Below are 57,671 nucleotides of genomic sequence, written 5' to 3'. Positions count from 1 at the left end.
AACCCTTTTTCATACTCAAAAATTTTGACGCCCGCTTCCAGCAAGGCCGGGAAATAGGAATGGGACGCGAGAAACGGCAGCCATTTGTCCGGCTTGGCCGGGAACAGCAGACGCACATCCAGCCCGGAGAGAGCCGCGACGCGCAAAGCCGTGTAAATATCCTCGTCGGGGATAAAATACGGCGACGCAATCCAGACCGACTTCTCGGCCGAGGTGATCATGGAGAAGAAAATATTTTTGAGCGCTCGCCTCTCGTTGTCAGGGCCGCTCGCGATAATCTGCACCGCGCCCCCGCCCCCGGTATACCGGAGCTGAGGCGACAAATAATCCTGCTCCAGGATCCGCTCGCCGGTCGTGTGCATCCAGTCCAGCAGAAAGATAATCTGCATCGTCCGCACCGCCTCGCCCCGCACCAGCATATGCGTGTCGCGCCAGAAGCCGTAGGTTTTGCTGCGGCTCAAGTACTCGTCTCCCACATTGAGCCCGCCCATAAAGCCGACATCGCCGTCGATGACCACGATTTTGCGGTGATTCCGGTAGTTGACCCGGCTGGAGAAAAAGGTCTTGGATCTGCCGTACGCCGCAACCTTTACCCCCGCGTCGCTCAAAGCCTTGAGGAAACTCTGGGACAGATGCATGCTGCCCACGGCATCATACATGAAGCGGACCTTGACGCCGGCGCGGGCTTTTTCAATAAGGATCTGCTGAATTCTTGTCCCGATCTCGTCAGCGCGGAAAATATAATACTCCATATGGATGTGGTGCTGCGCCTGACGCAGCTCCATCAGAAGCGTCCCAAACGTCTCCTCGCCGTTGGTAAGCACCCGCGTCTCCGAAGTGAAGGAGATCGGCGAACGCGCCAGCCGCTGCGACAGGCCAAGCAGCTTACGCTGCGAGGAATTGAAGACCGACCAGTCCTGGTGCAAGCGCAGGGCATCGTTCTCGATCCGCTCATAGGCCATCAGGTCGCGCTGAGCCTTTTTGTCGTATTTACGGCGCTTGAATACGTTTTGCCCGAACAGAAAATAGAACACGAGTCCTACTACAGGAATGAGCGCAAGCAGTAGAATCCAGGCCATCGTCGATGACGGGTTGCGGTTCTCCATAAAAATGGCGAGCCCGATCGAAACGACCGTCAGCGTGGAAAAAATACTGATAATCGTACCGCCGGTGCTGCCGAAAATGCCGAAGCCGAAATAATAAAACGCGAGCAAAGCTCCAATAATGATTACAGCCTGCAGTCCTCTTCTCATTGGCAATCTACCTCTTCCAAATTCACAACAGTTTTCGGAATACCATCATATATTTTACATGATAGACGACCTTCTTCCTACATCAATCCTCTTTAAAAGAGCAATTACGACAAAACTGTAACCTGTTATGCGGCGGCATCCGTTCATCCTTCCGAAGCCCGGGCCGCCTAAAGAGCAAAAAACCATCCCACACAAACCTGTGGAGGATGGCTTCTTTATTTCAAGATCTACAACCGGCCCTGCATGGAGACCAGCTCCGGAAACACGGGCTCCAGACGCCGGTAAACGTCCTTGAACAGCGGATACAGCTTCTCATACACGGCGCGGTTCTCTTCATTTGGAGCATGGCTCCGCAGAATGCCGACGAGCCCATCCGCTTGATCCAGCGAATTCAGCGCTCCCGTCGCGAACATCGCCAGCAGCGCCGCTCCGAAAGCGGAGGCTTCGTAGCTGCTTGGCACATCGATCCGCAGGCCCGTCATATCGGAGAGCAGTCCGGTCCAGACCGCCGACGAGGCGAACCCGCCAGAAGCGAGCATCCGCTCCGGCGGACCGGCCAGGTTGCTGAGCGTTTCCGTCACATCGTTCACCGCGAACAGCACCCCTTCCAGTACGGCCCGGACGAAATGCTGCCGTCCGTGGTGCAGGCCCGCGCCGGCGAATACGCCGCGGGCATCCGGGTTCCAGTAAGGAGCGCGTTCTCCGCTCAGATAAGGAAGGAACAGCACGCCGTCGGCGCCGGCCGGAACCGACATGGCCAGGGCAATCAAGTCGTCGAGCGAGCTGTGGCCTGGCTTGGACGGATCGATGACGACATGCTGTCTCCCGCGCCGCTGCCTTCTCTCCGGTTGCGCCCGGATAGCATCCCTTATCTCCGGGCCGGGCAGGACGCCGTTCATGAACTGCTCTTTGAACCAGCGCAGGGCGATACCGCCGTTGTTGGTCGGTCCGCCGATCAGCCAGCGGTCTTCGCTGAACGCATAGCAAAAGGTGCGGCCCTGCGGGTCGGTCAGCGGATTGGAAACAAACCGCCGGACCGCGCCGCCCCCGCCGATCGTAACGGCGGTGTTTCCGAGACTGGCCGCGCCGGAGCCGATGTTGGCAAGCGCGCCGTCGCTTGCCCCGATAACCCACGGCGTATGCGGCAACAGTCCGAAGGCTTCCGCCATCTCGGGCTTCATTCCCCGCAGAACCTCGGTTACCGGCACAATCTCGCCGAGCCGCTCCTTCCCGATCCCGGCCAGCTGCAGCGCTTTTTCGCACCAGCCGCGTCCGGAGATGTCCAGCAGCCCGGTGGCCGCAGCCGTTGACACATCAAGCGCATACAAGCCGAAGCATCGATGCAGAAGGTATTCCTTGATGGAAATGAACTGGGCTGCTGTTTCGAACAGCTCCGGCTTGTTCTCCTTCCACCACAGCAGCTTGCCAAGCGGCGACATGGGATGGGCTGGGGTGCCTGTCAGCGCATACAATTCTTCCGACTCACCGCTGCGCTTCAATTCTGCCAGTTGGGGAACACTGCGATTATCCGCCCAGATGAGCAGGGGGGTCAGCGGCATTCCGTCCTTATCCACCGCCATCAGACTGTGCATGGCCGCGCTGACCCCCACCGCTTCGATGTCCTCCGGCTTGGCCCCGCCGTTGATCATTGCCCGGCGGAACGCTTCGGCAACGGCATTCATAATCTCCTCCGGCCGCTGCTCCGCCCTTCCCGGCTCCGGGACAAGCAGCGTGTAAGCCGCTTTGCCCTGCCCGCGGATTTTACCATGCCTTTCATACAAAAATACCTTCGCGCTTGTAGTGCCGATATCCAGGCCGACGAAAAGTCCCATTTCCATCCTCCCTTCCCCTACCTGAGTCTATTATACACCCTCCCGGGGTAATTCCCGTAGATCTGCGGGCCGCCAAGACAGCAAAATCTAAAGTTGTTATTCACATGCGGCTTGAGAGAAAAATCATTTTTAAACATTGGAAAAACCTGAGAAACTTATTCTTAAGAAAGTTGGGTTAAGGTATGAAATAGAGGATGGGCGTGCATATATCAGGCGAGGTGATAGGATGAAAGCAATACCGAATTGTATATCATTTAGCAGAATCATTTTCTCTTTGATTTTGATTTTTGTTGAGCCATTAAGCGCGGCCTTTTACGCAGTATATATGATTTGTGGGGTCAGTGATATGATAGACGGGTTTATTGCCCGAAAGACGGGAACAGCGAGCAGACTTGGCGAAAAGCTGGATTCTTTGGCCGACCTGATAATGGTAGGTGTGTTATTGGTCGTGCTTTATCCAATCCTAAATCCTGCAACCGAAATCGTCATTTGGGTTATTTTGATTGGTATGATCCGATTGGCATCGATTGTCGTAGCCCTGAAAAAATACAAAACCTTTGCAATTCCTCACACTTACGGAAACAAAATCACCGGCTTCGCTTTATTCATATTTCCGTTATTTCTTCCCTATATTCATATGGCGGTGTTGATGGATATCCTTTGTGCTGTGGCCAGCCTATCGGCAATTGAGGAGTTGGTTATTCAGTTGACATCAAGTGAACTGGATGGAAACAGAAAGAGCATATTCATCAAATGAGTGCATTGAACGGGATGAGCGCAAATAAACGGTAAAAAATTAAAAACGCCCGGATTTCCGCGCATCGGATTTCCGGGCATCTTTGTTTCAAACAACCGCGACTGAGGGGCGTGCTACACCGCCGCCGCGGCATTCTCCAGAGAAGCTCTCCAAGACTGCAGCATGTGGAGATCGTAAGGAAGAAACTCCTCAAGCATCCGGGATAATCCCAGGTACAGCGGACTGTTCGTTGCCGCTTCCAGTCTTTCGCAGAATTCCGGAGTCCAGAGCAGCAGATGCTCCTGCAAAAAATTCTCCTGGATGTCCAGCAGTTCCATCGCGCTTCTGACCGAAAAGCTGTTGAACAGCATCCGCTCGTGAAGCACGGCCATAAACTCCAGCTCGATGGCAATGTGATCGTCGGCCTCGTCGCCGCATTTTTTGAACACGATGCCTGCGGAAGCATACACATCGGAAAGCACGTTGCAGAATTCCTCCGCTTCTCCCAGGAGGGCCGCTTCTCTCGGCTTAAGGCCGACCACGGTTTCATCTCGCATCAGCCGGTCGTATTCCACGGCTTCCGTCTCGCAGACCTGAAGAAGATCATGCGGCTTCTGTCCGCATAAATAGCGCTTCAGTTCGCGCCCCCCTTCCGACATCTCGGCTGCCGCGCCGATCTGGCGATTGCGGCTCCACTGCGCGATTAGCGACAGGGTCGGCTTTCTTCCGAAAAAATCCGTAAACAGCTGGTATATAAATCCCCTGCTTTCCAGCCAACGGCTGAAGGCTTCCGAAACATCAAGGGAAGGAACGGTCATATTGGTCATTGGTAATCCTCCTTGTAAGGTTGATCCGTACCGTGTAACCCGGTGGCTGCACCTACGGACCCGTGGTTGTCTTTCGTAAGTTTCGCAATAGAGCATACCGGCCCGAACAATATTACGGGCCACGCCGCGAATCCACCATATTTTACAACTTTTTTCTGATAATGAAAAGTTATCACGGCTTTATATTTTGATTATAGCCCAAAATGAAAACGCTTTTCGTGAGCATTTTATGGCGATTGCCTTCATTTGTCGCATTACTGTCAAATTTAACTCTTAGCTTGGCAGTCCTCATGATAACCGTGATAATATATAAAGAATCGCCAAAAGCTTCAGATTGACGGCACCGCCATCATTCTTTAAAATTTGAAATAAAATCGCTGAGCAACGAAAGGGGACAACTCATAATGGAACTGCTGACCGACCCTTTTGGACGCGTTCATGATTATATGCGCATTTCGGTTACGGACCGCTGCAATCTGCGCTGTATCTATTGTATGCCTGCGGAAGGAATGCAATTTCAGCCGCATGACGAGATCATGAGCTATGAGGAGATCGCCTCCGTCGTGAAGGCGCTGGCCCCCGCCGGGCTGCGCAAGGTTCGCCTAACCGGCGGCGAGCCGCTGGTCCGCAAAGATTTGGAGCGCCTGGTCGCCATGCTGTCGTCCATTCCGGGCATCGAGGATATCTCGCTCACCACCAACGGCCTGCTGCTGCCCACCAAAGCGGCGGTGCTGAAAGCTGCCGGCCTATCGAGGGTGAACATCAGCCTGGACTCTCTAAGGCAGGACCGGTTCTCCATGATTACGCGCGGCGGCGAAGTAGCTAAGGTGCTGAAAGGAATCGAGGCGGCCGAAGCTGCGGGACTCTCGCCCATTAAGCTTAATGTTGTGCTCATGAAGGGCATCAACGACGACGAGATCAAGGATTTTATTGCTCTTACATTGAATAGTCCGCTGAATGTGCGGTTTATCGAATATATGCCGATCGGCAGCACAACTGACGCCTGGCGGCAGACCTACCTGCCGCTGGAAAGAGTGCTCGAAGCATGCCGCGAGGCCGGATGGGAGACCGAGGAAGCGCACCCGCCCGCCGGAAACGGCCCGTCCCAGGACAGCCGAATCGTCGGCGCCAAAGGCACATTCGGTCTGATTCATCCGGTAAGCGAGCATTTTTGCGACAATTGCAACCGGCTGCGCCTTACGGCCGACGGTCATATCAAGGCCTGTCTGTATTGGTCCGATGAATATAACGTGCGTCCGCTGGCAGGTGACCCGGAAGCGGTGCGAGGCTTATTCCGCAAGGCGCTGGCGGGCAAGCCCCACAACCACGAAATGGCGCTGGCGCTGGAGAAAAAAGCCCAGAGCCACACGCCTACAACCCGCCGTATGTCGCAAATCGGCGGTTAAACGGCAAGCTCGGCCCACAGCTGCCAGGCCATATAGCCGGCCATTCCCCAGAGCAGCAGCGCCGAGAATATGTTCAGCAGCCGCACCAGCCGGCCGGAAGGATCGGCCTTGCCGAGCGCCCTTCCGGCGGCGGACAAGCCCATGAACCACAGCCAGGATACCCCGGCGGCCGCGGCGGCGAACGCCCAACGCTCCGCGGCGCCATACTGCAGGGAGCTTGTTCCGATCACGCCCACCGTGTCCATCAGAGCATGCGGGTTAAGCAGCGACACCGACAGCGCATAGGCTACCTGTTCTTTTGGAGGAAGAACGGCGGCTTGTTCTCCCGCTGTGCCCCCTCGCAGGATTTGTCGGCCCATCACGGTTAAAAAGACGGCGCCCGCCCCGTAAATGAAGGGGGTCAGCCAATGGAGCGACTGCACCGCCAGGGACACTCCGCCTACGGCTGCGAAGATCAGCAGCGTATCGCACAGCGCCGCCGTTATCACAACGGGAAGCGCGGGGATAAATCGGGGATGCAGCGCTCCCTGGTTAAACACAAAAATATTCTGCGCCCCAAGCGGCAGAATAAGGCCGACGGCCAAAATAATCCCATGCATGACGACTTCCGTCAACGTTGTCCCTCCTAGCTGTTTATTGCGCGCGGCAAAGGTGCCGCGGCTGTTTCATTTCCTTTACGATAGTACAGCCTTTCCGCCCTTAAGTGACCATCCAAAACCGGGGCAGGGAGCCCAACCAAAGGAAAGTTCTCCCCTCATCATGCTATACTATGGTCAATAGACCAGCACGAAAAGAAACGGCTGCATCGTCCGGACAGTAGGACGGCAACCGTTTCTTAATTTAAAGGACAGACCAAGGTTTCTATAAAAAGGGAGAGATTTTCATGCGGCACAGCGCCGGCATTTCTTCGGTAGACTGGCGCCCGGACCTAGCCTCGCCGCTGCCGCTCTATGCGCAAATCGCCGGATATTTCCGCACCAAAATCGGCTGCGGCGACTGGCCGGCGGGTATGAAGCTGCCGCCGCAGCGCGAGCTGGCCCGTCAGCTTGGCGTCAACCGCAGCACGGTTGTAGCGGCGCTCGGCCAACTCGCCGGGCTCGGACTCATCGAAGGAAGGCAGGGTGGAGGCACGAGGATAGCCTCGGAGAAAGCAAACCGGGGGACGGCCGGAAGCTGGAACGATTATGTGGAGGAAGGCATCCATTATCCCAATTTGCCGGCCGTTCAGGCGATCAACCGCCTGGAGTTCCAGCCGGAGCTGCTTCGGCTCGGAACCGGAGAGCCCGCTCCCGAGCTGCTGCCGGGAGAACAGATGCGCTCCATTCTGGCCGACTTGGCCCGGGACGAGCTGCCGCTGGCGTACGAGGAGCCGCTCGGCAGCCTACGGCTTCGGCGGGCGCTCAGCGCCGAGCTGGGCAGAAGCGGCATTCAGGCGGACCCCTCCTCGATTTTGATTCTCTCCGGGGCGCTTCAAGGCTTTCAACTGATTTCCCTCGGCCTGCTGCCTAAGGGATCGACCGTTCTGCTGGAGAAGCCCTCCTATTTGTACTCCATTCATTCTTTTCAGTCGGCTGGGGTCAAGCTGTACGGACTGCCCATGGACGGCCGGGGCCTCATCGCGGAAGGACTGGAGGACGCGGCCGTTCGAACCAAGTCGGCGCTACTGTATACGATTCCCGCCTTTCATAATCCGACGGGCATTCTCATGGATGCGGAGCGGAGGCGGGAACTGATGGAGCAGACCGCCGCGCTGGGATTGCCGGTCCTGGAGGACGGAGCCTATCAGGACCTGTGGCTGGATGCCCCTCCTCCCCCGCCGCTGAAGGCTCTGGACAAAACCGGAAGCGTTCTGCACCTGGGCACTCTGTCCAAATCCGCCAGCCCCGGCCTGCGTATCGGGTGGGTTGCCGGTCCCGAGCAGGTGATCCGGCGTCTCGCCGATATCAAAATGCAGACCGACTACGGCGCAAGCTCCCTCTCGCAGCTTGCGGCGGCCAAGTGGCTGGAGGACGGCTGCCACGAACGGCATTGCAGCGCCCTGCGCCTCGCGCTGCGCTGGCGGCGCGATCTGATGCTGGAGCTGCTGGAGCGCCATTTTGCCGGACTGGCGGCATGGAGCAAGCCTGCGGGCGGCTTCTATATATGGCTGCGCCTGAACCGGCCCGTGCCGCTGCCGAAGCTTTTCCGCGCGGCGCTTGCGGAAGGCCTGCTGCTGAATACCGGCGATCTGTACGACCGTTCCGACGCAAGGCATCTTCGCCTGTCCTACGCTTACGCTTCCCCGTCCGGACTGGAACGGGGACTTGCCAAGCTGGCGGAGCTTTTCCGCCGGTTTAATCGGCTGTCCTGACGCTAGGAGGGCAGCTTGGGCCGGGCCAGTCAAGGGACTGGGACTCGGACGACAATTCCTGCAAATCCGCGTGACTAGGGCCTGCGAATCTGAACCGCCGGGGCCTCGGACGACAGGGCCTGCGCAATCTGAACGCCTCACGGCTGGCACATCTTTTTCTGCCGGGCGACGGCAACCATCCGAATGCGCTATGTCTGCTGCTTACCCGCAGGCCCGGGCAGCGTAACAACAAACACCACCCCCTCGCCTGCCCGGCTCTCCGCGCGGACTTCACCCTGGTGAAGGTCGATGATCTTCTTCACCAGCGAAAGTCCCAGCCCGCTGCCCCCGCCGCCCGCGCTTCTCGCCCTGTCCGCCTTGTAGAACCGTTCAAAGATGCGGGGCATATCTTCTTCTCCGATGCCTGTACCGGTATCGGAGATCACGACCTCCGCTCCCCCATTCAGAGGACGCGCGGAAATGGTGATCGTCCCGCCCGCCGGAGTAAACTTGATGCTGTTATGCAGCAGATTGGTCCAGACCTGGCTCAGCAGATCCTCCACCGCCGTCACCGTCGTTTCCGCAAGCTCCGCTTCCACTTCGACCCCTTTGCCCATCCACTGCGGCTCGCAGGCCAGGATCATATTCCGAAGCTGTTTATCCAGACGGAAAGGCTTCGCTTCAAACGGAAAGTTCCCCGACTCCAGCACCGACAGCTTAAGCAGACTGTCGCTCACTCCCGACAGCCTGGCGCTTTCCGCCTCGATGATATCCAAATAATGCTCCCGGGTCTCCCGGCTGATCTCGTCGCTGCGCAGCGCGCGGGCGAAGCCCCGGATGGAAGTGAGCGGCGACTGGATTTCATGTGATACATTGGAGATGAAATCCTGGCGCATCGTCTCCATCCGGCTCAGCTCGCTGGCCATTTCATTGATTCCCTCCACCAGCTCGCCGAACTGGCCGTAGCGCTCGACGTCTTCCACCTTGGCGGTAAAATCGCCTTGGGCAATCCGCCGGATGGCGTTCATAATCGGGATATAAAAGGCCCTCTGCCGTCCCCTGCTAAACAGGGAAATCAGGCCGCCGATGCAGAACAGAATAAAGAATCCGAGCAGAATGCCGAGCAGCTGCGATACAAAGTCTGAGGAAGGAGCGCCGAACCTCCGGAACAGACTCTTCAGGATGAAGTAGGCAGCTGTCCATGAGCCGACAAGGAAGGCAAATGCGGCCAGCATTCCGAGCAATCCCCGTACAGCTCTCCCCAGCCGTTTCAATCCGTGCCCTTCGGCAGATGGCCGGGACCGCTCACTGCGCGGACTGGGGGGCCTGACTGTCCGCTCGGGACGCCTTCTCTCAAGGCGCTCTCTCTCGGGAGGCTTACCCGCCGATTGCCCGCTCCCGCCGCGTCATTCCGCGCCCTCCAGCCGGTACCCCAGGCCGCGCACGGTGCGGATGGCGAATCCGTACCGCTCGCCCGGAAACCTCTCGCGCAGCCGGTTGATGTGAACGTCCAGCGTGCGTTCGTTGCCTTCATAGTCGTATCCCCAGATTTCCTCGATCAGCCGGTCGCGCGACAGAGTCTGTCCCGGATAGCTGGCCAGCTTGAACAGCAGCTCGTACTCTTTCAAAGGCAGCGTTAAAATGCCTTCATCCGATTGAATTTCATAGGTTTTCCGGTTCATCTTCAGCCTGCCGACGGCAACGCTCTGGGCAGCCGAAATTTGATACCGTTTCAAGAGCGCTTTGACGCGGGCCATCAATACCGGGGGCTCAAACGGTTTTACGAGATAATCATCGCTTCCCAGTTCAAACCCCTTCACAATCTGCGAAGTTTCGCCTTTGGCCGTAAGCATAAGCAGCGGAAAATCGTAGGCCTTCCGCAGCTCGCGGCAGAGCTGCCAGCCGTCCACATTCGGCATCATGACATCGAGAATGGCCATATCAACCGGATGGTCTTCAAGAAAATCCAGCGCTTCCCTTCCGTCGGAAGCCTCGCACACTTCCATGCCCTCAGCTTTCAGAAATACGGCTACCAACTCGCGGATGTGCGGATCGTCGTCCACCACCAGTATTTTTGCCATGTCCGCCACTCTCCTCCTCTTCGCCGTGTTCCCGTGGTTCCGTATCGGCCGTTTGAAGCTGCTGCTGCGCAAATTCGCGGTAGAGCTTATGCTCCCGCAGCAGCTCTTCATGCCTTCCCCTGCCGGTAATCTCGCCTTTTTCCATAAAAAGAATCTGGTCGGCATTCACCACCGTAGACAGGCGGTGCGCGATTACGATCGTCGTCCGGCCCTTCATCAAATTGGACAGCGCCTTCTGCACAACCGCCTCGGATTTGCTGTCGAGGCTTGAAGTGGCTTCGTCCAGCATCAGGATCTTCGGATCTCTCAGCAACGCCCGGGCGATTGCGATCCGCTGCCGCTGTCCGCCGGACAGCTTCACGCCGCGCTCGCCGACATCAGTGTCATAGCCGTCCGGCAGTTCGTCGATAAAGGTGTCGGCATACGCCATAGCCGCCGCCTTCCGCATTTCCGTTAAATCGACCTCGCGGCCAAGTCCGTAGCGGAGATTGTCGGCAATCGTCCCGGCCAGCAGCGGGCTTTCCTGGGAGACATAGCCGATGCCGCCGCGCCAGGAGGACAGCGAGAAATCGGAAATCGGCTTGCCGCCAAGCCGGATCACGCCTTCCTGCGGCTCATAGAAGCGTTCCAGCAGGGAGAACAGCGTCGTCTTTCCGCCGCCGCTTGGGCCGACAATCGCCGTTACCTCACCCGGCGCGATGGAGCAGCTTACCTTGTTCAGTACGGACTCGCCTTTTTTGTACCCAAAGGTGACATTGTCCAGCGCAATCGGCAGGCGCCCGCCGTCCGCCATCTCTTCCCCTTCATAGTTCTCTTCTTCATGCTTCAGCGTCTCCATGATCCGTTCCGAAGCGCCCATGGCTTTCTGAATTTGGGTGAAGAAGGTGGTCAGCTGGGTGAGCGGCATTACGATCTGGATCAGATACAGGATAAAAGCGACCAGCTCCCCCGCCGTCAGCGCGCCGCTGGATACCTGCACGCCGCCGTAACCGATAATGACGACCAGCAGCATCATAAATACGAACGAGACAAGCGGAGTGATCCATGCGCTGACCTTGCCCTCGCGTATGCCGTAGGAGAGCAGGTTCTTAATGACGCTTTTTCCGGATTCGTATTCCCGCGGCTCCGCTCCGGACGCCTTGACGAGCCGGATTTCTGACAGCACCCCGCTCAGCACCGCCGTGAAGGATGCCGTCTCATCCTGCATTCCTTTGGAAATTTTGTACATCTTCCGGCCCAGCGGAACGAGAATCAGCGCCGAAAGAGGCAGCACGGTGAACAGAACCAGCGTCATTCTCCAATTCAAATAAAAGAGGACCGAGATCGAGCCGATGATGGAAATGAGTCCGGTGAACAGACTGGCGGCATGCTCCGATACAAGCGACTTGATGATGCCCGTATCGTTCGTCATGCGGCTGACGCTCTCCCCCGTCCGGATATCGTTGTAATAGGAGACAGGCAGCGCAAGAAGCTTGCGCCACAGCCGGTCTCTGAGACCGGCCACGATCTTCTGCCCCGCATAGTTCAGCAGATAGACGGACACGCCCGCGGCAATGGTCTGGGCGACGAAAGCGCCCGCGATTCCGGCGATCTGCATCCGGCTTACCGAAGACAGCGAGAAGCCGTCGACCAGCCCTTTGGTAAACATGGGAATAACGAGGGACACCAGCGTGGAAATGACGCTAAGGGTAATAGCCAGGGCCAACAGGCCATACGGCGGCTTCGTTTCTTTAAGCAATTTCAGAAATGAACGGATGCTCTTTCGATCCGTCGACGTTGAGTTCGTCATTAAAGGTCCTTCCCTTCTTGTCGGATTTATAATGACAAAATACGCCTTCATTGTAAACTGAAGTTAAACTAGCCAATCCGCGGCGGCGCGGTAATCTTCCGGAGTGTTCATGTTGAGCAGGGGAGACGGCCCTCCGTCCAAAGCGCCCGCAAAGCCCGCTTCCGGGACATACAGCACATCCAGACTCTCCAGCCATTCCATGACCTTGAATCTTCCCTTGGATAAGGCCATTTCCAATCCCGGAAGGGTAGACTTATGGTACAGCCCCAGCAGCGGCTGGACTTTGCCCGAGACAGAGACCGGCACGGCCGCAGCCCGCCCGGTGCTCCGTTCCAAAGCGTCCATGATATACCGCATAAACGCCGCGGAAGCGAACGGCAAATCGCAGGCGGCGGCAAAATGCCAGTCCACTGGCGAAACGCTCATGCCTGCATGGAGTCCCGCCAGCGGACCGCAGCCGGGGAAGCGGTCCGCAGCCTGCTGAAGCCGCAGGAAACGGTAGTCCTCCCGCTCCTTCTCTCCGCAGGCGACCGTCACCGGCTCCGCGATTTCACCGAGCGCGGCGGCAACGCGGGCAATCGCCGGAATGCCGCCGAATTCCAGGAGCGCTTTGTCGGCGCCCATCCGCCTGGAGCGGCCTCCGGCGATGATGATTCCGGCAATTTGCATCATAATAATGTCTCCTTTTCCAAAATTATTTTTAATAAAAGTAAATACCCCCCTATAAAACACATACATTTGGCAAAATCAGAAAAAGCTGGTTTGTATACCTTTTCAACTAATGTTACAGTGATAATAGCGGCTATGGCGGCTCTGATTCAACATGCACAGCAATTGCGGGAGGAGAGCATCCAACTTGCAGGAAAATATTGGAAACCGATCCACCTTCACATCTTTAAAATGGTTTAACTTTTTCGTATACGGAACCATGGTTCTCTTTACCAGTTTCTTTCAACTTTATTTACAGGACGTAGGGATGAACAAGCTGGAAATCGGTGTGCTGATGTCAATCGGCCCATTCGTTTCGATCTTCGCCAACCCGTTCTGGGGAATATGGACCGGCCGTTATCACAATATCCGGGTTATCGTCCTGCTGATGCTGACGGGGACGCTTTTGTTTTCCCAATTTATATTTCAGGCAAATACATATGAAACGATCTATACCGCGATCATCCTGTTCTATTTCTGCCAGACTCCGCTGTTCGCGCAGAGCAACACGCTGGTCTTAAGCTATATCTACGGGTCGGAACACCGTTTCGGCTCCTTCCGCCTGTGGGGCTCACTTGGCTGGGCGCTGACGGCTATAGCCGCAGGCCCTATCGTGCAGTACGGCGGCGTTTCGGTGCTGTCCTATCTGTTCGCGGTCCTGCTGGGGTTGTCCATGGTATCGCTCGCCACTCTGCCGAAGCTGCGCCACTCCATCGGGATTGCACCGATGCCGTTCAGAGGCTTTCGCGTGCTGTTTATGAATCCTTATTTTTTGTTCTTTATCTTTTTCGGCATTCTGGTATCGATTCCCAACACGGTGAACAATACGTTCATGTCGCTGTATATCAACGATATGGGAGGTTCCAAGACGATGGTCGGACTGGCCGTGTTCCTCTCCTCCATCGTTGAAGTGGGCGTCTTCATGCTGTGCGACCGCTATTTGCGTCGCAAAATCTCCGTTCTCATCGGCTGGCTGGCGCTGGTCAGTCTGTTGTTCGCGCTGCGGTGGTGGCTGATGGCGCAGTCGACGACGCCGCTTGAGGTGGCGCTCATTCAAATTTTGCATTCGGTAACATTCGGTGGCTTCTTCTATGTCGGCACCGAGCTGACGATGCTGCTCATTCCCCGGCCATACCGCTCCTCCGGACAAGCTCTTTATACGCTGTCCTGGAGCGGGATTTCGGGAATGCTGGGCGGCGTCCTCGGCGGATGGCTGTTCCAGTATCTCGGCGCCCAGAGCATGTACGAATTCTGCGTCTTCCTCGCGCTCATCGGGGCGTTTGGATACGGAGGCATGTGGCTGTTCGTCAAATGGGAGGATTACCGGCCCCACGCGGTGACCGAGGATACACATGAAGAAGACGGGGTTTAGCCCGCTTTTATGAAGTCTCTCCGGCCATTTGTTTATCCAGCTGCTCCAATACGAAAGGCCATGCCTGCTCATGCGCGTTTTTGGAATCCTCATCATAAAATCCCGCATGCGTGAGTCTTAGCAGCGTGCCGCCGTGCCGGGGAACCAGCTCGACCGTGACAACCGTCTCGGCTCCTTTCGTCCCCCCCTCTCCCGTAACCCAAGTCATTTCAACAAGGCGGTCTTGTTCGAGCTTGAGAAACCGGCCGTAATGGGGATGACGCCGAACCACGCTGTCCGTCCCGGTGCGGGAGATGGTCTCAAAAAAGAATACGGTACTAACTTCACCCTGCATAATCACCGAACCGGGCGCCGCAAACCAACGGTCAAACCGCCGGGTCCACGCTTGAAAAAGAACTTCAGGCAAAGCATCCATCTGCCGCTCCACTTTTAAAGAAAAAGCCATCAAATCCTCATTCCTCTCTGTTATTTATTAAAGGGTTAAACTCTTTGAATTGCAAAAAAAACGGCTGTCACGCTTTCGGGCGGCAGCCGTTTCTTCTGCTTGTCTTATGATTTCAGCCTAGCCCTGCTTCGGCGGGTGGTACGAACTCTTGAGCGAAACGATCAGGTTGAAGACCGGATTGCCGGGCTGCGAATACCGGCTGTCGACGTTAAAATAACCGTGACGGAAGAACTGGAACTTGTCCTGCGGCTCACTGTCCTTCAGCTCCGGCTCCACGAAGCCATGCAGAATTTCGATCGACTTCGGGTTCAGCTGATCCAGGAACGATTGCGCGGGCTTGACCGCACCTTCCAGCTCATCGGCTTCTCCTTCGCCTTCCGGTTCCTCCGCGAGAATCAGCGGCTCATACAGGCGGAATTCCGCCGCAGCGGCATGGCTTGCCTCCACCCAGTGCAGCGTCCCTTTCACCTTGCGGCCGGTAAACCCGGTGCCGCTCTTTGTCTCCGGATCGTAGGTACAGTGGAGCTCGGTCACTTCGCCGTTCTCATCCTTGATCACTTCGTTGCACTTGATGAAATAAGCATGCTTCAGGCGCACTTCATTGCCCGGGAACAACCGGAAATACTTACTCGGCGGATTCTCCATAAAATCGTCGCGCTCAATGTAAATCTCGCGGGAGAACGGAATTTTCCGGCTGCCCATTTCCTCATTCTCACTGTTATTCTCCGCTTCGAGCCATTCGACCTGACCCTCGGGATAATTGGTAATGACGACCTTAAGCGGACGAAGCACCGCCATCGTGCGCGGAGCCTTCAGTTTCAGATCCTCGCGGATAAAATGCTCCAGCATTTGCAGATCGACCAGGCCTTGGCTTTTGGAGATGCCGGTCTCGTATACGAAGGCGCGGATCGCTTCCGGCGTGTATCCACGGCGGCGGAGACCGGAAATCGTCGGCATGCGCGGGTCGTCCCAGCCGTCGACATGACCTTCGTCCACCAGCAGCTTGAGCTTCCGCTTGCTCGTTACGGTCCGCTCAAGATTCAGGCGGCCGAATTCATATTGATGCGGCGCGGCAGGCATTTCGCATTCGGCGATAACCCAGTCATAAAATGGGCGCTGGTCTTCGAACTCCAGGGAACAGAGGGAATGCGTCACGCTCTCGATGGCATCCTCAATTGGATGCGCATACGCGTACATCGGGTAAATGCACCATTTGTCGCCCGTATTGTGATGATGGGCATGGGAAATCCGGTAAATGACCGGATCGCGCAGGTTGATGTTCGGCGAAGCCATATCGATCTTGGCGCGAAGCACCTTCTCGCCGTCCTTGAACTCGCCCGCGCGCATGCGGCGGAACAGATGGAGACTCTCTTCTACGCTGCGGTCACGGTAAGGGCTGTTCTTCCCCGGTTCGGTCAGCGTGCCGCGAAGCTCGCGAATTTCGTCAGCGCTGAGATCGTCGACGTAAGCCTTGCCCTTGTTAATCAAAAGCTCCGCCCGCTTGTACATTTCTTCGAAATAGTCGGAGGCGAAGCGCAGGTTCTCCCAAGTGTAACCGAGCCATTTCACATCTTCTTCGATCGATTTGACATACTCCGTATCTTCCTTGAGCGGATTCGTATCGTCAAAGCGCAGGTTCGTCTTGCCTCCGAACTCGCCCGCAAGCGTGAAATTGATCCAGATCGCCTTGGCGTGTCCGATATGCAGATAGCCGTTCGGTTCCGGGGGGAACCGGGTAACGACTTCGTTAACTTTGCCAGAGCGGAGATCTTCGGTAATGACATTTTTAATGAAATTGGAGGGGGTGCTCCGGTTCTCCACAGCAATCAACCTTTCGTTCGTTAATTCTTATCCTTGTTCCTTGTATAAACAGGTTTCCTATTAATATACCCGTTACGCCGGGATTGTTCAATAAAATGGCATACCCTGCCAAGGGGCCGGTTCCTTTTGACTTCCCGCCGGGTCATGGAGTAGCATGAGGTTCAAGGGGAGGTTGAAAAATGAAACCGATCAAAATGCCAAAAGAGCATCGGGAAACGATGCTTGATCATATCCAGGAATATTTCGAGCTTGAACGCGGCGAGAGCATCGGGCGTCTCGCGGCGGACAGCCTGCTGGACTTTTTCGTGAATGAGCTCGGACCGGCCGTCTACAACCAGGCGCTGAGCGACTGCCGGACCCTGACAATGCAGCGGATGCAAGGGCTGGAAGAGGATATCTATGCCCTGGAATGGAAAGCATCCCGTAAATAAGCGTCACCGCTGGAGACATTCACAGAACAAAGGGAGGCGGCAGCTTGTTCCATTTTGTGATCGATGATGAGCTTGTCCTGAAGCCTCTGGCGGCGGAGCAGGCAGGGGCCTTGCTTGGACTTGTAGATCAATCAAGGGAGCGTCTGCGCAAATGGCTGCCCTGGGTGGACAGCGTGACGGACGTGTCGCATATGACGGCTTTTATTAAAACCGCCACCCGTCAGGGCAGCGACAACGGAGGATTTACCGCCGGCCTGTGGGTAAGCGGCGAGATGGCCGGCATTATCGGATTTCATGAAATTGACTGGCACAACCGGTCCGTCGGCATCGGCTATTGGCTGGGGCAAAGCTTTGAAGGCAACGGCTACATGACCAGCGCCTGCCGGGTGTTCATCGACCATGCCCTGCTGGAAATTCAGCTTAACCGGGTAGAAATCCGCTGCGCCACGGGCAATACCTCCAGCCGCGCCATTCCCGGGCGGCTCGGTTTCGTGCTGGAGGGCGTGATCCGGGAAGCCGAGAAGCTCCCGACCGGCTATGTCAACCATGCCATATACGGCATGCTGCGGAGCGAGTGGAAGCTGCTCCGGTAATGAGAGAGGCGAGGTGAACAGGAAATGCAGCCGAAAGAGCGCCCTTGCTCTTAAACCGGACGGACGGCTGGCCCTTTTCTGGAATATGTATACCGACGAAAGCAGCGCCGTACATAAGGAATATCTCACGGTCTGCACGGAATACGGGTTGGTGCCGTTTCAGGACGGGGCTGAAATGGCTGCCAAAAAATAGGGCGGCCCGTTAAGGCCCCCTCTTACTCCGGCCCGTCCAGCCACCCCTGGAACCGTGACCGGATTCCGGACGCCAGGCTGTCCAGCCGGACAAGCTCTTCCAGGCCGCGCTTGTCCCCGCGCCCGGTCGCCATCATGTGCAGCACGCGGGAAACCGGCACTCCTCCGTCCCCAGAGGAGACTTTCACTATCGCCGAGCCAGAGGCAAGCTCCCCTTCGCGAAGCACCCGGAAATAGAAGCCGCTGAAGCCCGTCTTCAGCACCTCAGCGGGAAATTCCGCCGGGCCGTGCTTTTGCGAGAGCTTGAAGCAGGGGTATCGGGGCTGGCTTACCTGAACGAGCGCGGTCCCGATCTCATAAATGTCGCCGATGCAGACTTCCGTTTCGAGCAGCCCGGCGGTCGCCAGATTTTCTCCGAAGGCGGCGCAGTCCAGCTTTTTGCCAAGCCATTGTTCCCAGTAGGCGTAATGCTCCGACGGATACACGCAGACGGCCTTGTCCGGGCCTCCGTGATTGACCAGATCGGCTTGTCCGTCCCCAGTCAGCCCGTCTGCCGATAGACGCACGGGGCCTTCCACAGGAAATTTGTATATGCCCGTCTCCAGCGTCTTTCCGTGATAAAGGGCCGTTACCGGCATTCCTACGTTCAATGACATGATTTTCATGACCAACCCCGCTTTCTGTTCGCTTCTTTCTGTCGTTCGTCCGTTCTTCCGCTCGTCTATTCGGTGCCTACATGAGGCGGCAGCTCATAAATACCTCGTCCACATACCGGCCCCCAAGATAAAATTCCTCGCGCAGCCGCCCTTCTTCCCGGAAACCGCATTTGTGATAAAAAGCCAGAGCCGGGACATTGCAGGAAAGCGCGCGCAGCCGAAGCCTGCGGATGCCGCGCTCAGCGGCCAGCTTCTTGACGGCCTCAATCAGGCCCCGGCCGATTCCCGAACGCTGCCGTTCGGGATGAACGGCAATATGAATCTCATAGACATGCCGGTTGCTCTTCATACCGGTAGGACAGCCGAAGCCGACATAGCCGCACAGCTTGTCCTCTTTTACCGCCACAAGCTGGGAGCCGGGAGGCGCATGCAGCAAATAGTCCTCGCTCGACCGCCACGACAAAGCCGCTGGAGCCGTATCCTCGGTCCATATCAGATGATCCAGCATAATCAGCTCGCGAACATCGCGAAGCTCGGAGAGCCGGATCGACAGCGTATCTCTGTCTATGTGAAGCATATTGGTATCCCCCTTGCAAGTAGGCGGCGCATTGAACAAGCACCGATGTATTGAAGCTTCTATCCCATGCTACGGTCAGGCCGATTTCACCGTTTCCGCCGGTTCCGCAAGCACCGCGCCGCGTCTGCTGCCGTACGCATGAATCACGAAAAACCCTACAGCCAGCACCGCAACGCCGCAGGCCAGCCAGGCGGTCGGCGCCAGGCCTCCCGCGTCGAACAGGCCGCCCATGAAGTAAGGTCCAAGCACCCTGCCGACCGCTCCGATTCCTCCTGTGAGGCCCAGATAGAATGGAGCGCCCAGCGAGGCATGCTCCGTGATAAACGCCGGCATGGCAGGAGCAATGAGCATTTCGCCAAGCGTCGTCAGCAGCATCGCGAGCAGCATTCCCGCATAGCTCGGCATCGTCAGGATGACGGCGTAGCCGCTTAGGTAAAAGACGGCGCTCGCCGTCATCTGCGCCGCCGATCCGGCCGCGAACCAGCGCTTGATCAGGCCGACCAGCGGCTGGGCGGCGAAGATCAGAATGCCGTTTAGAGTCCACAGGAAGCCATAATATTTCTTCGGCAAACCTTCCGAAATGATGAATGGCGACACTCCCGTATTCCAGATGGAGTTGCCGATGAGCAGAAACAGCGAACCGAGGGCCATAAACAGATAGATCCGTGTATTGCCCATCAGTTCCCAGTTCGAAACGGCCCGCGGCTGCGCCCTCCTGGATTCGCCCGGAACCGGTCCTTGCACGCTGCCCACTTTTCTCAGATACACAAAGAAAAAAACGGCAAATACGGCAGAGGTGACGCCGTTCATCACGAAGCTCAGCATATAGGAGATATCGGCCAGAAATCCGCTCAGCGCCGTTCCGACCGCCACTCCGATATTGTTAGCGACATAGACGATATTGAACAGCTCGGCCCGCCGCTCCGCGAACCGAAAGCCGATGAACGCCTGGATCGCGGGCATCGAGAGCGCGCCAAACAGTCCCACCAGCCCCATTGCGATTATGAACATCGTCCAGCTTGCGCTTGCCGCCGGGAGGGCGAACAGAGCCAGCGCATTCATGGCCAGCGCGCCGACAATCAGCTTGTTCACCCCGACTTTATGATACAGGGCGCCGCCGAGCAGTTGCCCGGCAATCCCGCCAATTGACTGAATCAAAATAACGAGTCCGGCGTCCTGCATGCTCCGTCCCAGCTCGTCAAATACATACATCGTAACCAGCGGCCACATCAGCGCGCTGCCGGTCGCGTTAATCAAGCTTGCGATCAGAAATACTTTTATTTCTCTAGGGTAGTCATCCAAAAACCTCATCTGCCTATACATCCCCTGTAATCTATGTGTCATTAATGCTATCTAGTATTACGTCTAACAGACGTTCAGGGCAAGCATATGCATTGACGCTTTAACGCAGTTCAACTTCAACGGTAGCTGAGAAAAAGGTTGCGCCCTTGCCCATATCGCTCAGCCGGGAGGGTGTCAGCACATTGCTCCGCTGCGGGCGGTCCTTGCCTTCCCACCACAGTCCCTGGCTGATAACGATGCCCGGCAGCATACGGTCGGTTACCGACGCCCAAATCTCGATCACGCCGCGGTCGTTATATACCTTGACCTCATCACCGTCGGCAATCCCCCGTTCCGCGGCATCCGCCGGGTGAATTTGCAGAGTCGGCCTTTTCTCTAAGGCTTGATGCTTAGCGATATTGGAGAAGGTAGAGTTGAGAAAGTTGTGGTTAGGCGGCGAGATGAACATCAGCGGATACTGTACTTCCTTGCCCGGCCGCCGAATGCCGTCAAAGCCTTCGACAAGCGGAGTGTAGACCGGCAGCGGCGGCAGTCCCGCATTCTCCATCGCCCGGGAGTACAGCTCAATTTTGCCGGAAGGCGTGGGCAGATTGTCCAGGTACCGCTCTTTGGGCGCCATATCCAGTTTGACATGCCGCTCGGCCTTCAGCCGCTCCAGCGTAACTCCGTTCAGATAAGGATTGCGCGGGTAGTCCAGCGCCTCGCGGATCATGTCCTCCTCGCTTTGCCCGAAGGCTTCCTCGTCAAAGCCCATAGCCTTTCCAAGCAGGGAGAACAGCTCGACGTTGCTTTTGCACTCTCCCGGGGCTGCCAGCACCGGCTCCTGAACCTGGATATAGTGATGCCAGTAAGAACTATACAAATCGGTATTCTCAAAAGTCGACGTTGAGGGCAGCACAATGTCGGCGTATTTCGCGGTATCGGTCAGAAAAAGATCATGCACGACCGTGAACAGGTCTTCGCGCGCGAATCCGCGCCGCACCCGCTCCGCTTCCGGCGCGACGACAACCGGATTGCTGCAATAGACGAACAGCGCCTTCACCGGCTGCTCCGTCATTTCAAGCGCTTCACCGATCCGGTTCATATTAATGCTCCGCGCCCGCGGGTTCGGGCGAAGATCAGGACGCTCTAGCGCCCGGGAATTCATCGCGGCATACCCGCCGTTGCCCTTGATTGCGCCTCCCCCCGTCTTCAGCCACTGTCCGGTCAGCGCCGGCAGACAGGCGATGCTGCGCACCGCCATGCCGCCGTTGTCGTGATGTTGAAGCCCGTTGCCGATGTGGATAAAAGACACCGTCGCCTCACCGTACAGTTTACCCAACTGTTCAATGTCTTCAGCTGGGATGCCCGTAATGGCCGCCACAGCCTCCGGCGTATACTCTTCCGCCTGCTTCCGCAGTTCTTCATGCCCCACCGTATAAGTCTTGAGGAAACTCGCGTCCGTCAGCCCGTCGCGGAATAAAATATGCATGATGCCGAGCGCCAGCGCCGCATCCGTCCCCGGATAGAGCGGTAGGAACCAGTCGGCCCACTGTGCCGTGCGGTTCTTGTGAACGTCGATGACGACGATTCTGGCTCCCTTCTTACGGGCCTGCTCGGCCAGCACTACCTGGTGCATATTCGTGCTGACGATATTGCCTCCCCAGACGATGATCAGATCAGCGTTCACGATATCCTCCGGGCTTGTCCCGCCGCTGAAGCCCATCGTGTATTTCCAGCCCGCGCTTCCGGCGGCGTTGCAGATCGTCTGCTCCAGGCGGCTCGCTCCAAGCGCGTTAAAGAACCGGCGGTCCATTCCCTCCACGCTTAGCACGCCCATGTTGCCGTAGAAGCTGTAAGGTAAAATGCTCTCCGGGCCATATTCCTCCGACAGACTGCGGAATTTGCCGGCGATTTCTGCGATCGCTTCATCCCAGCTTATCGGCTCGAACACAGCCTCCCCTTTTTGCCCCACACGCCGAAGCGGGGTAGTCAGACGGTCCGGATGGTGGATACGCTGCGCCATATGCCTAACCTTGTTGCAGATGGCGCCCCGGGTGACCGGGTGCTCAGGGTTTCCTTCGATTTTTACAATTTTGCCGTCTATCTTATGCACAAGAAGCCCGCAAGTGTCGGGACAATCCAGTGAGCATACGGCTGGAAATACGCCATTCTCCAGTTTGTTCATGCCGCTTAGCCCTCCTCGTATTTGCTGCTTTTATTGTATAATCGAATATCTCTATTCGTAAAGCAAAACGGGGACGCTCCCGCTGATTCGAACCGGTGAAAGCCGGGTAATAGAAAACATGAAATACTCCCTATTTTTTCGCCGTAAGCCTCGGTTTCGTTCCCCCGGACCGTTAGCGATTACGGCGAATTTTGTGTTGCCTTGGGTGTTTGCTCATACAAAAGGGCACCGCTCCTCCGGAGACGGTACCCTTGATTGGTTCAGGCATTGCAGTATAAAAAAATTATAGCATTAATCGCCGGTTATTAAGCGTGCTTCTTCACGCCGGCGGAAGCCACGCTGTCAAGCGATTGAACCGCAGCAGGCGATTTGCGCAGGTAGGCGTTCCAGTAGGCGGCGGCTACAAACAGCGCTCCGCCTGTTAGGTTGCCGAGCCAGACCGGAATGAAATTGCCAACGTATTGCCCCCATGTGAAATGGCCTTCGAAAATGGCCGCCGGAATCAGGAACATGTTGGCGACAACGTGCTGGAACCCGATGGCAACGAAAGCCATGGTCGGGAACCAGATGCCGAGAATTTTGCCGCTGAAATTGTCGGCGCCGTAGGACAGCCAAACGGCCAGGGCAACCAGCCAGTTACAGCCGATACCCGAAATAAAAGCTTGCAGGAAGGTGGCGTCCAGTTTATGTCCCGCCATGTCGACTACCTTATCGAGATAAACGCCGTCGGCGGTCAGACCGACGATATGGCCGAAGAAATAAGCCACGAACAGCGCGCCCGCCAAATTGCTCAGCGTAATAAGAATCAGATTCTTAATGGTTTCTGCGAATGAAATCTTCTTCGACATCAATGCGAGCGGCACAGCCATCATATTGCCGGTCAACAGTTCGCCGCCTGCCAGAAGCACGAGAATCAGCCCGACCGGGAACACTGCGGCCCCGATAAAGTTAGCGATGGATCCCCATTCCTTCGGCGCGCTGGCGATGACGCGGATATCAAGCAAAAATCCCAGGGCGATAAACGCTCCCCCTAAAAATCCGAGAATAAGTACGGTGGCAAGAGGGTTATGCGCCTTCTTGATGCCGTTCTCCACCGTTACTTCCGCTATTTGCTGCGGTTTGTTATAAGCCATGGTTCCTGTCTCCTTCTATTTACTTTAAATTTTTCCTTTACGCCCATTGTAGCTCTTTGCCCCCCACATTTACGTGATAATTATCACTCAAGAAAACCACTAGTGAAATTTTTCACCAGTGTGTCAAACTTTAAACCGCTTCCGAAAACTGTAAAAAAGTGCATACAATTATGGCGTTAAGCAACCCTTAATTCGGTCTGAGTTAAGCTTGGGCCAGCTCCCGAAAAACATAAAAAACCGGAGCCGCATCCGGCTCCGGTTGATATAATGGATAGTTCGATTTAGCTAGTACCCCTGCCGCCGGCCGTTTACGCTCTGACCGGCTGTTTGCTTTCCACTGATTTCGGCAGCGCTTGAAGTCCTGCCGTGTTCAGGAAGTTCCACGGCTTATTGTAATGGGGCTGGAAGAAGAAGTCGATAAAGGCGAGCTGATCGACCGTCATCCCGTTTTGGATGCAGACGGAGATCGTATTGATCGACTGCGTCAAATCCATTTTCGACATGATTTGTGCTCCGAGAATCCGGCGCGTGTCGCGTTCAAACACCACTTTAAGCTGCAATTCCTCAAAAGTCGGCATAAACTCCGGACGGTAGTTGTCCGTAATCATGACCGCTTCGGCATTGATTCCTTCGTGCTTGGCAGCAGCTTCGGTCAAGCCGGTTCCGGCGATGTTGTCTTCGTAAATTTTAATGCCGGAAGTCCCTTGAGTTCCCATGTAAGGTATCGTATTGTTCACCAGATTGCGGGCGACCAGCGTGCCCATACGCACGGCGTTGGTGGCCAGCGGGATGTAGGCTGTTTTGCCGGTCGGGTTGTAATGGATGGCGCAGCTGTCTCCGGCAGCAAAGACATCCGGCGCGCTGGTGCGCATATAGTTGTCCACGATAATCGCGCCGTTGTCCAGCATATTGACCTGCCCCTTAAGCAGTTCCGTGTTCGGACGGAAACCGATGCAGAGGATAACGAGATCCGCTTTGTATTCGCCCTTATCCGTAACGATTGTCGTTACCTTGCCGTCTTCGCCTTTGAAGGAGCTGACCTTCTCGCCGAGCGCCAGCTCGATACCGTGATCCTTCAGCGATTGTTCGATCGGATTCGTAAACTCGGCGTCCAGATATTTGCTCAGGATGCGCGTCTCCGCATCGATCAGCGTAACCTTTTTGCCGTTAAGCTGGAATGCCTCGACCAGTTCGACGCCGATATAGCCCGCTCCCACGACGGCGATATGGTTCGCTCGCTGCGCTTTTTCGATAATCGTATTGGAATGATGGAAGTTTTTTGAGAGCAGAATATTATCAAGCTCCATTCCCTCAAGCTTCGGCACGATCGGCCAAGAACCCGTCGTTACAATCAGCTTGTCGTAGGTGTCGTCAAATTCCTTGCCCGTGTTCAGGTTGCGGGCGCGCAGCGTTTTGTTCTTTGTATCGACGGAGACAACCTCATGGCGCATGTTGGTCTTGACTCCAAGCTCAGCCAGCTTCTCCGGGGACGAATAGAACAGCCCCTGCGGGTCCTTCACAACGCCTCCGACATACAGCGCTATGCCGCAGGACAAGAACGAGATGTTGTCGTTGCGCTCATACACGGTAATCTCGGCTTCCGGGTACAGCTGGGCTGTATTGACAATGGCGGCGGTTCCTGCGTGGGTGCATCCGATAACGGCTACTTTCATAGTTTCTTCCTCCTCCAATTTGCAAAGCCTTTTTTTGTATAAAACGTTTGTTAATGTGATTTTTTTCACTTTATATGTTCATTATATTGTGATAATTATCACATTTCAATCATTTTTTTGCCAATTAACATATTGTTCACAATTTAAAGTAAAACCGCTTCGGCATAAGTCTGTTTTAGTTTTGCCCGCTTGCCCTTACATTATGTCAGCGGAAGGAATGGAAAAACCCCCGGTTTCACTTGCGAAACCGGGGGTTCTGTAAATTCTGTAAAAGTTTAAAATTTAAGCTATAACAGACCGAGCAGGCGTCCTTCCTCATCGATCCGCAGCCCTTCGGCGGCGGGCTTGGCGGGAAGCCCAGGCATAGTGACGATGCTGCCTGTAATGACAACGGCAAAGCCCGCTCCCAGCGACAGCGTAATATCGCGCACCTGAACGGTGAAGCCCCGCGGCGCGCCGAGCAGTCGTGGCTGGTCGGAGAAGGAATAAGGGGTCTTGGCCATGCAAACCTGCAGGCGGCTTAGGCCCAGTCTTTCGATGAGCGCCAGGCTGCGCTTTGCCGCCGGACTGAAGGCGACATCGGCGCCGTGGTAGATTTCCTTGACGATTTTGCCGATCTTCGACGGAATGTCCAGTTCGTTCTCGTATAAAGGAGCAAAAGAAGACGCATCACTTACGGCCAGAAGCTTCTTCAGCTCGGTCGCCAGCTCCAGGCCTCCCGCACCGCCTTCGGCCCACGCCTTGGAAATGGCGGCGGGTACGCCCAGTCGGCGGCAAGCCGCCAGCACTTCCTGAATCTCCGCCTGGCTGTCGCCTTCAAAATGATTGAGCGCCACTACGACCGGAACACCGAATTTCCGCAAATTATTGATGTGGCGTTCCATATTGGCCATTCCGGCAAGCAGAGCGGCCCGGTTTCCGGCGTAAAGCTCTCCCTTGGGGGCACCGCCGTTATATTTCAGCGATTTTACCGTAACGACCAGTACGGCGGCGGAGGGCTTAAGACCCGACTGCCGGCATTTGATGTCCATGAACTTCTCCGCCCCGAGATCGGCGCCGAAGCCCGCTTCCGTCACAACGACTTCGCCGAGCTTAAGCGCGTAGCGGGTGCCGATCACGCTGCTGCAGCCGTGCGCGATATTGGCAAACGGACCGCCGTGCACAATTACCGGTGTTCCCTCGAGCGTCTGCACCAGATTCGGCTTAACCGCCTCTTTCAGCAGAGCGGTCATCGCATCCACCGCCTTCAGTCCGCCCGCCGTCACCGGCTGCCCTTCAAGGTCATAGCCGATCAGCATCCGGCCAAGACGTTCCCGCAGATCGGGCAAATTATCGCACAGGCACAGCACAGCCATAATTTCCGAAGCGGTAGTGATCTGAAAGCCGCTCTCCCGGACGATCCCGTTGCCGTCGCCAAGCCCCGTGACGACACTGCGGAGGCTGCGGTCGTTCATGTCCATCACCCGTTTCCACACAATCCGCTGCGGGTCCAGCCCCAGCTCGTTGCCCTGGAAGATGTGATTGTCAATCATGGCCGACAGCAGATTATGCGCTGACGTCACCGCATGGATATCGCCCGTAAAATGCAGATTGATCTCGTCGGCCGGAACAATCTGCGCTTTGCCGCTGCCCGTTGCCCCGCCCTTCATGCCAAGGCAGGGTCCGAGAGAAGGTTCCCGCAGCGCGGCCACCGTCTTGACGCCCGCCTTGTTCATGGCCTGCGCGAGCCCGATGGTCGTCAGTGTCTTCCCTTCTCCCGCTGGCGTCGGGTTGATGGCGGTAACCAGCACCAGCTTGCCGTCGGGACGGCCCTTGATCTCATCCCACAGGGATGGTGCCAACTTTGCCTTATATTTGCCGTATAACTCCAGATGATCTTCCTGAATGCCTGTCTCTGCCGCTACTTCCGTAATTAACCTCATATCTGTATATAGACCTCCTGCACCTTTATCCTGAACCTTGTCCCGGCTGCCGCCAGCAGCCGCATATCTTCGGACATGCCGCACATTAGCTCTATTTCAGGATACAGGCTCTTTGAAAAGCGTCAAGCCTTATTTTTCAGGTATTAACGCTTTCTCCATTCGTCCGCATGATAAAAAAAGCCTCCCGAAAAGAGAATTCCCCCTTCGGAAGGCTTCAGAACCGTGCTTTTCGTTTCCCTTTCATCTGATATGTAACATGATGAGCTACTTATTTCAACCGGCAAAGCGCCAAAAACAGCTGCTAACTGGGAGACTGACGCCCGGCCAGCCCGCATGCTTCCGCGATCAGACGATAGGATTTCAGCTTATCCGAAAAGTCGTGCATCACGCTGGCGATGATCACTTCCTCGCAGCCGAACCGCGCGCAAATTTCGAGCAGCTGATCGCGGATCTCTTCGGGAGAGCCGACCAGTATATGTTTGCGGTTCTCATTAACGATGTGCTTCTCATAAGGCGTATAGGGATATGAAAGCGCGGACTCGACGGAAGGCGTCGGGGTGGAGACATGCGTCTTGTCCAGCAGGACGGCCGAGAGGTCCATGCTGGAAGCCAGCCGGTCCGCTTCTTCGGCTGTCTCCGCGCAGGCAGCGAACACGGCGACCATGCCTTGGGGCTTTAACAACAAAGGCGATGGGCAAAAATGAGCGCGATAGGCCGCCATCGCCGCCTCCCCTTCGCTGAAGTTAATGAAATGGGCAAAAGCCAGCCCTGTTCCCAGCCTCGCGGCTAATTCCGCGCTGTCCCTGCTCGAACCGAGCAGCCAAATCTCAGGCGGGGAGGCAACGACAGGCATGGCCTGAAGCCCCGCAAAACGGTGATGCAGGTCCGCTCCATTGTTCAGATAGGCGATTAGATCCGCAATCTGCAGGGAATAATGGTCCGGGCCAGCCTTTCCGTATTCTTGCAAAGCGCGGACGGCCAGAACGCCCCCGCCGGCTGCCCGGCCGATCCCCAGATCAATGCGCCCGGGATAAAGGGCCTGCAGCACACGGAAATTCTCCGCAACTTTGTATGCGCTATAGTGGGGGAGCAGGATACCTCCTGAGCCGATTCGGATGGAAGAGGTAACGGCCGCCAAATGCGCCATGAGCACCTCCGGACTCGATCCGGCAAGGCCGGGCGCAAAATGATGCTCCGCTACCCAGAAGCGGAAATAACCGAGCCTTTCGGCTTCCTGGGCCAGAGCGGCGGTCTGTGCGAGCGCCTCGGCAGGCGAGCTTCCTTCCGATACCGGCGACTGGTCAAGCACACTGAGCTTAATCATGGTAAGGCATCCTTTCCGCGTGAACTGACTGCCGGCCTATGACCCAAAAAAGCCCTCTTCGGCAAAGCCAAAGAGGGAGTAACGCTCTATTCCGATCTTAGACCGTTTCGGACAATGCAAGCCTGACCAGCATGGATGCGAACTTGGTCCGCTCCTCTTTGCTGCCTACTTTCCACAGTTCCAGAAGCAGCTTCTCCTCGCTGTTGCGCGGTTCCTCGTAAGCGGCCAGATAATCGGCCACCTTCTCGGCCGCTTGGGCAAGCTGCGCCTCGCTGAGGCCGATTTTCCTGGCCAGTTGGACCCGCTTGCTTAAATAAGTCCGAAATGCATCGAAGTTGTTCAAGATTTCTTCTCTTTGACCCGGTTCGATCCGGTCCAGGGTTTCCTTCACCATATTGATCGCCACGCTGCCGTCTTTGCTTACAACATGATTATGCTCGGACACGTTGTCGCCTCCTTAAGCGCTAATAGCGGTTTTACACTATTTAACCGGGGCGGAAATTGGTGAATCAAGGTCAAAACCGGACCAGATACTTTTAAAAAATAATAGCGCGCCCAATTATTTTGAGACGGGCACGGCGTTATAGTACTCCTCCAGCGTAATGCCTTTTTCCGTCAGGTAACGGGCGATCTCCTTGCCCACATAACGTACATGCCACGGCTCGTACATGTAACCCGTAACGGCTGCTTTCCCTTCCGGATAACGGATAATGAAACCATACTCCGGCGCATGGAGCGCCAGCCAATTCGCCTCCTTCGTTCCGGCAAAACAGCTCTCCGCCGCACATTTGCCGTCCCTGCCGGAAAGGTCGATCGCCAGCCCCGTCTGATGTTCGCTGTAACCGGGAACGGCGCTGTAAGTGCGCGCCTTTTCCTCCCCGTCCCGCTCCGCATAGGCGTTGAACAGACTCCGCTGCGTCTTCGCGGAGCGATAGGCGGAAACCCCCGCCAAATACACCTTGTCCAACTTCGCGGCCGCGAACATCTCTTCGAGCGCATGAGCCGCTTCCTTGCGCATCATCCGCTTTTCAATTTTTTCTTTAAATGTAAACGGAACGTCGGGATACACCAGATCGGCCGGCTTATAGTCATCGGGCAGCCCGTACTGCTTGTTCACGATGACGCCGATGCTGTCTGGCTTCGTCGCCGCAAGCTGAGCCTCTCCGGCAGGTCCCCCGCTCAGCGCCTCCTGTGAGACTGAAGGAGAGGCTGAAGGAGAAGCCGAAGGGGCCGGCGGTGTGCCCGCCGGTTCCGTCGCCGCCGCTCCATTAAGGTTCGGCTGATCAACGGCTGCGGCCCCGCCGCCGGTGGATGAAGCCGGCGATGTATATTTCCCTATTCCCCAGCCGGCGGCGATGACGACAAGGAACAGGAGAGGAATCCATATTTTTTTGCGCATAGCGCTTCCTCCTTATAACCGGTGTTGCTGTTGTATACCCTTATAGACAAGCTAAAGGCGGCAAATGTTTCAGCCGCCTCCCAAGAAATCTCTGCCAACCGCCGTTATCGGGCGGTTCTTTCATATGCCGGCATAGCCCGGCGTCCTTTATCTGCCGCGGTTACCTCGGCTGCCGCCGCCTTTGCGGCCCGCCTCACCGCTCCGCGCGCCGTGTCCGCCGCTTCCCCGGCCGGCGTAGCCGGGTGCGGCCTTGCCGGCAGCGCCTTTCCTGCCGCCGCTGCGGGCCGCGCCGCCGCGGGAAGGCCCGCCCTGCGCATGGCCTTGGCTCCCCTGCGTACGGCCTTGGCCCCCCTGCGCATGGCCTTGGCCACCCTGCGCACGGGCTTGACTACCCTGCGCATGGCCTTGGCCCCCCTGCGCATGGCCTGGGCTACCCTGCGCACGGGCTTGGCCGCCCTGCGCACGGCCTTGGCCGCTGTGCGCAGCGCGTTTGTCCGCAGCCGCTCCGTCCTGGCGGCTGCGCCGTCCCCGGTCGGCGTCCCTGCCCCGGCCGCCCGATTCCTTGCCGCGGCCGCTTACCCGCGCGCCGCCCGCCTTGGGTCCGCGCCCGGTCCGCGCGGACTCGGAAGCGGCGCCTCCGCGCGCGCCGCCGCCCGTGCCCGTGGCGAATTTGGCTTCGCCGAATTCGCCATTCTCATAGCGGCGGCGTTCCAGCCGCTGTGAAATGCCGCGCTCGATCATCTCAAGCCCCGCGCGGTCGCGCGGAGAGGCGAAGGTGATCGCGAGCCCTTTGCCGCCCGCCCGTCCGGTGCGGCCGATGCGATGAATGTAGCTGTCCACATCCAGCGGCATATCGTAATTGAAGACATGGGTCACGCCCTCCACGTCAAGCCCGCGGGCAGCGACGTCGGTCGCGACCAGCAGTTGAAGCTTCGCCTCACGGAACGTCTTCATGACCGACTCCCGCTTGTTCTGCGACAGGTCGCCGTGCAGCTCATCGCAGTCATAGCCCGCTTCGCTGAGAGCTTCGCTCAGCTTCGACACCCGGCGTTTCGTCCGGCAAAAAATAATGGCCAAATACGGGCGGTCCCGTTCGATCAACGCTTTAAGCGCTTCCTCCTTCGCACGGTCGGTACACTCGACGACCTGCTGGCGGATATTGTCCAGCGGAATCGGCGAGCCGCTCTTGATCACAATGTCGACCGGCTGCTTCATATAGCTTGCCGCCAGCTGCTTAATCGGATCGGGCATGGTCGCCGAGAACAGCATTGTCTGCCGCCTCGAGGGGATCGCCGTAATGATGCTTTCCACCTCGTCGAGAAAGCCCATATGCAGCATTTGGTCCGCTTCGTCGAGCACCAGCATGGTCACTCCGCCCAAAGCCAGTGTCTCGCGGCGCATATGGTCCAGCAGTCTGCCCGGCGTACCGATAATGAGATGTCTGCCGCTCTCAAGCTTGCGCAGCTGCTTCTCCACGTCCTGTCCGCCGTATACCGCCAGGATCTTGATGTCGCTCTGGCTCGTAAGCTTCCGCGCTTCCTCCGTAATCTGAAGGGCCAGCTCCCGGGTCGGTGCCATGATCAGCGCTTGCGGAAAAGGCCGGTCCGGCCTGATTTTATCCAATATCGGCAGCAGAAAAGCCAGCGTCTTGCCCGTTCCCGTCTTGGCTCTCGCAATGACGTCCAGACCCTGCACCACCGGCGGAATTGCTTCCGCCTGAACCGGGGTAGGCTGTGCAATGCCTTGCCCCCGCAGAAGCGCCGTCAGCGCCTCCGAAACTCCCAACTCTTTAAAACCCGGCAATTTCATCACCTCATTCTTCCTCATTTTATCGATTTCCCTTTTGTATACACCCTATACATCAAAAGCGGAAGAACTCCTGCCGGAGTTCTTCCGTCCCTTGTTCTTCTATACTCAGAATCTACCCGATTTGAAAATCGAGTAAATCAGCCAGACAAACATGAACAGCGCAACCACCGAGCCGATTTCGACGGTCGGAAAATTCCACAGCACGGAAGGCTCGCGGCGCAGCGAAGAGCCGATAATCAGCCCGACCATAATAATGCTGAAGGCCAGCAGCACAATGCTGAACGAGAGCCGGTTGCCGATGCGGTCCAGCTTGCGCAGCAAGCTCTGCAGCTCGGGTACGCCGACCTCCACCTTCAGCCTGCCCCTGCTGATCAGCGCCGACAGCTGCCGGGCTTGTCCGGGCAGCTCCACCAGGCTCTCGGCAAGGTCGGCGACCCCGCCGAGCAGCTTGCGCTGCAGGCGACTGCTGCTGAAGCGCTGTTTCACAAGCTGCCGGCCGAAAGGCTCCGCCATTTGAATGATGCTGAAGGAAGGGTCCAGATTGCCCACGACCCCTTCCAGAGTCAGCATCGTCTTGCCCAGCATCGCCAGATCGGGCGGAATCGCCAGCCGGTGGCGCCGGGCAACCGCGAACAGATCGTTAAGCGCCTTGCCGATGCTGACCTGGCTGAAAGGAACATCATAGTACTCCTCTCTCAACCGGTCCATGTCTTCATAAAGCGCGGAACGGTCCGCCTCCTCCGGAATGACACCGAGGCGCAGAATCGCGCGCACCATGGCTTCCGTATTTTTGCGCATCAGAGCGATGATCAGGCCCGACAGATGGTCCCTTGTCTCCTCGCTCAGGCGGCCGACCATGCCGAAATCGATCAGCGCAAGCTTCCCCTCGTCCGTCATCATCACGTTTCCGGGATGGGGATCGGCATGGAAGAAGCCGTCGATAAAAATCAGCCCCAGCATGATGTCCACCAGCCGCTCGGCGGTATCTTTGAGATTCACGCCTTTGCTCAGCAGCGCTTCCCGCCGGTTCAGCGTGATGCCCTCCACATATTCCATCGTCAGCACCCGCGAAGAGGTGTAATCCCAATAAATCGCCGGAATATAGGCTGATTTGTTGTCCTCAAGCTGCTGCGCGATTCTTTCCGCATTGCGGCCCTCCTGGCTGTAATCCAGTTCGTTCATCAGGGACTTGGAGAACTCCTCCGCCATCCGGGAGATGCCGTACTGCTTCGCCCAGTCCAGACGCCGCTCGGCAAGCGCAGTCAGATCGCGGAGAATTTCCAGGTCGCGGCTCATCATTCGCATGACGCCGGGGCGCTGGATTTTGATCGCCACCGCCGTCCCGCTGAGCAGAACTCCACGGTGAACCTGCCCGATGGAAGCGGCGGCAAGCGGAACATCGTCAAAGGAATCGAACACCTCGCTAAGCGGCTGATCCAGCTCCTGCTCCAGAATATTCCGCGCCGTTTCCGCCGGAAAAGGCGGCACATGATCCTGCAGCTTTACCAGCTCCGTAATAATGGATTCCGGAAGCAGATCGGAGCGAGTGCTCGCAAGCTGGCCGAGCTTGACGAAGGTCGGCCCCAAGTCCTCAAGAACAAGCCGTATCCGCTCCCCGAGCGTCCGGCTAGCGTGCGCCTCCTGGGTCACCAGCCGGCGCGGAAGCGACAGCACGCGGTATAAACCCAATTCTTCCACCATATAGCCGAAGCCATGACGCATCAGCGCCATGGCGATGGACCGGTAACGTCCGGCATGCCTGATCCGCACCATTTATTAATCCGTGCGCGTATCCGGCATTCCTTCCGCCGGCTGCGTTTCCTCCAATCGGGATATGCCCTCAAGCTCGGCTAGACGCTGCTCAAGAACGGCAATTCGTTCCTCCAATGCGGCGATGTCGCTTTTTGCCGGAACGTTTAAATCCTTAAGCACGCGCTGCACCTGCTCTTGAACCGCCGATTTTATTATGCCCCGTTCTTCCTCGCCCCGCTCAATCAGCCGGTCGACAAGCGCCTTGGATTCCGAGGGAGCCACTTCTCCCCGCTTGACCAGCTCATCAACGGCTTTTTCCACCTTTTCCTTGCTGACAACGGTGAGTCCCACTCCTAAAGAGATCGCTTTTTTAAACAAATCGCTCATATTCTCTTCCTCCTTGGATTCCGTTTTGCTGAAGGCTTAGGCAACGGTCAAGAAGAAACGCCTGACGGCGTCTTTTTAAGACGCAAGTGCGTTTCTCGTAGAAATACAAGGTCTTTTATAAGCGTGAAACTTATAAATTCTTGTATTTTAAATTATACCTTACCGGGCGGGGGCGCACAAAAAATGGCCTTTACTGTCCCTTTACTGCCGGATCGGAATCCGGGCCGCCCATGTAGCGGCTTGCAGCAGCAGCTTCCTCACCTCGGGATGGCGGAACGAAGGCTCATGATGCCCTGGCATCAGGTAGACTACCCGTCCCAGACCATAGCTGTGGCACCAGCCCGCCGGCCACCACTGTCCGCCTGCCTCGAATTCGAGCAGGACCGTCTTCTCCGTAAACGGGTCGAATTCAAAGCGGTAAGGCTCTTCTTCCAGCTTAAAGCTCTCCACGCCTTCCGTGATATCATGCTCCCGGGTGCGGAATTCGAGCGGTCCGTATGGCGGATGCCCCGCAAATCTGGCGCCGATCAGTTGGGCCAATTCATTGCGGTTCGCGAGGGACACACCTGTATGTAGAACGATGAGTCCGCCGCCGCCGGCGACATAGCTCAGCAGCCCGGCCGTCTGCTGCGGGGAAACCGATTCATTCCACAGCTCATTATATCCAATGCACAGATCGTAGGCGCCGAGGTTCTCGCTCAGCAGCATTTTTTTGTTTTCCGAACATTGGACGATCATCAAATCATTTAATATATGGCTGACTTGTTCGTCCACACCCTGCAGCGGATGGAACCGGGGATGAGTATATTCTCCCAGCAGCAGACATTTTCTTTTATCCATAAGGGCCTCCTTGTGTAGGTATCCGTAGTCATTCAATCCATACTGCCTATATTTTAAGGAAAATGATGCCGGATGTCCATTCACGAAAACGGGGAACCGCCTCCTCCGGTTAACCATGCGATGTAAAAAGAGCATCTCCGGCCGGCTCGGCCCGGAAATGCTCCCGTTATTTTTACCTGGAAGGCGGCTAGCGATGTGACGCCAAATAGCGTCCAAGCTCCACGATCATGCTGCCCATCCGCTCCTGCTCCGGCATGACGATCCTTCGAATGCCCGCCTCTTTCAGCGCATCGGCTGTAACCCGGCCCACTGCGACAGCAAGCACTCCGGTCTCGAAGGCTTCAAGCATCGCCTGCAGCATGCCGCGGCTGCCCGCGTATTCGGCCAGAAAACGGATCTGCGGCGCGCTGGTGAAAGTCACGGCATCCACCTTCTCCTCCGTTATTTCCATGAGCAACCGCTCAAGATCCTCTTGCTCCGGCGGCATATGCCGGTAAGGCAGAACCTGCCGGACCTCGGCCCCGGCCTCCTTAAGCCAGGCGTTCAACCGCGGAGCGGGATCGCCGTGCAGCTGAAGAACGACCGCCTTGCCCTGGAAGTCGAAAGGCGCAAGGCCGCGGATCAGCCCCGTCGTGCTTCCGTCATCATCGCGCACGTGCGGAACAAGCCCTCTCTTCTTCAGCGCGTTTACCGTCTTGTAGCCCCGGGCCGCGATCATCGAGCCTGCCAGCACTTCCTGAAAGCGCTCCTCGAGGCCCATGCCGCCCGCGGTTTGGAACAAAGCATCCAGGCCCATTCCCGTAGTAAGAATACTCCAGTCCGGGGGATTGAGGGTCCATTCTTCCAGCTCCTGGCGCAGCTCTTCGCCGTCCAGAAACACCGTGCCCTGGGCTGGCCGCAGCAGCGCGGTTCCGCCCATATTGCTCACCAGCTTCGCCAATTCCTCCGACTTGCGCGGACCGGCCAGAGCGATGGTGACGCCTTTTAATTGATCTGCCATGATGCAGTCCCCCCTTAAATTCTCCTTGCGTTTGCCTAACAGTATACTTGCAAGGAGACTCCAAAGGAAAGCCTAGCTCGCCATTCCGGGCGAAGATTCTTCCTCATCCGTAGCCGTCTCCGGCTCAGCCTGTTCCTCGTCAGGACGGCCTGCCGCATGGGAACCGTGCAGTTTGAAGCGGCTGACCAGAGACTGCAGATCGTCGGCCAGACGGCTGAGGTCCGACGACGAGGATGCGATTTCCTCCACCGAGGCAAGCTGCTGCTGCGCCGCGGCCGAAATCGTCTCCGTGTTCGCTGCCGCCTCCTGGGAAATAATGCGGATTTCCTCCATTGCCCTCTCCATGCCGCCGGCTTCCGAAGACAAGGTCTGAACCCCTTCGCCCATCGACTTGATTTTTTCCGCCGCTCCCTTTACCGCCCTGCGGATCCGCGAGAAGGAGCGCCCGGTCGTATCGACCGCGAGGATTCCCTCGGATACTTTCTCCTTAGCGTTGTTCATCGTCACTATCGCTTCTTTCATCTCGCTATTAATAGAAACGATTACCTCTGAAATCTGGCGTGCCGATTGCTCCGATTCCTCAGCCAGCTTGCGGACCTCCGCGGCGACAACCGCAAATCCGCGGCCATGCTCCCCGGCTCTCGCTGCCTCAATGGACGCGTTAAGCGCCAGCAGATTCGTCTGCCGGGCGATTCCCGTAATAATGCCCACGATGCCTACAATATGTCCGCTGCGCTCATTCAGCTTGTCGATGACGGCTCCCAGCTCCTCGACTGTCTCGTGAATGCCGTTGATTTTGTCGACGACCTGGATGACCGAATCGTTGCCTTCCGCCGCAGAGCGGGAGGTATTGTCCATCATCGCCGACACTTCATTCATGTACCCGGAAATATTCGACACTTCCGCAGCAGTCGCGGCCGTGCCTTCCATCCCTTTATGCACACTCCCTACCTGCCGCTCGTTTCCGGAAGCCACCTCCTGGATGGCAACGGTCACATGCTCGATCGCCTTTGTCGTCATCTCGGCGCTGGCCGTCAGCTCCGCGGCCGAAGAAGATACGTTGTCGGTCATTTCCTGTACCCCGAGTATCATCTCTCTTAGACTGGCGACCATCGTCTTGAAATTACCGGCCAACTGGCCGATCTCGTCCCGTCCGAAGGAGCCGATATCCTGCGAAAGATCGCCTTGGCTGATGATCTCCGTCGCTTTGCTTAGCCGGCCCAGCGGCCCCAAAAGAGCGCGCAATATAAAGTAGAGCGGCACCAAAGCAAGCAGTACCGACGCGGCGATGACAAGAAGCGCGGTCGTCCGGATGCCTTTCGACGCGCCGGTTATTTCACTTGTGTTGATTGTCCCGGCTATTCTCCAACCGGTAAGTTCATTGACCATATAGGTCAGGGTTTTCTTGGAGCCTTTATATTCATAATTGAACGAGCCGGCATCGTTCTCGAACATTTTTTTGACAAATTCCACGGATGACTGCTGGCCTAGAGGCTCAGTGGGATGCACCACAAACCTCTTGCTGCTGTCCGCAATCAGGATATACCCCTGTTTGCCGACCTTAAGATCGACCAGATCCGCCAGCTGCTTCAAGTTCAGTTGCAGAAAGAATACGCCGCTTTTGTCCTTTAGGATTGACGATATCGAGACAACCGTCTCCTTGTTCGCATTTTGAAATACCGGCGAGATCACTGGGTCTTTTCCATTTTTGATAGCGCTAACATAAGGAGCCTCCAGCCTAGGATCGTATCCGCCGGGAAGGGGGGTATCGGAAGCTGTTACGACTTTACCCTGATCAGTTCCTATGTACGCTTCCAGCACATCGGGATGCATCGCCGCATACTCCTTCAATCTGCCTTTCAGCTCAGCGTATGCTTCTCCGTTCGGGTCGCTGTTGACCGTGGCTGAAGAAACGGCATCGACGAAATATTTTACATCGTCTATTTTGGACCGGATATTCGAATTGACGATATCATTTACTGCCGTAACACTCTCCCTCGCATTATAGGCGAGTTGATCCGTTACTGCGCTGCTGGCCGTCCGATATGTCAGGCCTCCGATAATGAGGCTCGGAACAATCAATACAATTAAATAAATTGCTATCAACTTTGTTCGCATGGTCGAGCCTGCCTTGTTCTTTTTGGGCATTTTCTCTGTTCCCCCATTTCAACTGGATAAAATAACGGTATAAAGCCTAGCTAAATATATAGTGTTATATCGGCATTTGTTAGCTGTAATTCTACTCTTTTTCTTGATTTTGCTCATAAAAATATCCAGTCATTCCACAAATGGACACAAAGAGGGCTCCCCGGTCTGAAGTCACCGGAAAGCCCTCTTTGAACTAATCTAACATTTCAGTCTCAGCCGCCCGGTCAGTTCACAACCTTATTGCGGCAGGCTGAGCAAACGCCTCCAAAAACAACATGAGCATGCCCGATGCTGTAGCCGGTCTCTTTGGCGACCTCCTCCAGCCAGTGCCCGGGCACATGGCTCATCACTTCATCGACCGCTCCGCACACTTCACAAATAATATGCTGGTGGTCGTCCATGCGAGCGTCGTAACGGCTGGCTGCCTCTCCCAGCTTCAGTTCCCGAATCAACTGTTTATCCGCAAGATAGCGGAGCGAATTATACACGGTGCCGTAGGCAAGGTTATGTCCCTTCTCAACCAGGCGGTTCATGACCTCCGCCGCGGTCGGATGGTCATGCGATTCACGGACAATATCATAAACGGCTTGGCGTTGGGAAGTCAGATTCAAATGTCTCACTTCGATCACCCTAACTTTATTTTTAGATCAAGTATAAATCTTTAGAGCACTCCGGTCAATGATTTGGAGAGCTCCGGCCTGCAAAAATCCGTCAATCTGCTAGAGAAACCAGGAATTTGCATAATGCTTAAACAAAATGGTAATGTTGCTAAAAAGTCGATTTATTTCGACAAATTTCTTCAACATTCTATATTGAATTTCCGATAAAATAAGCTAGAGCCGCAGTTGGGTACGGCCAATTTATCCGGGGAGCTCTTGATGCCGCCATGATGATAATAAAATTGATCAATAGTCTTTTTGCAAACTTTTGCATCCTTGTTACTTTTCTGTTTATGTCGGGTATGCTGTCCAAAAAATTTGTCGTCGCCGGCCGTTCGGTCAGCAGGGCCACAAGCGTCAACGCCGGACTGCTCTTCGGATTGTTCGGCATGATCCTGATGTGCTATTCCTTTCCGGTTGGCCCGGGCAGTTATGCCAATCTGCGTCACTTGACGATTATCATCATTTCCTCATATATCGGCTGGCTGCCGGCACTGATCTGCTCCGTGCTCTTGTCCATAAGCCGGGTTCTTTTTTATGGAGTGGCCTATGCTTCCATATCGGCGAGCATCTCCCTCCTGATTATCGGGTTTTGCTGCTGCTATATTTCCGTACTGCCATGGTCGCGGCTCCGCAAAGTTATGGTCAGCAACCTGATCAGCATGGGCATTAGCTTTGTGACGCTCAGCAGCAACCTGCGAAGCGTTGGCAGGGTAATGGAATTTTTTCCGCTGCAGCTTGGGATCACTCTTGCCGCCGGACTGGCCGTTTATTATATTGCCGAATATATTCAACGTTCCAACGAGCTGTACGCACAGCTTGAGCATCGTGCAACGACGGACTACCTTACAAATCTAAACAACCTGCGCCAGTTCCACCGCCATATGGATACGGAGATGGCCCGGGCCGAGCGGCGCGGCGACAGCCTGTCGATGCTCGCTATTGATATCGACCATTTTAAGGTTATCAATGACACTTACGGCCATCCCGCGGGAGATGCTGTCCTGAAGCAGCTGGCCCGCCGCCTCTGCAATCACTCCCGTTCCTATGATATCGTATCGCGAAACGGCGGGGAAGAGTTTACGATTCTGCTCCCCGATTGCCCGCTCCAGCAAGCGCTAAGGGCCGGAGAGCGCATCCGGGCCGCTGTGGAGAACGATCGTTTCCAACTGCCTTTAGGCATAAAAGTTCATCTCACCGTATCCGTCGGGGTTGCGTCGTATCCGGAAAACATACAGGACGCGGACGGAAACCTGCTCTGCCAATATGCGGACAAGGCGCTGTATGCGGCCAAGAACTCAGGGAGAAACAAGGTCTGCAGCGCCGATTTTCACGGAGAGTGCTGATGAAAGCCGCTATGTGGTCATACCGGAGAATATAATATTTCCATAAGCCTTCCTGCAAGTTTCTTTTTCCCTTTCAGTGGTAATAAATGAAATGGAAAATGTATAATTAGGGAGGAATACGGGATGGATTCAGAAAATAAATGGCCGGAAAGTTTGCCCAAGATGCCGGAATCGCTGTGGAGAGGAACGACGGAGCTGCCTTCTTTTCCCCGGCTTGCGGAAGATCACACCACCGATATCGCCGTGGTAGGCGGCGGCATCACCGGAATTACCGCGGCTTACCTGCTGGCGGAATCCGGGTTTAAGGTTACACTGCTTGAAGGCACCGAGCTTCTCGCCGGCACAACGGGATTCACAACCGCCAAAATTACGGCCCAGCACGGGATGATCTACAGCAACCTGATCAAGCATTTCGGGGAAGAGCAAGCGCTCTCCTATTTCCGCTCGAACAGCGAGAGCCTGGAGTGGATCGTCCAAACGGCCGGGAAGCTCGGTTTATCCTGCGGTTTGGAGCATGAGGATGCCTATGTGTACAGTGACGTCGGCGACGGAAAGACGCTGAAACAGCTTGAGGATGAATTCGAGGCTTACCGCAAGCTGGGGCTTCCGGGGGAATGGGTCGATTCCGTATCGCTGCCAATGCGGATCGGAGGCGGAATCAAGCTTCCGGGACAAGCCCGCTTCCACCCTCTCCATTATCTGAAGGGGCTGCTTCAGGCGTTTCTCGACAAGGGCGGAATCGTGTACGAGCATACCATGATCGGCGAAGACGTGGAGGATGAAGACGGCCTGACGCTCTTTACCGAACGGGGCAAGCACCGCATCAAGTGCCGTCATGCCGTATCGGCCTCCCATTTTCCGTTCTATGACGGAGGAGCGATGTATTTTGCGCGCCTGCATGCGGAGCGCGCGTACGCCTTGGCCTTCGAGCCCGAAACCGACTATGAAGGCGGAATGTACTTATGCGTCGGCGAGCCCAGACGCTCTCTCCGCGCAGTCGAATGGGAGGGCAAAAAGCTGGTCATCGCTGGCGGCGAGAGCCATAAGACGGGACAGAGCAGCTGTACGATCAAACATTATGAGCATCTGGAGATTTTCGCCGGAGAGCTTCTGGGCATCCGCCAGATTCCTTATCGCTGGTCCACCCAGGACTTGATTACAGTCGATAAGGTCCCCTACATCGGCAAACTGTCCAAAGACAAGGAGATCTACATCGCCACCGGCTTCGCGAAATGGGGAATGACGGCGGGCACGCTGGCGGCGCGGATGATTGCCGATCAGATTCAGGGCAACCCGAGTCCCTATACGGAGCTTTACGATCCGACCCGGTTTAAGGCAAACCCGGGCATCAAAAATGTTATAGTGGAGAACGCCAATGTCGCCAAGGAGCTGGTCCTGGGCAAGGTGGAGTTCGCTCATACAAAAGTCGAGGATCTGAAGCCGGACGAAGGCGGCATTGTCCGCCACGATGGAAAGCGCGTCGGCGCCTACAAGGACCCCGAGGGCGGTATTCACCTGGTGGACAGAACGTGTACGCACATGGGCTGCGAATGCGATTGGAACGAAAGTGAACGCACCTGGGACTGCCCGTGCCACGGCTCCCGTTACACCTATGCCGGTGAAGTAATCGAAGGACCGGCGGTTCAGCCGCTGACCAAGCTGGATTTATAAAGCAGGTTAGGCGCCCCCGGCCGTGGGGAAACAGAAACTTAATTAAACCAAAGGAGTGATTGTAAAAAATGGAACTTAGAGGAAAAACCGCAGTGATTACCGGTGCCGGCAAAGGCATCGGTAAAGCCCTGGCCTTGGCGCTCGCCAAGGAAGGCGCCAATCTGGGACTGATCTCCCGGACCGCCGCCGATTTGGAGGCCCTGAAAGCCGCAATTACCGAAGTGTACGAAGTGAAGGTCAGCATTGCCGTCGCCGATGTATCGGTCCGCGAAGAAGCGGAACGCGCGGTGGCAGCCATCCAGAACGATCTGGGCACATTCGACGTCCTGATTAATAACGCAGGCGTCGCTACTTTCGGCACATTAGTGGACATGGACCCTGAAGACTGGAAACGCCATATCGACATCAATCTGTTCGGCGTCTATTACGTCACCCGCGCCGCGCTGCCTTCGATGATCGACAAGAAGTCTGGCAATATCATCAATATCTCGTCCACAGCCGGAGAACGCGGCTTTGCCACAGGCTCCGCCTACTGCGCGTCCAAATTCGCGCTCATGGGCATGACCGAAGCCCTCTTCCAGGAAGTGCGCAAGTTCAACATCCGGGTTGTAGCGCTGACGCCGAGCACGGTCAATACCCCGCTCGCGGTTAATGCGGGCCTGCCGATTGGCGATGAAGACCGGATGATGCAGCCGGAAGATGTCGCCGAACTGGCTCTGACTGCACTGAAGCTGCCGGACCGCGTGGTCATCAAAACGGCCGGCATCTGGACGAACAATCCTCAATAGGCTCTTGTCCCCATTCCTTCATCCATTCTTAGCGGGAGGTTTGAAGCTATGCTCGTAGTCACGAATACGATTAAGGTCAAGGAAGGCGCCGGAACGGCGCTGGCGGAGCGGTTTGCCGGAGCGGGCCGCGTGCAGGATATGCCGGGCTTTGTACGCATGGAGGTATGGCACGGCAGCGCTAAAGAGGGCGTGGAAGAACTGAAGATCTGTACAGTGTGGGAGAACGAGGAAGCATTCAAAGGCTGGACCGCAAGCGAGTCCTTCCGTCATTCCCACCGGGGGGCGGGCGGCAACGAGTCCATTCTCGGAGCGTCGCTCGACAAGTACGAGCTTCTTCTCAGCCGGACTCCAAGGCAGTAAAACGGACAGCCGGACAGAAAAAGCGCAGAAACGCTTCCCAAAGGGAAGAACGTATCTGCGCTTTTTTTATTCTGCCAATCGGCGAATCCGGTCTGTTGCTTCTCCGGAATCTCCCGGTGATTGCCCGGTGGCATGAGCCGTGAATTAAGAGGTATTCTTCATATTGAGGCCGGGTCCGAAGGAGCCCGCTTAGCCGGCATTCGAAAGCTCGCTGTCCGAGAACTGGCTGTTATACAGATCGGCGTAGAACCCGCCTTGCTTCAGCAGCTCTTCGTGAGAGCCCTGCTCGATGACGGTGCCGTGGTTCATAACGAGAATCAAATCGGCGTCGCGGATGGTCGACAGGCGGTGTGCAATAACAAAGCTGGTTCTGCCCTGCATCAGCGTATTCATCGCTGTTTGAATCTGGACCTCCGTGCGGGTGTCGACGCTGCTGGTGGCTTCGTCCAATATCAGAATCGATGGGTCCGCCAGGATGGCGCGGGCGATGGTCAGCAGCTGTTTTTGCCCCTGTGAAATATTGGAGGCCTCTTCATTCAGCACGGTGTTATAGCCCATCGGCAGTGTGCGGATGAAATGGTCGGCATGAGCCGCTTTGGCCGCCCGCACCACATCCGCCTCGGTCGCGCCTTCGCGTCCGTAAGCGATATTGTCGCGGATCGTGCCGTTAAAGAGCCACGTGTCCTGCAGCACCATTCCGAACCGGCCGCGGAGCTCGCTGCGCCTCATGTCGGTAATATCCACGCCGTCGATCAGGATCTGGCCGCCGTTTAGCTCGTAGAACCGCATCAGCAGATTGATCAGCGTCGTCTTGCCGGCTCCGGTCGGACCTACAATCGCGATAGTCTGTCCCGGACTGACCCGGATGTTCATATCTTCGATCAGAATGGCATCTTCCTTGTATCCGAATTTCACGTGGCGGAACTCAACCGCTCCTTCATCCGGATGATCGGTTTTGCCTGCCAATGCCGCCGCAGATTCCGGCACTTCCTCTTCCTCGTCGAGCAGTTCGAACACGCGCTCTGCGGAAGCGATGGTCGACTGGATAATATTGGCGATATTGGCCGTCTGGGTAATCGGCATCGTAAACTGGCGCGAATATTGGATAAATGCCTGGATGTCGCCGACTTCGATCATTTTTTTGGTGACAAAGATTCCGCCGACTACGCAGACCAGCACATAACCCAGGTTGCCAATGAACATCATCAGCGGCATGATCATGCCGGACATAAACTGTGCGCGCCAACCGGAGTTGTAGAGCTCCTCGTTGATATTATCAAAATCCTTGAGCGATTCCCGCTCACGTCCGAAAGCCTTGACGATCCGGTGGCCCGTGTACATTTCCTCGACATGGCCGTTTAACTGGCCGAGCGATTTCTGCTGGCCGACGAAATACGATTGGGAGCGCTTGGTGATGCCCATAATCACGACAAAGCTGAGCGGCAGCGTAATAATCGTGATGAGCGTGAGCCACGGACTGATGGTCAGCATCATAATGATGACGCCAATGATCGTAATGATGGATGTAATAAGCTGGGTCAAGCTTTGCTGAAGCGTCGTGCTGATATTATCGACGTCGTTGGTTGCCCGGCTCAGGATTTCCCCATGCGTCCGGGAATCGAAATATTTCAGCGGCAGCCGTTCCAGCTTGCTGTTGACTTGCTCACGCATGTTGAATACGACACTCTGCGCCACGCCTGCCATAATATACTGCTGCACGTAGCTGAAGAGAGCACTCAGCAGATACAATCCGGCCAGGATCAGCAAAAGTTCATTAATGTAACCAAAATCGATCGCCGCTCCCGGTACGTGCTTCATCTTGGCAAATGCGCCTTCGAACAGCTTCGTTGTCGCTTTTCCCATAATCTTGGGGCTAAAAATGCTGAATACCGTGCTCAGGATGGCTGTAATCAACACGACCATCAGTTGCATTCGTTTCGGTCGCAAATACCGGGTCAGCCTCCGCAGCGTTCCTTTGAAATCCTTCGCTTTCTCCGGCGGCATCATCATGCCCGCGCCTCCGAAACCTCCGGGTCCGCCAGGCCCTCTGCGCTGCGGCTGCGCGGAACGTTTGTATTCCTGATTATTCTCACTCATGCAATTTCCTCCTCTGACAGCTGCGAAGATACGATTTCGCGATAGACGTCGCAGCCGGCAAGCAGTTCGCGGTGGCTGCCGATCCCGGCAATCTGGCCCTCATCCAGCACGATAATCCGGTCCGCATCCATAACGGTGCTGACCCGCTGGGCGACAATCAGCACCGTCGATTCCGTCGTCTCCCCTTTGAGCGCGGCGCGCAGCTTGGCGTCGGTCTTGAAGTCGAGCGCGGAGAAGCTGTCGTCGAACAAGTAAATCTCCGGCTTCCGCAAGAGGGCCCGGGCAATGGAAAGCCGCTGCTTCTGCCCGCCAGATACGTTATTGCCTCCCTGGGCAATTTCCGAGTTAAAGCCGTCTTTCATCGCGGTTACGAAATCCAGCGCCTGCGCAATCTCGGCCGCGTGCCGGATCTCTTCATCCGTCGCACCTTCCTTGCCGTAACGGATATTGTCGCTGACAGTGCCGGTGAACAGCACTGCCTTCTGCGGCACATAGCCGATCTTGGCGCGGAGCTCTTCCTGGGTCATCCGCCGAATATCGGTCCCGTTTACCAGCACCTCGCCCTCAACCACATCGTAGAAGCGGGGAATCAGGCTGAGCAGCGTCGATTTGCCAGAGCCCGTACCGCCGATAATCGCCGTCACTTCTCCGGGCCTTGCGCTGAAGCTGATGTTAGACAGGGCCGGCTGCTCCGCTCCCGGATAGGAGAAGGAGACATTCTTGAATTCCACGAAGCCGTGAAGTTCGGGTTTCGCCGGCTGATCCAGCGAAGCGACCGCGACTTCGGGATCGGTGATTTCCGGCTGATCCAGCGAAGCGACCGCGACTTCGGGATCGGTGATTTCCGGCACCATATCGAGCACTTCGTTAATGCGGATCGCAGAAGCCGAAGCGCGCGGAATGAGCACGAACATCATGGATACCATAATAAGGGAGAACATAATCTGCATAGCATATTGAATGAAGGCCATAAGCGAGCCGACCTGAAGGTCTCCGTTACCAATCCGGATGCCGCCGAAGTAAAGAATGCCGATCATGGAAAAGTTCATGACGAACATCATCATCGGCATCAGCAGGGCCATAATCTTATTGACCTTGATCGCCGTATCCGTCAAGTCCCGGTTAGCCGCGCTGAAGCGCTTGTTCTCATGGTCGGTCCGGTTAAAGGAACGGATGACGCGAATGCCGACCAGATGCTCGCGCAGAACCAGATTTAATTTGTCGAGCTTGATCTGGATCGCCTTGAAGAGCGGCAGCCCCTTCATACCCACATAGGCAATCGCCAGAACAAGCACCGGTATGACGACGACAAAGATCAGGGACAGCTTGGCGTCTTCGGACACCGCCATAATAATGCCGCCGATCATCATCATCGGAGCGCCGATCATCATGCGCAGCATCATCGTAAGCACCGTCTGTACCTGGGTAATGTCGTTCGTCGTCCGCGTAATGAGGGATGCGGTGCCCAGCTTGTCAAATTCGGTCAGCGTAAAATTCTCCACATGATTGAACATTCGCGAACGCGTGTTGCGCCCGAAGCCCATGGACACTTTGGCCGACAAAAAGCTGGCAACGATGGAGCAGAGCGCGCCTCCGCCCGCCACCAGCAGCATAAAGCCGCCGATCCGCCAGATTAAAGCCCGGTCCTGCTGCACAATACCCTTGTCAACGATGTCGGACATCAGGGTCGGGAGATATAAATCGCCCATCGACTGCAAAAACACAAGCAGAAGAATTGCGGCGATCGGCAGCGAAAAAGGCTTTAATTGTCTGAATAATTTAATCATTCTTCGTCATCTCCGTTCATTGGTAACCGTTCAATATCGAGCATATGCTCTTGGGCAAAAGCGTGCACTTTAAGCAGAAGATCCGCCAGCCGGCCGCTGTCTTCCTCGCCCAAAAAGTCCACGAGCTTGTTCAAGGTCGCGGTTCTATGCTCCTTTGCTCTTTCGGCAGCCTTGCCGCCCTGTTCGGTCAAATTGACGCGCACGACCCGCCGGTCGCTCGAATCCGCCTCCCTGGCGACCATTCCTTTCGCTTCAAGACTGTTGATGAGCTGGGTAACCGTCGGCGGGGTCAGGCCCAGCAAACGGCTGATTTCCGACACCTTCAGTCCCTGCTTGGCAGAGCAGCCATTCCTTGCGATGCATAGCATCAGTGTCATTTCGCTGGGTTTGTTGCCTTCCGCAGCTTGGGTCCACTTCGCCTTATGCAGCTGCTGCAAAGCTAACAGCAGCTTGTGCGGCACCTTGTTGTTATCGTCCTCTATCCCAATTGTTGTCCCTCCATTTAGCGGATTCCTTCCGTTTCATTTACTTAGCATCCCTAATTATTATATAGTATATTATTTAGGCTTACTAATTATATTTTCGCTTTGATCTCTTGTCAAACTTTGAATGCGCTATCATCATTCTGGAACCGCATGTCAAAAAGACCCCCCGCCGCATTGGGCGGGAAGGTCTATGGATTATCGGTTATTGGCGGGACGATTCATCCCTTAAGTAGCTGCATTGGCGCGAAGTAGCTGTATTGGCACGGCTAATTCAGTCTTCTCGCCGGGCTCAGTCTTTCATCTGTATGCCGGCCGCTGATTCGTGCGGCTCCGGAGATTCTCCATCATTTTATTCTGGGCAAGCAGGATATAACTGTCGAGGCGCTCGCTCAACTCAACAACGGTGCGGTCGCTGAGACTTCGCTGCTGAGCGACCTCCAGCAGTTCGCATCTGAGACTCTCTATAGTTATGAACAATTCTTCTTCCCTGCATTCCCTCACATAATCGTTCTGGGGTGTACATTCCTGAAGCACTGCATCACCTTCCCTCTGATACCTTCTACTCTATTATATATCATGATACCAAAAAAACATATTTTGCAAAAAAAGAAAAATATGTCGATGCTCCAACTTTTTTTATGACTCCCGGCAGACTCCCCAAACGGCGATTACCGCTCGTTCAAAAGATCGCGCGCGAAGGAGATCCACTCGCGGGCGGCGAAGGACAGATAGCGATCCTTGCGCCAAATCATACCAAGCTGCCATGGAATGGCCGGCTCGGTCAACGTGACAATGGAAATACGCGATCGGTCCATATCGCGGCAGATCGTCTGCGGAAGAAGGGCAATGCCGAGACCGGCAGCCACCATCCGGGCGATAAGGTCCCACTGGGAACTTTCGTACACGACCATGGGTTGAAACCCCGACTTGACGCATTCGGTAATCACGCGGTCATGCAGGGCGAAATCCTCGCGGAACAGCACAAACTCCTCATCCTTCAGCTCCACCAGGGGAACCGAGCTCCGGCCCGCCAGCCGGTGACCGGCAGGCACCAGCAGCTCCAGCCTTTCCCGGACGAAAGAGAAAACATGAAATCTGGCTTCATCTACGGGAAGAACAACGACGCCGATATCGAGGAAGCCAGTGTCCACATCATTTTCCACTTTCTTCGCCCCGTCCTCGTACAGCCGGATCGTAACATCCGGGTACTTCCGGTGAAACTGGCCGATCACGGACGGAAAGAAGTTGGCCCCTACCATAGGCGGCAGACCGATGCGGATATGGCCCTGCTTCAGGTTACGCAGGCTGTCCAGCTCTGAGGACAGGCTTTGGAAGGATACGACGATATTCTGCGCTTTGGCGAGCAGGATCTCGCCCGCGTCGGTCAGTTTGATGCTCTTGCCTTCCCTGTAGAACAAATCCGCCCCAAGCTCTTCCTCGATCTGCCGGATCATCTTGCTGACGGTGGGCTGGGTAATGTACAACGATTTGGCAGCCTTGGAAAAGCTGTTCAGCCGGGCCGCCTCCACAAAATACTGCAACTGCCTGATATCCAAAGCGTCAATCCTCCTATATAGACAAAATGAATATCATCTATTCGATATATTCATTTTACCTATGTAAATAATTGTTGTAAAATTTCAATATAGCTTGAAAGGGGCGGGCCTTATGAGAAAACTAATGATTGGAATGCTGCAGGTAGGTGCGCTGTCCGTATTCTCCCTAGTAATGGGAAAACTTAGCTCTTGGTTACATCTTCCGGTTCCTGGAAGCATTATCGGCATGGTACTGTTATTCATCCTGCTGGAGACGGGTGTTATTAAGCTGGGCTGGGTCGAGGCCGGCGCAACCTGGCTGCTTGCCGAGCTGCTGCTGTTCTTCGTTCCCTCCGCTATCGGCGTTATGAAATACTCATCATTGCTTGGGACGGACGGTCTCAGCCTACTGGCGATCATACTCGCGGGAACCTTTATCGTTATGACCAGTTCGGGACTGCTAACAGCCCTTATTTTCAAATTCAAGGAGGGAAGACATCATGCTGACCGGACTTCTGTTTCTGGCTCTGACTCTCGCAGTTTATCTGATATCCAAAAAGATTTACGCGGCCAAGACGAAAGTGTACTTGTCTCCGCTGATCATTACGCCGCTGCTAATTATCAGCTTCCTGCTGATGATGGGCGTATCCTTTGATTCCTACAATGCGGGAGGCAAATGGCTCACCGACCTGCTTCAGCCGGCAACCGTTGCCTTTGCCATCCCTTTGCATAAAAACTTCAAGGTGCTCAAAAAGCACGCCGCCGAGATTGCGGCAGGTGTACTGTCAGGAACGGTGATGGCGGTCATATCATCCGTTCTCTTGGCCCATTGGCTGCACCTCAGCAGCAATCTGGCAACAAGCCTGGTGCCCCGGTCGGTCACTACGCCGATCGCCATGAACATCTCGCAGAGCATAGGGGGCATACCTAGCATTACGGCCGTATTCGTCATTTTGACCGGAGTGCTTGGTACGCTGATGGGACCGACGGTCCTTCGCCTCTTCCGCATTGACAATGAAATTGCGCGCGGTGTATCGCTGGGAACCGCTGCGCACGGTATGGGCACTTCCAAAGCCTTTGAGCTGAGTTCGCTGACCGGAACCATTTCCAGTATCGCGATGATTCTGACGGCGCTGTTTACACTCAGCGTAGCGCCGGCTCTACTCGCGGTCTTCCTCCACTAGGCCGCCCCGGCTTGGGCCGCAGACACCCGCTTCAAGCATATTGCTGAAGCGGAGTGTCTTTTTTTTACGGAATTTATAACTTCACCGGCGCTTCCTTTCGGGCCGATTCAAAAGCCGCATAGGTGACCTTGAGCGTCTTGTAGGCGTCCGCGTAATCGCTCAGTATCCCGCTGCGGTCCCCTGTGCGGACGGCATGGAGGAATGCCTCGCTCTCCGACACGTAGGGGTTACCGCTGCTGGTGTATTCGGCGCTGTCTCCATCCCGCACCTCCAGCAGCCGCTGCGGGTTCCAATCGAGCAGGCCGCGGTCGTTGTAGAAGCTGAGTCCAACCCTGCCTACCTCTCCTGGAAGGACGCAGGTATTGGAAATGTTGGCCACAATGCCACTGGCAAGCTTAAGCGACACCGTTCCAACGTCCGCGACGCTGACGCCGCCTTTTTTCTCATGCATGACCCGATTCCCGAACATCGCGTACACTTCCGTTACTTCTCCCGCCAGGTAGCGGAGCAGATCCACGATATGCGTCGTCTGCTCGGTGAACTGCCCGCCGGACTGCTCCTGATCACGCCACCACGGCGCCTCCGGCATACTGCCCATCCACTGGCCGACGATCATCCCGATTTTATCGTCCTGCAGCGCCTCTTTCAGCCGTTTGACGTTCTCCTGATAACGGAAATGGTAGCCGACGGAGGTCAGAAGCCCGCTTTCCTGGATATCCTGAAGAAGACTCGCCGGAATTTCCGTGCTCACCCCGAGCGGCTTCTCAACGAAAAAGGGAATTTCCCTTCGGATCAGCGTCCGTTCAATCGATCCATGGGCTCCCGGCGGCACAGAAATGTAAACGGCGTCCAGCTTGTGGGCGTCCAGCATTTCCACCGGATCGCCATAGCCTTCCGCGGCGTAGGACCGCGCCATCTCTTCACCCTTTTCCCTGCTGGTGCCGCACACCGCCTGCAGCTTGACCCCCGCCATTCCGGCCAACAAATCGGCATGCATCTTGGCGAACCAGCCTGTTCCGACCATTCCGATACTTAGCGTCATTTCTTAACCCCTCCATTTCCCGTAATAGATCCTTTTTCAAAATATAAGAATTTATAGGTTTCACGCTTATCACTGGCCTTATATTTCTACGAGAAACGCACTTGCGTCCTCTGGGGACGCGGTCAGGCGTTTCTTCTTGAAAATTATACTGCGTTATCCAAGCACGCGGTAGTCTCTCCATTCGTCCGGCAGCAGCCATACATAAGGGGGCTCCAGGAAGCGGTCGTCGGCAAGGATAATCCCGCCGGTATCGTGTTCACTGCGAATGAGCCGTCCTCCCGCCTGAAGCACCTTGCACATACCGGGGTACACGTAAGCGTAGTGAAATCCGTTCTTGCCCCGGGCGCTGAAATACTCCCTCAACAGGTTGCGCTCCAATCCAAGCTGAGGCAGGCCGACACCGACGACCATGACGCCGTTAAGCCGGTCTCCCGGCAAATCGACCCCTTCCGAGAAAATACCGCCCAGCACGGCAAAGCCGAGCAGCGTCTCCTCGTTGCCCGGACGGAATGCCTCAAGAAACCTCTCCCGTTCCTCCTCGCTCATCCCGCTTCCCTGCACGAGCGTCCTTACCCCGGGCACAGCGGCGGCAAAGACATCGTATACGTCCTGTAAATACTGGTAGGAAGGAAAAAAGACCAAATAGTTCCCTTTCCGGGCGGCCATCGCCGCGAGCGCCGTTGAAAGCGGGACAAACGAATGCTCCCGGTCGCGAAAGCGCGTCGATACCGGCAATATGCCGATCTCCCACTGTTCCTTATGAAAAGGGGAAGGCACCGTGAGGCTGTAATCCTCTTCACCCGCACCGAGCATTTCCCGGTAATAAGAAAGGGGCGACAGCGTCGCCGAGAAAAAAATCCGGCTGCGGAAGCCTTTGGAAGACAGCGCCAGCAGATGCGACGGGTCCAGATTGAACAGCTTCAGGAAGACATCCCCTCCGCCGATTTCCGCATAGGTGATGTACCGCTCATCGTACATCTTGCAGGCACGCAGCACCCCTTGGGCGTCATAGTATGCCTCAAGCAGCCCTTCCTCCTGCTCCCCTTCCGTAAGGAGCACCGGAGAGGGCCGGAGCAGTTCCCGCTCCGCCTCCTGCACGAACGCCTCCAGCAGTCCCGGCAGCTCCTCCGGATACATGCTCCATTTGCCCGTGCCGGACGGCCCGCATTCTTTGCGCAGAGCGATAAACAAAGCGTTAACGCCACCCGCGGCGCCGCTCAGCGCGCGGTTCCGCGCCTTGTAGTTTCGTTTCAGCGCCAGAAAGGGCGCCTTTCGCAGGCCCGCGGAGAACATCTCCCGGCCGCGGTCGACCAGATTATGAGCCTCGTCGACAAGCAGCGCCGTCTCCTTCTTCCGTTCCTCCGCAAGCCGCTTCATGCCGATGCGGGGATCGAAAATATAATTGTAATCGCAAATCACGGCGTCGCTTACATACGCCGCATCAAGCGACAGCTCGAACGGGCATACCGTATTCTTGCGGGCGTATTGTTCCAGAACCCGCCGGTCCATCAGCGTCTCGTGTTCAAGCATATCCATCAGCGCGCCATTAATGCGGTCATAATACCCGTCGGCAAACGGGCAGTAGTCCGCTCCGCAGAGCCCCTCTTCCCGGAAACAGGCCTTTTCCTTGGCCGTCAGCGTAACTACATGCAGATGAAGGCCGCGGGAGGACATTAGGGCGAAGGCTTCCTGCGCAGCTATCCGCGTAATGGTCTTTGCCGTCAAATAGAACAGACCGCGCAGCAGCCCCTCTCCCATCGCCTTGACGGCCGGAAATAGAGTGGACATCGTCTTCCCTATGCCCGTCGGAGCCTGGGCGAACAGGTTAACGCCTTCCGAAATGGAGGTGTAGACCGCGCCGGCAAACCGCCGCTGCCCTGCACGGTAGGCGGGGAACGGGAACTCCAGCCTGCGGATGCTTTCGGTCCGGCGTTCCCCGTGCTCAAGCAGCAGAATCGCATAGGGAGCGTAGGCCGCCGCCGTAACGCCCGCAAAATCCGCCGCTTCCCCGGCGGTCACGAGCCGCTCGAAGCTCTTCTGCTCTCCGGTCGTACTGTGCACATAGGTAAGTCTGACCGTGATAGCCGGAAGCCCCTGTTCCAAGGTAATCATATGCGCATACATGAGCGCCTGAGCCCAGTGTACTTCGCGGCCCTCCTCCGGCAGCTCCGGTCCCCCGGTCGATTTGATCTCCTCGACGGTAAGACTCCCGTCCGCAGACAGCAGCAGCCCGTCGCAGCGTCCGAAGACGGCTACAATCAGCTCCCCGCAGGGAATCTCTGCGCTGAGATATACTTCTTTCCGGTCGCCTTCTTTATACAGCTGCTGGACTTTCTGGTGTATGCGCGTTCCCTCCGCCATGGAGGCGCTGCTGCGGAAGCCCGATTCGAGGCTGCCGCTGCGATACACATACTCCACAAGCGATCTTACTGAAATGGTTACGACGGAAGCCAAGGTAAGCCTCTCCTTCCTAAGCCTTTATGCTGTTTCCGGTGCGCCTTTCCTCGATTTTCGCCCTTCTCCCCTGCTATAGGTTCATTTCCGGCCTAAAAAGCAGCTAGCATCCGCAGCATGTCGTTTTGCGCCTTTCGGCGCGCTGCTTCTTGTTTTGACATTCCTTTTACATAACGGCATAATGAATTTTATACTGGCGATTTCTTGTCTTTTGCGCTAAATATTTGCTTTGGGCGAGAGCGTCGCTTCACATCGAGAAAGAAGGCGGAGCCGTGACATCTATTAACATTAAACGATGGATCGTTAAACCCTTTATTTTTTTCACCATCATGTTTATTCTCAAGAGCTATTTGGCCTGGGCGGTCATTTTCGATAATCTGCTGCCGTGGAAATCGCTGCTTACCGAAATCCCTTTTGCCTGGGCGCTGTTCTGCATTATCGAGCGCTTCGCGTCAAAGCGCAAACTCGGCTATTATATGACAGTCAATCTGCTGGTAACGGCGATTTTTTTCGCAGCCATTATGTATTTTAAATACTACGGTGTCATCGTCACCTACCATGCCGCCGAGCAGGTCAATCAGGTGACCGCCGTCCGCAACAGCGTATTTTCATTGATGGACCCTTATTATTTGCTTATTTTCGCGGATATCATCGTGCTGGGGTATTATTTTCTTTTTAACCGAAACGGCCGGATCTACAAAAAGGAACAAATCAACCTCGGACGCGGCAGCCGGAAGTTTTCGGCTCTATTCGCCGCTTCGCTCGCGCTGTGTCTGTTCAATGTGCTGCCGAACAAGGCCAGCATGAACGAAATCAAGAAGGCGCAGGAAATGGGCATTCTCAATTATGAAGCTTATACGATCTTCGCTCAAGAAAAAATCGACCTCGTCAAAGCCAGCGATATTACGCAGAAAGCCGTCGATTCGGCCAAGGGGATCGGTGCTCCCGCGAATCCGCGCCTGCAGGGCGCTGCCAAGGGCAAGAATCTGATTATCCTTCAGATGGAATCGCTGCAGAATTTCCTGATCGGACTTAAGATCGACGGCAAGGAGATTACACCGAACTTTAACGCCGTGATGAAGGAAAGCCTGTATTTTCCGAACTTCTATCAAATGGTCGGTCAAGGCAACACATCCGATGCGGAGTTCGTCGTCAATACGTCCTTTTACATCCCTCCGCGGGGAGCAGCCACGCAAATGTACGTCGACAAGGTGCTGCCAAGCCTGCCGCGTTTAATGGAGAAGAACGGCTATCAGACAGCCACCTTCCACACGAACGATGTGGAGTTCTGGAACCGCGGCGAGCTCTACAGCTCGCTCGGCTGGGGCAAATATTACGACCATCGGTTCTTCGGCGACGAGGACACCTTCTTCTTCGGACCTTCCGATGAGGTGCTGTACCGCAAAACGACCGCCAAGCTGAAGGAAATGAGCGCAAGCGGCCAGCCGTTCTACGCACAGATCATTTCGATGTCGGCCCATCATCCGTTTACGATCCCCGAGGAAAAATACAAGATGAAGCTGCCGGAGCGTTATGAAGGCACTTTTGTGGGCGATTATATCCGGGCGCAAAATTACGCTGATTACGCTTTTGGCCAGTTGGTTCAGGAGCTTAAAGAGACCGGTCTCTGGGACAACAGCCTGATTATGATCTACGGCGACCACATGGGGCTGCCGATTTACTCGCTTGACCATGACGACAAAGAGCTGATGACCGAAATTTACGGCCATGAATACGGGTACGGCAACATGACCAATATTCCGCTGATCGTTCACGGTGCTGGCACACCGCCGCAGACGCTGGAGCAGGTCGGAGGCGAAATCGATATCATGCCTACCGCCGCCAATTTGCTGGGCGTATCTGTTAAGGATCATCTGCATTTTGGCCAGGATATCATTAATCAGACTAATAACCTTCTGCCCGAGCGTTACTACCTGCCATCCGGCTCATTTATCGCCAGCTCCGGGCTGCTCATTCCCGGCAACAGCTTTGAGGATAACAGCCAGTATCCTATTGCACTCAGCAGCAAGCCGCCCGCCGCCACGGAGGATGAATACAACCGTGCGCTCCGGCTGCTGCAGCTCTCCGACAGTTATGTGTCCCAGCTGCCCGAGAAAAAGACAGAATAGGCCGCGTTACTTAAGACTTAAGCGGCCCCCGCAAATAAAGAGCCCGCAGCGAAAGAATACAGCGGCTCCTTTGACGCCAAAAGCCATGCTCCCCGCGGGAGCATGGCTTTTGGCCGTTTATGAAGCGCAGCATCACCTTCCGGCGTGCGCCAGAAGCGACTAACGCTCCTGCCTGTCCAACATATCGTAATACTCCGCGAATCGGTGAAGCTCCTCCGGTGTCAGAATCGATAAATATTCTTCCAGCAGGACAAGCGAGCGGCGCTGCCCTTCGGCGCACATAATCTCGCCTTTTTCGGTAAGCGTAACCACAACGGCCCTGCGGTCGTTCTCGTCCTGCTCCCTGTTGACCAGGCCAATCGCATCCATGCGGTCAAGCATTACCGTAATCGCACTCGATTTGACCTCCATCCGCTCGGCAAGCGTCACCACCCTCGCTCTTCCCTCGCGGGCTATCATATTCAGCAAAGCAAACTGGGGGAATGTCAGTCCAAGCTCCTTCTGCAAGGACATTCCCGATATAATTTTTCGCTGCACCCTCCACATCGATAATCCGATTTGTTCCACAAGCGGGTCCGTTTCTGGTGGCATTTTGCATTTCAGCTCCCATTTCATTGTCCTGATTCTAGCGTACCATTTTGTACCGTTTCTGTTCAATGTGCAAGGCTGAAAACAAAAAAACGTGGCCTCTTTGCCGCATTAAAGCGCTCTTATGAAGAAGTCTTTAATTTCCACTAAATTTTCAAATGAAAGCTGCCGTTAATTATTATTAAGGAGCCAACATTATAGGTAATAGGACACAGCCAATGAATCCTCAATCTGATATAATCCGCATTAATATTTAACAACAGTTTAGTAAAATGGGGGAAACGTATGAAATTGGCAAGTAAATTAACTTGGATGATGCTGCTCGTGCTTCTGCTTGTGGGATCATCCATCGGATTCTTCGGCTATCGCGCCGCCTACAGCCAGCTGGATGAGGCTGCAGGTATCGAGCTTGTAGGCTGCGCCAATATTACAACCGGACTTGTAGATCCCGGGCAGCTTGCCGCTCTTGTCGCGGGCGACACCAGCAAGCTTGGCGCAATTGAGAACCGGATCGGCTGGATTGTGGAGCATAAGCCGATCTTTAAGGAGGTCTTTATTCTGTCGCTGGACGGCAAAATCCTTGCCGCGGACAAGAATATGAAGGCCAGGGGATATAAGGCGGGAGATTCGTTTTATTTTAGCGACGAAGATAAAAAAATGATTACCACCATGAAACACTCTACATACTCTAAGGTTTACACATACCAAGGCACCTCACTGAAAACCGGCTACGGCCCCATTTACCAAGATCACGATCCTACCAAACCGATTGTCGCCCTGATGGCCATCAACTTTGACGGTCCGCTGGTTCAGGAAAGAACGCTTGAAATTATGAAACAACCTCTCATCATCGGCGCGTCCATCCTTATTGCCGCTATCCTGATCGCTTATTTTTTCATCCGCCGCTTGGTCAGCCCGCTGACCAAACTGTCACGCGCTGTCAATCAAGTGGCTCACGGCGATCTTACTCAGGAGGCTCTGGTCCTGACCAGCAAAGATGAAATCGGCAAGCTGGCCAGCGATTTTAATGAAATGAAAGACAATCTGAGCAGGCTTATTACCGAAGTAAACGATACCTCCCTGCAGGTCGCTTCTTCATCCCAGGAACTGTCGGCAAGCGCACAGGAGACGAACCGCTCAGGAGAGCATACGGTTAACGTAACCATCGAGCTGGCGGAAGGCGCGCAGGTGCAGCTTCGCCACTTGGAGAGCAGCTATCAGGCCGTGCAGGAAATGTCAGGGTTTATTGCCGAAATCGCGCTGAGCGCCGACCAAGCCATGAACGATGCCGTCCAGGGAGCCGACCAGGCCCGCTCGGGAAGGGAATCTATGGATTCCACGACAGAGCAGATGAGGGTCATGAGCGGAAGCATTAACGACCTGTCCGGCATTATTCATACGCTGGGCGGTCACTCCAAAGAAATCGAGAGCATCGTCGGCACGATTGCGAGCATCGCGGCGGAGACAAATCTACTGGCGCTGAATGCGGCCATCGAAGCCGCCCGCGCCGGCGAAGAAGGACGCGGCTTCGCCGTTGTCGCCAATTCCGTCCGCAAGCTGGCGGAGCGGTCGGGGGATTCCGCCCGGCAAATCGGCGAACTGCTCGGCCTGATTGTCGCCCAAATGGATCTGGCCGGAGATA

49 protein-coding genes and 1 pseudogene (2 of these 50 cut by a window edge) are annotated in these 57,671 nt (G+C 55.8%); 15 read left to right on the top strand and 35 right to left on the bottom strand.

The annotated features are described in order from the left end of the window. Positions 1-1,253 carry the 5' portion of a cardiolipin synthase gene (gene cls, locus EH198_RS15995; RefSeq protein WP_124696519.1) on the bottom strand. The gene continues 256 nt to the left of window position 1, outside the view, so only the first 1,253 of its 1,509 coding nucleotides appear in the window; its start codon is at positions 1,251-1,253; its stop codon lies off the left edge, out of view. 227 nt (positions 1,254-1,480) lie between these two features. Then, positions 1,481-3,091, bottom strand: coding sequence for a gluconokinase (locus EH198_RS15990; protein WP_124696518.1), 1,611 nt, complete (start codon positions 3,089-3,091; stop codon positions 1,481-1,483). 220 nt (positions 3,092-3,311) lie between these two features. Here EH198_RS15990 and EH198_RS15985 point away from each other — a divergent pair, with 220 nt between their 5' ends. After that, a complete protein-coding gene (locus EH198_RS15985) occupies positions 3,312-3,842 on the top strand; it encodes a CDP-alcohol phosphatidyltransferase family protein (protein ID WP_124696517.1) in 531 nt (176 codons plus the stop codon). Positions 3,843-3,955: 113 nt separating this feature from the next. Here the strand turns inward: EH198_RS15985 and EH198_RS15980 are convergent, their stop codons facing one another. After that, a complete protein-coding gene (locus EH198_RS15980; protein WP_124696516.1) occupies positions 3,956-4,648 on the bottom strand; it encodes a TorD/DmsD family molecular chaperone in 693 nt (230 codons plus the stop codon). A gap of 401 nt (positions 4,649-5,049) precedes the next feature. On the opposite strand from EH198_RS15980, the gene moaA reads away from it, so the two are divergent. Beyond that, a complete protein-coding gene (moaA, locus tag EH198_RS15975; RefSeq protein ID WP_124696515.1) occupies positions 5,050-6,054 on the top strand; it encodes a GTP 3',8-cyclase MoaA in 1,005 nt (334 codons plus the stop codon). On the opposite strand, the gene EH198_RS15970 is transcribed toward moaA, so the two are convergent. Continuing rightward, complete coding sequence (locus tag EH198_RS15970) at positions 6,051-6,668, bottom strand: LysE/ArgO family amino acid transporter (RefSeq protein WP_124696514.1); 618 nt, start codon at positions 6,666-6,668, stop codon at positions 6,051-6,053. The two genes, moaA and EH198_RS15970, sit on opposite strands and share 4 nt — an antisense overlap. Positions 6,669-6,937: 269 nt before the next feature. On the opposite strand from EH198_RS15970, the gene EH198_RS15965 reads away from it, so the two are divergent. Continuing rightward, the gene (locus tag EH198_RS15965; protein ID WP_124696513.1) at positions 6,938-8,404 is read left to right on the top strand and encodes an aminotransferase-like domain-containing protein; all 1,467 of its coding nucleotides are present in this window, start codon (positions 6,938-6,940) and stop codon (positions 8,402-8,404) included. Between the two features lie 188 nt (positions 8,405-8,592). Here EH198_RS15965 and EH198_RS15960 read toward each other — a convergent pair whose 3' ends face one another. The 4 genes from EH198_RS15960 to mobA form a co-directional block, all read right to left on the bottom strand. Further along, positions 8,593-9,657 (bottom strand): sensor histidine kinase, encoded by a 1,065-nt coding sequence (locus tag EH198_RS15960; RefSeq protein WP_124696512.1) that lies wholly within the window; start codon positions 9,655-9,657, stop codon positions 8,593-8,595. 132 nt (positions 9,658-9,789) lie between these two features. Beyond that, complete coding sequence (locus tag EH198_RS15955) at positions 9,790-10,464, bottom strand: response regulator transcription factor (RefSeq protein ID WP_124696511.1); 675 nt, start codon at positions 10,462-10,464, stop codon at positions 9,790-9,792. Continuing rightward, on the bottom strand, positions 10,394-12,253 hold the full coding sequence (locus EH198_RS15950; RefSeq protein ID WP_124696510.1) for an ABC transporter ATP-binding protein: 1,860 nt from the start codon (positions 12,251-12,253) through the stop codon (positions 10,394-10,396). Before EH198_RS15950 ends, EH198_RS15955 begins: the two co-directional genes overlap by 71 nt. Positions 12,254-12,316: 63 nt before the next feature. Further along, positions 12,317-12,925, bottom strand: coding sequence for a molybdenum cofactor guanylyltransferase (gene mobA / locus EH198_RS15945; protein ID WP_185702918.1), 609 nt, complete (start codon positions 12,923-12,925; stop codon positions 12,317-12,319). 151 nt (positions 12,926-13,076) lie between these two features. Between mobA and EH198_RS15940 the strand changes: the two genes are divergently transcribed. Beyond that, positions 13,077-14,333 carry an MFS transporter gene (locus EH198_RS15940; protein ID WP_185702917.1) on the top strand — a complete coding sequence of 419 codons (1,257 nt, stop codon included), beginning with the start codon at positions 13,077-13,079 and terminating at the stop codon, positions 14,331-14,333. 7 nt (positions 14,334-14,340) lie between these two features. On the opposite strand, the gene EH198_RS15935 is transcribed toward EH198_RS15940, so the two are convergent. Next, entirely contained in the window at positions 14,341-14,778 is a 438-nt protein-coding gene (locus EH198_RS15935; RefSeq protein ID WP_246014365.1) for an SRPBCC family protein, read from the bottom strand. 117 nt (positions 14,779-14,895) lie between these two features. Beyond that, complete coding sequence (locus EH198_RS15930) at positions 14,896-16,599, bottom strand: glutamine--tRNA ligase/YqeY domain fusion protein (protein ID WP_124696507.1); 1,704 nt, start codon at positions 16,597-16,599, stop codon at positions 14,896-14,898. A gap of 179 nt (positions 16,600-16,778) precedes the next feature. Here EH198_RS15930 and EH198_RS15925 point away from each other — a divergent pair, with 179 nt between their 5' ends. From EH198_RS15925 to EH198_RS15915, 3 genes are read left to right on the top strand one after another with little or no spacing between them, the layout of a single operon-like run. Next, a complete protein-coding gene (locus EH198_RS15925) occupies positions 16,779-17,030 on the top strand; it encodes a DUF2164 domain-containing protein (RefSeq protein WP_124696506.1) in 252 nt (83 codons plus the stop codon). 44 nt (positions 17,031-17,074) lie between these two features. Next, entirely contained in the window at positions 17,075-17,623 is a 549-nt protein-coding gene (locus EH198_RS15920) for a GNAT family N-acetyltransferase (protein WP_124696505.1), read from the top strand. A 13-nt stretch (positions 17,624-17,636) separates the two neighbouring features. After that, a complete protein-coding gene (locus EH198_RS15915) occupies positions 17,637-17,816 on the top strand; it encodes a hypothetical protein (RefSeq protein ID WP_124696504.1) in 180 nt (59 codons plus the stop codon). Between the two features lie 22 nt (positions 17,817-17,838). On the opposite strand, the gene EH198_RS15910 is transcribed toward EH198_RS15915, so the two are convergent. From EH198_RS15910 to EH198_RS15830, 17 genes are all read right to left on the bottom strand, one after another. Beyond that, positions 17,839-18,480, bottom strand: a complete 642-nt coding sequence (locus tag EH198_RS15910; protein ID WP_124696503.1) for an MOSC domain-containing protein — start codon at positions 18,478-18,480, stop codon at positions 17,839-17,841. A gap of 67 nt (positions 18,481-18,547) precedes the next feature. Then, a complete protein-coding gene (locus EH198_RS15905; RefSeq protein WP_124696502.1) occupies positions 18,548-19,048 on the bottom strand; it encodes a GNAT family N-acetyltransferase in 501 nt (166 codons plus the stop codon). A 75-nt stretch (positions 19,049-19,123) separates the two neighbouring features. Next, positions 19,124-20,359, bottom strand: a complete 1,236-nt coding sequence (locus tag EH198_RS15900; RefSeq protein ID WP_124696501.1) for an MFS transporter — start codon at positions 20,357-20,359, stop codon at positions 19,124-19,126. Between the two features lie 91 nt (positions 20,360-20,450). Continuing rightward, positions 20,451-22,517: a molybdopterin-containing oxidoreductase family protein gene (locus EH198_RS15895; RefSeq protein ID WP_124696500.1), complete on the bottom strand. Its 2,067-nt coding sequence runs from the start codon at positions 22,515-22,517 to the stop codon at positions 20,451-20,453. Between the two features lie 305 nt (positions 22,518-22,822). Then, the gene (locus tag EH198_RS15890; RefSeq protein WP_124696499.1) at positions 22,823-23,650 is read right to left on the bottom strand and encodes a formate/nitrite transporter family protein; all 828 of its coding nucleotides are present in this window, start codon (positions 23,648-23,650) and stop codon (positions 22,823-22,825) included. A 308-nt stretch (positions 23,651-23,958) separates the two neighbouring features. After that, entirely contained in the window at positions 23,959-25,323 is a 1,365-nt protein-coding gene (locus EH198_RS15885) for an FAD-dependent oxidoreductase (protein ID WP_124696498.1), read from the bottom strand. Positions 25,324-25,610: 287 nt separating this feature from the next. Beyond that, the gene (locus EH198_RS15880; RefSeq protein ID WP_124696497.1) at positions 25,611-27,245 is read right to left on the bottom strand and encodes a formate--tetrahydrofolate ligase; all 1,635 of its coding nucleotides are present in this window, start codon (positions 27,243-27,245) and stop codon (positions 25,611-25,613) included. Positions 27,246-27,546: 301 nt separating this feature from the next. Next, positions 27,547-28,569 carry an LLM class flavin-dependent oxidoreductase gene (locus tag EH198_RS15875; protein WP_124696496.1) on the bottom strand — a complete coding sequence of 341 codons (1,023 nt, stop codon included), beginning with the start codon at positions 28,567-28,569 and terminating at the stop codon, positions 27,547-27,549. A 97-nt stretch (positions 28,570-28,666) separates the two neighbouring features. After that, positions 28,667-29,014: a DUF3243 domain-containing protein gene (locus EH198_RS15870; protein ID WP_124696495.1), complete on the bottom strand. Its 348-nt coding sequence runs from the start codon at positions 29,012-29,014 to the stop codon at positions 28,667-28,669. Between the two features lie 114 nt (positions 29,015-29,128). Continuing rightward, on the bottom strand, positions 29,129-29,968 hold the full coding sequence (locus tag EH198_RS15865) for a M15 family metallopeptidase (protein ID WP_124696494.1): 840 nt from the start codon (positions 29,966-29,968) through the stop codon (positions 29,129-29,131). Positions 29,969-30,115: 147 nt separating this feature from the next. Further along, the gene (locus EH198_RS15860; RefSeq protein ID WP_379311101.1) at positions 30,116-31,771 is read right to left on the bottom strand and encodes a DEAD/DEAH box helicase; all 1,656 of its coding nucleotides are present in this window, start codon (positions 31,769-31,771) and stop codon (positions 30,116-30,118) included. Positions 31,772-31,882: 111 nt separating this feature from the next. Then, on the bottom strand, positions 31,883-33,550 hold the full coding sequence (locus tag EH198_RS15855; RefSeq protein ID WP_246014362.1) for an ABC1 kinase family protein: 1,668 nt from the start codon (positions 33,548-33,550) through the stop codon (positions 31,883-31,885). 3 nt (positions 33,551-33,553) lie between these two features. Next, on the bottom strand, positions 33,554-33,916 hold the full coding sequence (locus EH198_RS15850; protein WP_124696492.1) for a phasin family protein: 363 nt from the start codon (positions 33,914-33,916) through the stop codon (positions 33,554-33,556). Between the two features lie 201 nt (positions 33,917-34,117). Next, positions 34,118-34,756: a ThuA domain-containing protein gene (locus tag EH198_RS15845; protein ID WP_124696491.1), complete on the bottom strand. Its 639-nt coding sequence runs from the start codon at positions 34,754-34,756 to the stop codon at positions 34,118-34,120. Between the two features lie 187 nt (positions 34,757-34,943). Continuing rightward, positions 34,944-35,756, bottom strand: a complete 813-nt coding sequence (locus tag EH198_RS15840) for a uroporphyrinogen-III synthase (protein ID WP_124696490.1) — start codon at positions 35,754-35,756, stop codon at positions 34,944-34,946. A 72-nt stretch (positions 35,757-35,828) separates the two neighbouring features. Beyond that, positions 35,829-37,862, bottom strand: coding sequence for a methyl-accepting chemotaxis protein (locus tag EH198_RS15835; protein WP_185702916.1), 2,034 nt, complete (start codon positions 37,860-37,862; stop codon positions 35,829-35,831). A 266-nt stretch (positions 37,863-38,128) separates the two neighbouring features. Further along, entirely contained in the window at positions 38,129-38,524 is a 396-nt protein-coding gene (locus EH198_RS15830; protein WP_124696488.1) for a Fur family transcriptional regulator, read from the bottom strand. A gap of 332 nt (positions 38,525-38,856) precedes the next feature. Between EH198_RS15830 and EH198_RS15825 the strand changes: the two genes are divergently transcribed. The 4 genes from EH198_RS15825 to EH198_RS15810 all read left to right on the top strand — a co-directional run bounded on the left by EH198_RS15825 (position 38,857) and on the right by EH198_RS15810 (position 42,728). Continuing rightward, positions 38,857-39,909 (top strand): diguanylate cyclase, encoded by a 1,053-nt coding sequence (locus tag EH198_RS15825; RefSeq protein ID WP_185702915.1) that lies wholly within the window; start codon positions 38,857-38,859, stop codon positions 39,907-39,909. Positions 39,910-40,032: 123 nt separating this feature from the next. Further along, the gene (locus EH198_RS15820; protein ID WP_124696486.1) at positions 40,033-41,580 is read left to right on the top strand and encodes an FAD-dependent oxidoreductase; all 1,548 of its coding nucleotides are present in this window, start codon (positions 40,033-40,035) and stop codon (positions 41,578-41,580) included. A 68-nt stretch (positions 41,581-41,648) separates the two neighbouring features. Next, complete coding sequence (locus tag EH198_RS15815; protein ID WP_124696485.1) at positions 41,649-42,368, top strand: 3-ketoacyl-ACP reductase; 720 nt, start codon at positions 41,649-41,651, stop codon at positions 42,366-42,368. A 48-nt stretch (positions 42,369-42,416) separates the two neighbouring features. Continuing rightward, positions 42,417-42,728 (top strand): antibiotic biosynthesis monooxygenase, encoded by a 312-nt coding sequence (locus tag EH198_RS15810; RefSeq protein ID WP_124696484.1) that lies wholly within the window; start codon positions 42,417-42,419, stop codon positions 42,726-42,728. A gap of 189 nt (positions 42,729-42,917) precedes the next feature. On the opposite strand, the gene EH198_RS15805 is transcribed toward EH198_RS15810, so the two are convergent. From EH198_RS15805 to cidR, 5 genes are all read right to left on the bottom strand, one after another. Then, positions 42,918-44,825, bottom strand: a complete 1,908-nt coding sequence (locus EH198_RS15805; protein WP_124696483.1) for an ABC transporter ATP-binding protein — start codon at positions 44,823-44,825, stop codon at positions 42,918-42,920. Continuing rightward, a complete protein-coding gene (locus EH198_RS15800) occupies positions 44,822-46,612 on the bottom strand; it encodes an ABC transporter ATP-binding protein (protein ID WP_124696482.1) in 1,791 nt (596 codons plus the stop codon). The genes EH198_RS15805 and EH198_RS15800 overlap by 4 nt, the downstream gene beginning before the upstream one ends. Then, positions 46,609-47,073 carry a MarR family winged helix-turn-helix transcriptional regulator gene (locus tag EH198_RS15795; protein ID WP_124696481.1) on the bottom strand — a complete coding sequence of 155 codons (465 nt, stop codon included), beginning with the start codon at positions 47,071-47,073 and terminating at the stop codon, positions 46,609-46,611. Before EH198_RS15795 ends, EH198_RS15800 begins: the two co-directional genes overlap by 4 nt. 321 nt (positions 47,074-47,394) lie before the next feature. Then, positions 47,395-47,631 (bottom strand): aspartyl-phosphate phosphatase Spo0E family protein, encoded by a 237-nt coding sequence (locus EH198_RS15790; RefSeq protein WP_232101635.1) that lies wholly within the window; start codon positions 47,629-47,631, stop codon positions 47,395-47,397. Between the two features lie 134 nt (positions 47,632-47,765). Next, on the bottom strand, positions 47,766-48,653 hold the full coding sequence (cidR, locus tag EH198_RS15785) for a cidABC operon transcriptional activator CidR (protein WP_124696480.1): 888 nt from the start codon (positions 48,651-48,653) through the stop codon (positions 47,766-47,768). A 112-nt stretch (positions 48,654-48,765) separates the two neighbouring features. On the opposite strand from cidR, the pseudogene EH198_RS15780 reads away from it, so the two are divergent. Next, positions 48,766-49,122, top strand: a pseudogene (locus EH198_RS15780) (CidA/LrgA family protein); the annotation flags it as partial. A gap of 10 nt (positions 49,123-49,132) precedes the next feature. Beyond that, a complete protein-coding gene (locus EH198_RS15775) occupies positions 49,133-49,816 on the top strand; it encodes a CidB/LrgB family autolysis modulator (protein ID WP_185702914.1) in 684 nt (227 codons plus the stop codon). A gap of 73 nt (positions 49,817-49,889) precedes the next feature. Here the strand turns inward: EH198_RS15775 and EH198_RS15770 are convergent, their stop codons facing one another. Continuing rightward, positions 49,890-50,858, bottom strand: a complete 969-nt coding sequence (locus EH198_RS15770; RefSeq protein ID WP_124696479.1) for a Gfo/Idh/MocA family protein — start codon at positions 50,856-50,858, stop codon at positions 49,890-49,892. Between the two features lie 153 nt (positions 50,859-51,011). Next, on the bottom strand, positions 51,012-53,312 hold the full coding sequence (locus EH198_RS15765; protein WP_246014360.1) for a helicase C-terminal domain-containing protein: 2,301 nt from the start codon (positions 53,310-53,312) through the stop codon (positions 51,012-51,014). Positions 53,313-53,641: 329 nt separating this feature from the next. Between EH198_RS15765 and EH198_RS15760 the strand changes: the two genes are divergently transcribed. Then, positions 53,642-55,441 (top strand): LTA synthase family protein, encoded by a 1,800-nt coding sequence (locus tag EH198_RS15760; RefSeq protein ID WP_124696588.1) that lies wholly within the window; start codon positions 53,642-53,644, stop codon positions 55,439-55,441. 159 nt (positions 55,442-55,600) lie between these two features. Here EH198_RS15760 and EH198_RS15755 read toward each other — a convergent pair whose 3' ends face one another. Continuing rightward, complete coding sequence (locus EH198_RS15755) at positions 55,601-56,032, bottom strand: MarR family winged helix-turn-helix transcriptional regulator (RefSeq protein WP_179037478.1); 432 nt, start codon at positions 56,030-56,032, stop codon at positions 55,601-55,603. A 282-nt stretch (positions 56,033-56,314) separates the two neighbouring features. Here EH198_RS15755 and EH198_RS15750 point away from each other — a divergent pair, with 282 nt between their 5' ends. After that, positions 56,315-57,671: the 5' portion of a methyl-accepting chemotaxis protein gene (locus EH198_RS15750; RefSeq protein WP_124696477.1), read on the top strand. The gene runs 341 nt beyond the window's last position; the window shows 1,357 of its 1,698 coding nt (coding positions 1-1,357); its start codon is at positions 56,315-56,317; the stop codon falls past the right edge of the window.

It is taken from the genome of Paenibacillus rhizophilus, from assembly GCF_003854965.1.
Lineage (GTDB): Bacteria > Bacillota > Bacilli > Paenibacillales > Paenibacillaceae > Paenibacillus_AQ > Paenibacillus_AQ rhizophilus.
Note: the sequence above shows the minus strand (reverse complement) of the source record. Positions and strands in the feature narration are given on the sequence as shown.

Coding starts and splice junctions, on each gene's coding strand:
- EH198_RS15990 (WP_124696518.1), bottom strand. CDS start 3,091: ATGGAAATGGGACTTTTCGTCGGCCTGGATATCGGCACTACAAGCGCG.
- EH198_RS15985 (WP_124696517.1), top strand. CDS start 3,312: ATGAAAGCAATACCGAATTGTATATCATTTAGCAGAATCATTTTCTCT.
- EH198_RS15980 (WP_124696516.1), bottom strand. CDS start 4,648: ATGACCAATATGACCGTTCCTTCCCTTGATGTTTCGGAAGCCTTCAGC.
- EH198_RS15965 (WP_124696513.1), top strand. CDS start 6,938: ATGCGGCACAGCGCCGGCATTTCTTCGGTAGACTGGCGCCCGGACCTA.
- EH198_RS15955 (WP_124696511.1), bottom strand. CDS start 10,464: ATGGCAAAAATACTGGTGGTGGACGACGATCCGCACATCCGCGAGTTG.
- EH198_RS15950 (WP_124696510.1), bottom strand. CDS start 12,253: ATGACGAACTCAACGTCGACGGATCGAAAGAGCATCCGTTCATTTCTG.
- mobA (WP_185702918.1), bottom strand. CDS start 12,925: ATGATGCAAATTGCCGGAATCATCATCGCCGGAGGCCGCTCCAGGCGG.
- EH198_RS15940 (WP_185702917.1), top strand. CDS start 13,077: ATGCACAGCAATTGCGGGAGGAGAGCATCCAACTTGCAGGAAAATATT.
- EH198_RS15935 (WP_246014365.1), bottom strand. CDS start 14,778: ATGGCTTTTTCTTTAAAAGTGGAGCGGCAGATGGATGCTTTGCCTGAA.
- EH198_RS15925 (WP_124696506.1), top strand. CDS start 16,779: ATGAAACCGATCAAAATGCCAAAAGAGCATCGGGAAACGATGCTTGAT.
- EH198_RS15910 (WP_124696503.1), bottom strand. CDS start 18,480: ATGAAAATCATGTCATTGAACGTAGGAATGCCGGTAACGGCCCTTTAT.
- EH198_RS15905 (WP_124696502.1), bottom strand. CDS start 19,048: ATGCTTCACATAGACAGAGATACGCTGTCGATCCGGCTCTCCGAGCTT.
- EH198_RS15900 (WP_124696501.1), bottom strand. CDS start 20,359: ATGAGGTTTTTGGATGACTACCCTAGAGAAATAAAAGTATTTCTGATC.
- EH198_RS15895 (WP_124696500.1), bottom strand. CDS start 22,517: ATGAACAAACTGGAGAATGGCGTATTTCCAGCCGTATGCTCACTGGAT.
- EH198_RS15890 (WP_124696499.1), bottom strand. CDS start 23,650: ATGGCTTATAACAAACCGCAGCAAATAGCGGAAGTAACGGTGGAGAAC.
- EH198_RS15885 (WP_124696498.1), bottom strand. CDS start 25,323: ATGAAAGTAGCCGTTATCGGATGCACCCACGCAGGAACCGCCGCCATT.
- EH198_RS15880 (WP_124696497.1), bottom strand. CDS start 27,245: ATGAGGTTAATTACGGAAGTAGCGGCAGAGACAGGCATTCAGGAAGAT.
- EH198_RS15875 (WP_124696496.1), bottom strand. CDS start 28,569: ATGATTAAGCTCAGTGTGCTTGACCAGTCGCCGGTATCGGAAGGAAGC.
- EH198_RS15865 (WP_124696494.1), bottom strand. CDS start 29,968: ATGCGCAAAAAAATATGGATTCCTCTCCTGTTCCTTGTCGTCATCGCC.
- EH198_RS15855 (WP_246014362.1), bottom strand. CDS start 33,550: ATGGTGCGGATCAGGCATGCCGGACGTTACCGGTCCATCGCCATGGCG.
- EH198_RS15850 (WP_124696492.1), bottom strand. CDS start 33,916: ATGAGCGATTTGTTTAAAAAAGCGATCTCTTTAGGAGTGGGACTCACC.
- EH198_RS15845 (WP_124696491.1), bottom strand. CDS start 34,756: ATGGATAAAAGAAAATGTCTGCTGCTGGGAGAATATACTCATCCCCGG.
- EH198_RS15840 (WP_124696490.1), bottom strand. CDS start 35,756: ATGGCAGATCAATTAAAAGGCGTCACCATCGCTCTGGCCGGTCCGCGC.
- EH198_RS15825 (WP_185702915.1), top strand. CDS start 38,857: ATGTCGGGTATGCTGTCCAAAAAATTTGTCGTCGCCGGCCGTTCGGTC.
- EH198_RS15820 (WP_124696486.1), top strand. CDS start 40,033: ATGGATTCAGAAAATAAATGGCCGGAAAGTTTGCCCAAGATGCCGGAA.
- EH198_RS15815 (WP_124696485.1), top strand. CDS start 41,649: ATGGAACTTAGAGGAAAAACCGCAGTGATTACCGGTGCCGGCAAAGGC.
- EH198_RS15810 (WP_124696484.1), top strand. CDS start 42,417: ATGCTCGTAGTCACGAATACGATTAAGGTCAAGGAAGGCGCCGGAACG.
- EH198_RS15805 (WP_124696483.1), bottom strand. CDS start 44,825: ATGAGTGAGAATAATCAGGAATACAAACGTTCCGCGCAGCCGCAGCGC.
- EH198_RS15800 (WP_124696482.1), bottom strand. CDS start 46,612: ATGATTAAATTATTCAGACAATTAAAGCCTTTTTCGCTGCCGATCGCC.
- EH198_RS15775 (WP_185702914.1), top strand. CDS start 49,133: ATGCTGACCGGACTTCTGTTTCTGGCTCTGACTCTCGCAGTTTATCTG.
- EH198_RS15770 (WP_124696479.1), bottom strand. CDS start 50,858: ATGACGCTAAGTATCGGAATGGTCGGAACAGGCTGGTTCGCCAAGATG.
- EH198_RS15760 (WP_124696588.1), top strand. CDS start 53,642: ATGTTTATTCTCAAGAGCTATTTGGCCTGGGCGGTCATTTTCGATAAT.
- EH198_RS15755 (WP_179037478.1), bottom strand. CDS start 56,032: ATGCCACCAGAAACGGACCCGCTTGTGGAACAAATCGGATTATCGATG.